The organism is Streptococcus sp. 3613 (assembly GCF_013277375.1).
GTDB lineage: Bacteria > Bacillota > Bacilli > Lactobacillales > Streptococcaceae > Streptococcus > Streptococcus pseudopneumoniae.
In genome coordinates, this window is the sequence record NZ_VMMV01000043.1 from 1 (window position 1) to 42,332 (window position 42,332).

Annotated in this window: 45 protein-coding genes, 3 pseudogenes and 1 riboswitch; of the genes and pseudogenes, 12 read left to right on the plus strand and 36 right to left on the minus strand. The window is 38.5% G+C overall.

Annotated features, from left to right (window positions below; translation table 11 throughout):
- The first annotated feature begins 237 nt into the window (after positions 1 to 237).
- Positions 238 to 333, plus strand: a riboswitch (purine riboswitch).
- A gap of 123 nt (positions 334 to 456) precedes the next feature.
- Both HT708_RS05320 and HT708_RS05325 read left to right on the plus strand, forming a co-directional pair.
- Positions 457 to 1,038: a xanthine phosphoribosyltransferase gene (locus tag HT708_RS05320; protein ID WP_172926077.1), complete on the plus strand. Its 582-nt coding sequence runs from the start codon at positions 457 to 459 to the stop codon at positions 1,036 to 1,038.
- Positions 1,038 to 2,300 carry a nucleobase:cation symporter-2 family protein gene (locus HT708_RS05325; RefSeq protein WP_172926078.1) on the plus strand — a complete coding sequence of 421 codons (1,263 nt, stop codon included), beginning with the start codon at positions 1,038 to 1,040 and terminating at the stop codon, positions 2,298 to 2,300. Before HT708_RS05320 ends, HT708_RS05325 begins: the two co-directional genes overlap by 1 nt.
- Positions 2,301 to 2,355: 55 nt before the next feature.
- On the opposite strand, the gene HT708_RS05330 is transcribed toward HT708_RS05325, so the two are convergent.
- Complete coding sequence (locus HT708_RS05330; protein ID WP_172926079.1) at positions 2,356 to 3,846, minus strand: Sau3AI family type II restriction endonuclease; 1,491 nt, start codon at positions 3,844 to 3,846, stop codon at positions 2,356 to 2,358.
- Between the two features lie 116 nt (positions 3,847 to 3,962).
- Here HT708_RS05330 and dcm point away from each other — a divergent pair, with 116 nt between their 5' ends.
- Entirely contained in the window at positions 3,963 to 5,228 is a 1,266-nt protein-coding gene (gene dcm / locus HT708_RS05335; RefSeq protein ID WP_023940819.1) for a DNA (cytosine-5-)-methyltransferase, read from the plus strand.
- 63 nt (positions 5,229 to 5,291) lie between these two features.
- Here dcm and HT708_RS11810 read toward each other — a convergent pair.
- The 24 genes and pseudogenes from HT708_RS11810 to blpM form a co-directional block, all read right to left on the minus strand.
- Positions 5,292 to 5,672, minus strand: a pseudogene (locus tag HT708_RS11810) (DpnD/PcfM family protein); the annotation flags it as partial.
- Positions 5,668 to 6,430 (minus strand): annotated as a pseudogene (locus HT708_RS05350) (DpnI domain-containing protein). The pseudogenes HT708_RS11810 and HT708_RS05350, both read right to left, overlap by 5 nt.
- 139 nt (positions 6,431 to 6,569) lie before the next feature.
- Positions 6,570 to 6,908, minus strand: a pseudogene (locus tag HT708_RS11815) (hypothetical protein); the annotation flags it as partial.
- 256 nt (positions 6,909 to 7,164) lie between these two features.
- A complete protein-coding gene (rbfA, locus tag HT708_RS05360) occupies positions 7,165 to 7,515 on the minus strand; it encodes a 30S ribosome-binding factor RbfA (protein ID WP_001273597.1) in 351 nt (116 codons plus the stop codon).
- A gap of 165 nt (positions 7,516 to 7,680) precedes the next feature.
- Positions 7,681 to 10,482, minus strand: a complete 2,802-nt coding sequence (gene infB, locus HT708_RS05365) for a translation initiation factor IF-2 (protein WP_138707128.1) — start codon at positions 10,480 to 10,482, stop codon at positions 7,681 to 7,683.
- Between the two features lie 16 nt (positions 10,483 to 10,498).
- The gene (locus tag HT708_RS05370) at positions 10,499 to 10,798 is read right to left on the minus strand and encodes a YlxQ-related RNA-binding protein (RefSeq protein ID WP_001041390.1); all 300 of its coding nucleotides are present in this window, start codon (positions 10,796 to 10,798) and stop codon (positions 10,499 to 10,501) included.
- Positions 10,791 to 11,084: a YlxR family protein gene (locus HT708_RS05375; protein ID WP_000857562.1), complete on the minus strand. Its 294-nt coding sequence runs from the start codon at positions 11,082 to 11,084 to the stop codon at positions 10,791 to 10,793. The genes HT708_RS05370 and HT708_RS05375 overlap by 8 nt, the downstream gene beginning before the upstream one ends.
- 21 nt (positions 11,085 to 11,105) lie before the next feature.
- Entirely contained in the window at positions 11,106 to 12,242 is a 1,137-nt protein-coding gene (nusA, locus tag HT708_RS05380; RefSeq protein WP_000032274.1) for a transcription termination factor NusA, read from the minus strand.
- Positions 12,243 to 12,285: 43 nt separating this feature from the next.
- Entirely contained in the window at positions 12,286 to 12,765 is a 480-nt protein-coding gene (rimP, locus tag HT708_RS05385; RefSeq protein ID WP_007284956.1) for a ribosome maturation factor RimP, read from the minus strand.
- Between the two features lie 125 nt (positions 12,766 to 12,890).
- The gene (trmB, locus tag HT708_RS05390) at positions 12,891 to 13,526 is read right to left on the minus strand and encodes a tRNA (guanosine(46)-N7)-methyltransferase TrmB (RefSeq protein ID WP_001266096.1); all 636 of its coding nucleotides are present in this window, start codon (positions 13,524 to 13,526) and stop codon (positions 12,891 to 12,893) included.
- Entirely contained in the window at positions 13,523 to 14,317 is a 795-nt protein-coding gene (locus HT708_RS05395; protein ID WP_000363006.1) for a phosphotransferase family protein, read from the minus strand. The genes trmB and HT708_RS05395 overlap by 4 nt, the downstream gene beginning before the upstream one ends.
- Positions 14,318 to 14,477: 160 nt before the next feature.
- Positions 14,478 to 15,089, minus strand: a complete 612-nt coding sequence (locus tag HT708_RS05400; protein WP_172926080.1) for a type II CAAX endopeptidase family protein — start codon at positions 15,087 to 15,089, stop codon at positions 14,478 to 14,480.
- 29 nt (positions 15,090 to 15,118) lie between these two features.
- Positions 15,119 to 15,367: an immunity protein BlpZ gene (gene blpZ, locus HT708_RS05405; protein WP_000278083.1), complete on the minus strand. Its 249-nt coding sequence runs from the start codon at positions 15,365 to 15,367 to the stop codon at positions 15,119 to 15,121.
- Between the two features lie 42 nt (positions 15,368 to 15,409).
- The gene (locus HT708_RS05410; protein ID WP_172926081.1) at positions 15,410 to 16,099 is read right to left on the minus strand and encodes a CPBP family intramembrane glutamic endopeptidase; all 690 of its coding nucleotides are present in this window, start codon (positions 16,097 to 16,099) and stop codon (positions 15,410 to 15,412) included.
- A 31-nt stretch (positions 16,100 to 16,130) separates the two neighbouring features.
- Positions 16,131 to 16,364, minus strand: coding sequence for a ComC/BlpC family leader-containing pheromone/bacteriocin (locus HT708_RS12330; protein WP_050222911.1), 234 nt, complete (start codon positions 16,362 to 16,364; stop codon positions 16,131 to 16,133).
- 251 nt (positions 16,365 to 16,615) lie between these two features.
- Positions 16,616 to 17,653: a thioredoxin domain-containing protein gene (locus tag HT708_RS05420; RefSeq protein ID WP_172926082.1), complete on the minus strand. Its 1,038-nt coding sequence runs from the start codon at positions 17,651 to 17,653 to the stop codon at positions 16,616 to 16,618.
- Positions 17,654 to 17,818: 165 nt separating this feature from the next.
- A complete protein-coding gene (locus HT708_RS05425) occupies positions 17,819 to 18,004 on the minus strand; it encodes a hypothetical protein (protein WP_078156111.1) in 186 nt (61 codons plus the stop codon).
- A gap of 235 nt (positions 18,005 to 18,239) precedes the next feature.
- Positions 18,240 to 18,470 carry a Blp family class II bacteriocin gene (locus HT708_RS05430; RefSeq protein ID WP_033679712.1) on the minus strand — a complete coding sequence of 77 codons (231 nt, stop codon included), beginning with the start codon at positions 18,468 to 18,470 and terminating at the stop codon, positions 18,240 to 18,242.
- Positions 18,471 to 18,768: 298 nt separating this feature from the next.
- Entirely contained in the window at positions 18,769 to 18,888 is a 120-nt protein-coding gene (locus HT708_RS05435) for a PncF family bacteriocin immunity protein (protein WP_007284953.1), read from the minus strand.
- 2 nt (positions 18,889 to 18,890) lie between these two features.
- Positions 18,891 to 19,121, minus strand: coding sequence for a bacteriocin class II family protein (locus HT708_RS05440; RefSeq protein WP_001093251.1), 231 nt, complete (start codon positions 19,119 to 19,121; stop codon positions 18,891 to 18,893).
- Positions 19,122 to 19,312: 191 nt separating this feature from the next.
- The gene (locus HT708_RS05445) at positions 19,313 to 19,717 is read right to left on the minus strand and encodes an immunity protein (protein ID WP_172926083.1); all 405 of its coding nucleotides are present in this window, start codon (positions 19,715 to 19,717) and stop codon (positions 19,313 to 19,315) included.
- Positions 19,718 to 19,786: 69 nt separating this feature from the next.
- Positions 19,787 to 19,969 carry a bacteriocin-like peptide BlpO gene (blpO, locus tag HT708_RS05450; RefSeq protein WP_172926084.1) on the minus strand — a complete coding sequence of 61 codons (183 nt, stop codon included), beginning with the start codon at positions 19,967 to 19,969 and terminating at the stop codon, positions 19,787 to 19,789.
- Positions 19,970 to 20,212: 243 nt separating this feature from the next.
- Entirely contained in the window at positions 20,213 to 20,416 is a 204-nt protein-coding gene (gene blpN, locus HT708_RS05455) for a two-peptide bacteriocin subunit BlpN (protein WP_172926085.1), read from the minus strand.
- A 15-nt stretch (positions 20,417 to 20,431) separates the two neighbouring features.
- Positions 20,432 to 20,686 (minus strand): two-peptide bacteriocin subunit BlpM, encoded by a 255-nt coding sequence (gene blpM / locus HT708_RS05460; protein ID WP_172926086.1) that lies wholly within the window; start codon positions 20,684 to 20,686, stop codon positions 20,432 to 20,434.
- Between the two features lie 282 nt (positions 20,687 to 20,968).
- Here blpM and blpA point away from each other — a divergent pair, with 282 nt between their 5' ends.
- From blpA to blpC, 3 genes are read left to right on the plus strand one after another with little or no spacing between them, the layout of a single operon-like run.
- Complete coding sequence (blpA, locus tag HT708_RS05465) at positions 20,969 to 23,122, plus strand: peptide cleavage/export ABC transporter BlpA (protein ID WP_172926087.1); 2,154 nt, start codon at positions 20,969 to 20,971, stop codon at positions 23,120 to 23,122.
- 10 nt (positions 23,123 to 23,132) lie between these two features.
- Positions 23,133 to 24,494, plus strand: a complete 1,362-nt coding sequence (locus HT708_RS05470; RefSeq protein WP_172926088.1) for a bacteriocin secretion accessory protein — start codon at positions 23,133 to 23,135, stop codon at positions 24,492 to 24,494.
- Between the two features lie 56 nt (positions 24,495 to 24,550).
- Positions 24,551 to 24,706 carry a quorum-sensing system pheromone BlpC gene (gene blpC / locus HT708_RS05475; RefSeq protein ID WP_000358818.1) on the plus strand — a complete coding sequence of 52 codons (156 nt, stop codon included), beginning with the start codon at positions 24,551 to 24,553 and terminating at the stop codon, positions 24,704 to 24,706.
- 41 nt (positions 24,707 to 24,747) lie between these two features.
- On the opposite strand, the gene HT708_RS05480 is transcribed toward blpC, so the two are convergent.
- From HT708_RS05480 to HT708_RS05490, 3 genes are read right to left on the minus strand one after another with little or no spacing between them, the layout of a single operon-like run.
- On the minus strand, positions 24,748 to 26,088 hold the full coding sequence (locus HT708_RS05480; protein WP_000257455.1) for a sensor histidine kinase: 1,341 nt from the start codon (positions 26,086 to 26,088) through the stop codon (positions 24,748 to 24,750).
- 13 nt (positions 26,089 to 26,101) lie between these two features.
- The gene (locus HT708_RS05485; protein ID WP_001219132.1) at positions 26,102 to 26,839 is read right to left on the minus strand and encodes a LytTR family DNA-binding domain-containing protein; all 738 of its coding nucleotides are present in this window, start codon (positions 26,837 to 26,839) and stop codon (positions 26,102 to 26,104) included.
- A gap of 4 nt (positions 26,840 to 26,843) precedes the next feature.
- Complete coding sequence (locus tag HT708_RS05490) at positions 26,844 to 27,182, minus strand: LytTR family DNA-binding domain-containing protein (protein WP_000682128.1); 339 nt, start codon at positions 27,180 to 27,182, stop codon at positions 26,844 to 26,846.
- Positions 27,183 to 27,458: 276 nt separating this feature from the next.
- On the opposite strand from HT708_RS05490, the gene HT708_RS05495 reads away from it, so the two are divergent.
- Entirely contained in the window at positions 27,459 to 27,788 is a 330-nt protein-coding gene (locus tag HT708_RS05495; protein ID WP_172926089.1) for a helicase BlpT, read from the plus strand.
- Between the two features lie 60 nt (positions 27,789 to 27,848).
- On the opposite strand, the gene HT708_RS05500 is transcribed toward HT708_RS05495, so the two are convergent.
- Both HT708_RS05500 and HT708_RS05505 read right to left on the minus strand, forming a co-directional pair.
- Entirely contained in the window at positions 27,849 to 28,898 is a 1,050-nt protein-coding gene (locus HT708_RS05500) for an ABC transporter permease (RefSeq protein WP_172926090.1), read from the minus strand.
- Positions 28,895 to 29,626 carry an ABC transporter ATP-binding protein gene (locus tag HT708_RS05505; RefSeq protein ID WP_172926091.1) on the minus strand — a complete coding sequence of 244 codons (732 nt, stop codon included), beginning with the start codon at positions 29,624 to 29,626 and terminating at the stop codon, positions 28,895 to 28,897. Before HT708_RS05505 ends, HT708_RS05500 begins: the two co-directional genes overlap by 4 nt.
- 67 nt (positions 29,627 to 29,693) lie before the next feature.
- On the opposite strand from HT708_RS05505, the gene HT708_RS05510 reads away from it, so the two are divergent.
- Entirely contained in the window at positions 29,694 to 30,104 is a 411-nt protein-coding gene (locus HT708_RS05510; RefSeq protein ID WP_050082483.1) for an HIT family protein, read from the plus strand.
- Between the two features lie 9 nt (positions 30,105 to 30,113).
- Positions 30,114 to 30,401 (plus strand): hypothetical protein, encoded by a 288-nt coding sequence (locus tag HT708_RS05515; RefSeq protein ID WP_000777754.1) that lies wholly within the window; start codon positions 30,114 to 30,116, stop codon positions 30,399 to 30,401.
- A 440-nt stretch (positions 30,402 to 30,841) separates the two neighbouring features.
- On the opposite strand, the gene dnaJ is transcribed toward HT708_RS05515, so the two are convergent.
- From dnaJ to HT708_RS05545, 6 genes are all read right to left on the minus strand, one after another.
- The gene (gene dnaJ, locus HT708_RS05520; RefSeq protein ID WP_172926092.1) at positions 30,842 to 31,981 is read right to left on the minus strand and encodes a molecular chaperone DnaJ; all 1,140 of its coding nucleotides are present in this window, start codon (positions 31,979 to 31,981) and stop codon (positions 30,842 to 30,844) included.
- 278 nt (positions 31,982 to 32,259) lie between these two features.
- Positions 32,260 to 32,661, minus strand: coding sequence for a hypothetical protein (locus HT708_RS05525; RefSeq protein ID WP_054393183.1), 402 nt, complete (start codon positions 32,659 to 32,661; stop codon positions 32,260 to 32,262).
- A 1-nt stretch (position 32,662) separates the two neighbouring features.
- Positions 32,663 to 34,486: a molecular chaperone DnaK gene (gene dnaK / locus HT708_RS05530; RefSeq protein ID WP_049493655.1), complete on the minus strand. Its 1,824-nt coding sequence runs from the start codon at positions 34,484 to 34,486 to the stop codon at positions 32,663 to 32,665.
- A 476-nt stretch (positions 34,487 to 34,962) separates the two neighbouring features.
- Complete coding sequence (gene grpE, locus HT708_RS05535) at positions 34,963 to 35,487, minus strand: nucleotide exchange factor GrpE (protein WP_054393182.1); 525 nt, start codon at positions 35,485 to 35,487, stop codon at positions 34,963 to 34,965.
- Positions 35,488 to 35,513: 26 nt separating this feature from the next.
- Positions 35,514 to 36,548 (minus strand): heat-inducible transcriptional repressor HrcA, encoded by a 1,035-nt coding sequence (gene hrcA, locus HT708_RS05540; RefSeq protein WP_054393181.1) that lies wholly within the window; start codon positions 36,546 to 36,548, stop codon positions 35,514 to 35,516.
- Positions 36,549 to 36,708: 160 nt separating this feature from the next.
- A complete protein-coding gene (locus tag HT708_RS05545) occupies positions 36,709 to 37,221 on the minus strand; it encodes a DUF2812 domain-containing protein (protein ID WP_054393179.1) in 513 nt (170 codons plus the stop codon).
- A gap of 607 nt (positions 37,222 to 37,828) precedes the next feature.
- Here HT708_RS05545 and HT708_RS05550 point away from each other — a divergent pair.
- From HT708_RS05550 to HT708_RS05560, 3 genes are all read left to right on the plus strand, one after another.
- Positions 37,829 to 40,162, plus strand: a complete 2,334-nt coding sequence (locus HT708_RS05550) for a DEAD/DEAH box helicase family protein (RefSeq protein ID WP_172926093.1) — start codon at positions 37,829 to 37,831, stop codon at positions 40,160 to 40,162.
- Positions 40,163 to 40,174: 12 nt separating this feature from the next.
- Positions 40,175 to 41,638 (plus strand): class I SAM-dependent DNA methyltransferase, encoded by a 1,464-nt coding sequence (locus HT708_RS05555; RefSeq protein ID WP_016397115.1) that lies wholly within the window; start codon positions 40,175 to 40,177, stop codon positions 41,636 to 41,638.
- Positions 41,638 to 42,332: restriction endonuclease subunit S (locus HT708_RS05560; RefSeq protein ID WP_172926094.1), on the plus strand; the 695-nt coding region annotated here is incomplete at its 3' end. The genes HT708_RS05555 and HT708_RS05560, both read left to right, overlap by 1 nt.

Genomic DNA, 42,332 nt, shown 5'->3' on the forward strand with positions numbered 1-42,332 from the left:
ATACTCTTCGAAAATCAAATTCAAACCACGTCAGCGTCGCCTTACCGTACTCAAGTACAGCCTGCGGCTAGCTTCCTAGTTTGCTCTTTGATTTTCATTGAGTATAAATGTTAGCCAATAAGTTGATTTTTCCCCATTTTTATTATATTTGTTCGTTTTTTAAACCAAAACACTAACAAAACAGTTGATTTCTAAAGTTATTTAGTGTAAAATAAAAACATTGGCTCAAGCCTATTTGAAATTGAATATCATGTTACTTGTTTATGTCGTGAATTGGCACGACGTTTCTACAAGGTGCCGGAACACCTAACAATAAGTAAGTTAACTTGGAGATATGGCCGTTTTTGCCATGCCTATTTTGGGGACTTACTTAGGGATTAAGTAGATCCTTTTTCTATTTCTTGCTGGAAACTATAAACAAGCAAATGGATTGGCTTTTAGACTTTAGGAGGTCTTATGAAATTATTAGAAGAGCGCATCCTCAAGGATGGGCATATCTTGGGTGATAACATCCTCAAGGTGGATTCCTTTTTAACCCACCAAGTTGACTTTAGCTTGATGCGAGAGATTGGTAAGGTTTTTGCGGAAAAATTTGCTGCTGCTGGCATTACTAAGGTTGTGACCATTGAAGCGTCAGGCATTGCCCCAGCCCTTTTTACAGCTGAAGCCTTAAACATTCCCATGATTTTCGCTAAAAAAGCTAAAAACATCACTATAAATGAAGGCATCTTAACTGCCCAAGTCTACTCCTTTACCAAGCAGGTAACCAGCACCGTTTCTATCGCTGGAAAATTCCTCTCACCAGAGGACAAGGTATTGATTATCGACGATTTCCTTGCTAACGGCCAAGCTGCTAAAGGCTTGATTCAGATCATCGAACAGGCTGGAGCCACAGTCGAAGCTATCGGTATCGTAATTGAAAAATCTTTCCAAGATGGCCGTGATTTGCTTGAAAAAGCAGGTTACCCTGTTCTATCACTCGCTCGTTTGGATCGTTTTGAAAATGGTCAAGTCGTATTTAAGGAGGCAGATCTCTAATGCAAACTCAAGAAAAACATTCGCAAGCAGCCGTTCTTGGCTTGCAGCACTTACTAGCCATGTACTCAGGATCCATCCTGGTTCCCATCATGATTGCGACAGCCCTTGGCTATTCAACGGAGCAGTTGACCTACCTGATTTCCACAGATATCTTCATGTGTGGTGTGGCAACCTTCCTCCAACTCCAACTCAACAAACACTTTGGTATTGGGCTACCAGTCGTTCTTGGAGTCGCCTTTCAGTCGGTCGCTCCCTTGATTATGATTGGGCAAAGCCATGGTAGTGGTGCTATGTTTGGTGCCCTTATCGCATCAGGGATTTACGTTGTTCTTGTTTCAGGCATCTTCTCAAAAGTGGCCAATCTCTTCCCATCTATCGTAACAGGATCTGTTATTACCACGATTGGTTTAACCTTGATTCCTGTCGCTATTGGAAATATGGGAAATAACGTTCCAGAGCCAACTGGTCAAAGTCTCTTGCTTGCAGCTATCACTGTTTTGATTATCCTCTTGATTAACATCTTTACCAAAGGATTTATCAAGTCTATCTCTATTTTGATTGGTCTGGTTGTTGGAACTGCCATTGCCGCTACCATGGGCTTGGTTGACTTCTCGCCTGTTGCGGCAGCACCACTTGTCCATGTCCCAACTCCACTCTACTTTGGGATGCCAACCTTTGAAATCTCATCTATTGTCATGATGTGTATCATCGCAACGGTGTCTATGGTTAAGTCAACTGGTGTTTATCTGGCCTTGTCTGATATCACAAAGGATCCAATCGACAGCACGCGCCTTCGCAACGGTTACCGCGCAGAAGGTTTGGCCGTACTTCTCGGAGGAATCTTTAACACCTTCCCTTACACCGGATTTTCACAAAACGTTGGTTTGGTTAAATTGTCAGGTATCAAGACTCGCCTGCCAATCTACTACGCAGCTGGTTTCCTGGTTCTCCTTGGACTCCTTCCTAAGTTTGGCGCCCTTGCCCAAATCATTCCGAGCCCTGTCCTCGGTGGTGCCATGCTGGTGATGTTTGGTTTTGTATCCATTCAAGGAATGCAAATCCTCGCCCGTGTTGACTTTGCTAACAATGAACATAACTTCCTTATCGCAGCTGTATCCATCGCTGCAGGTGTCGGACTCAACAACAGTAATCTCTTTGTCAGCATGCCGACAGCCTTCCAAATGTTCTTCTCAAACGGAATCGTCGTAGCCAGCCTACTCGCCATTGTCCTCAATGCTGTATTAAATCATAAAAAGAAATAAGAAAAAGAGGTGCGAGCCTCTTTTTTAGTTTATCACAAATTGATTATAAATACTATCAATCCCAATTCCCGTCTAATATTTCTTTTATAAACTTCTTAGGCATCCAAAAGGAGTGTTTTGTAATCCTACGTCCATCTGGAAGTTCATCTGTATCAGATAATGAGCCTTTCCCAACAAATTTTCCTTTTTCAATTTCATAGTAAGCATTGGTAGCATGTAATTTCGTAAATAGAATTCTATTTATCTTACTTTGAGGGAAATTAGTTGAAACTTTATTACCATTTTGAGTTAGTTTAACTCCGTCAGAAATAATTTGTCTAGTTTCCTGCCACACTCTTTCGATTTCTTCTAATTGTCTATCCTGAAATCCCCAAAATTTGATAGAATCTAATACAAATAGCTTAGGTTCAATTTCCTTAAAAATAACGAAGAGGAATCGTTTATTATAAATTTCATTATAAACATGTGATGATTCCCAACTATCTGTTTCTGCTAATTCTTTAAAACAATAAGTTTTAAATGGAGAGTCTTCCTTAGGTAAATTATTCTTATCTACTCGAATAACTCTCAAATTCATGTTTGCTTTTTGAAATTCTTTGGTCTTATCCAAATCCCCTGTCAAGCCTAAAATTTTTCTAATCAGAGTACTATTCTTACCTTTTGCCTTGGGATTCACTTCAAATCTATCATATAACTCTTGTTCAGAAAAACCTTTGTAGGAAAGAATCTTCTCTGCAATAACCTCAGTAAATGATTTTTTCTCACCCCTAAAATTAGCCAGAACACTTTCTTGATCTGATTGATTAAAGATTTTATGATTTATCAGATAGGTCATATAACTTGATTTTAATTCCCAAGCTCTTTGTTTTGCTAATTCATGACTAAATGGTTGCTGTCTTAAATCCTTTCCTTTACCTGCCCCTTTTGTACAAGTTGATAAATAGTTTCCATCTGATTCTGATAATTCATGTGCCTTTCCATTTTTGATTTTATCTGTAATCTTCTGATAGTCTTCAAGGATGACTGCCATATCTTCCTCAAACCATTCATATAAAAATATTTTTTCAATGACATAGTCCTTCATTGTTTGATTGGGAATTAAGCCATTGTAAAACAATAACAAAATCTTTGCACATTTTTTCCATAAATGAGTGGAGTAAAAATCCTCTAAATTTTCCTCCATATAGTTTAGTATTGTTAATACAAGTCGTTCTTTTGCACTAAGTGTCCCATTTTTGTTTATCTTAAAAGGAGTAACTTTTAATTCTACACCTATTTTTTCAAAGTCAGCTTCCGAGTCACTATTTGGCTGATAACCATAGAAATATTTTTCAATATAATTTCCATACTGCCCTTTTGACTTCATACTAATTGCTTTATCTTGTACCTCAGAGACTACTCTATCATTATAATCGTCATATGATTTATAAAGCGAACGATTATACTCCTCCATAACATCGGAAAATTTTCTATTTAATAGTTTATGAGAATATTCAATAACACTATCGATATCTTCATCGTTATAGTTAAATAAGTTTTGATCCATTTTCTTCTCCTATCTTTTATATTATATCAAATTAAACTAAAGCAAACATTAATACTTGATCAATCATTGAAAATAGTATATAATGGATTAAACTGTAAAAAAATGAAGGAGAAAAGATGAAAGTTCTCGAACTATTTGCTGGAGTTGGCGGGTTTCGCATAGGATTAGAAAATGCCGATAAGCAACTCTTTAAAACAAAATGGGCAAACCAATGGGAACCATCTCGTAAATCTCAAGACGCATTTGAGGTCTATGATTATCACTTCCCCAATAGCAAAAACATCAATATTAGTATCTCTGATATAACAGACGAACAATTTTCCAAAATGGATGCCGATATGATTGTCGGTGGTTTTCCTTGCCAAGATTACTCTGTTGCTCGTAGTAAAAAAAATGAGAAAGGTATTGAAGGAAAAAAAGGAGTTTTATTTTGGGAAATCATTAGAGCAACGGAAATCATTAAACCCAAATACTTAATTCTAGAAAATGTAGATAGGCTTTTAAAAGCGCCCTCAAAACAAAGAGGACGTGATTTTGCAATCATGCTCACAGCTTTTAATAATCTCGGATATTCTGTTGAGTGGAGAGTTATTAATGCTGCTGAGTATGGAAGAAGCCAACGAAGACGTCGTGTATTCTTTTTCGTATATCGAAATGATACAGTCTTTGCCCAAAAAATTGACAATCTTTACGAAAAAAATGAAGAAATCTTTGAAGATAATAGGTATGATGACTATATTTTCAATCAAGGTCTATTTGCAAAACAATTTCCTATTAAACCTATAGCAGTTAAAAATCGTCATGTGTTTTATGAGTTACCAAATGATATAGTTGAAGTTTCAGATACTTTTACTGGTACTGTTTGGAATACAGGAATTATGAGACGTGGAAAGTACTATTCTATTGATACAGAACCTAATTACAATGGTAATCCTATCACTCTAGGAGAAATTCTTCAAGATGAGTCTGAAGTACCTGAAAAATATTTTTTAACTGATCAGTCAAAATTGGAAAAATTTCAATATCTTAGAGGACCTAAAAAAATTGAACGAACATCCTCTGACGGACATCAATACATCTATTCAGAAGGGGGAATGTCACCTTATGATGATTTAAACCTTCCTGGACGAACAATGCTTACATCCGAAGGAACGGTTAATCGTTCTACACATTTATTATTTGTAAACAATAAATATAGATTAATTACCCCCATTGAAGCTGAACGACTTCAGGATTTCCCAGATGATTGGACAGCTAAAAAGAAATTATCTGATGGTTCTATTGTAGAGGTATCTGATAAAATGAGAATGTTTTTTATGGGAAATGCTTTGGTTACTGAGATTGTAAAGGAAATTGCTAAGTTTATTAAAGAAATTGATTGATTTATCTGAAACTAAAAAAGAGGTGCGAGCCTCTTTTTTGTGTGACAAAATAAAAACATCTATCTAATCATATATGCTAGTGTCATAGTTCTGAAAATCATCTGAATCAAGAACAATTTCACAACTCTTATACTTTTCTCTTACAAGTCGTTCGGCTTCATCTGGATTTTCAGCCTCTATACTTACTAAACGTGATAAAGTTTCTGTAATTTCTACTGTATACTTTTTCAGTTTTAAATTGCTTTCCAATCATTCACTTATTAGCAATAATCTATATAGTTTTGGGCTTTCCAACCACTCTGGTAATTCATCTCCATATTCCCAGCTATATTTTTTATTCAATAAAAAAAGTTGTTTCTCATCACCAAACTCCATATTTTCAGACAACCACCTCACACAATCAGGGTCTGATAAAGTATAAACCATTACACATAAGTTTTCATAATTTCCGATACTTTCCTCTACCTTTAAATTCTATTATTTCTTTGTCTCTTAATATTTGAAGCTGTTGCCTAATCTTTTCTTTGATATGATTGTTCTTAACAAAGATATTTTTTAGGTCACTTTCAAAACGATACATATCTTCAAGGGTAAATTCTGAACCCTCTATCTTATCTATACAATTTAGAATTTCTATTGTCCAACCTCTTACTGAAAGAGAGTTCTTCCTTAAAAATAAACTTTGCTTAAATTCTTTTGTAACTTTTTCTGGATCTCTAACTTGTCCATTTTTCACAAAAAATATTCTTCCTTTAGAAAGTACTTGTGATAAATCAATGTTACAACCAATCCAACCTGCTCGTCTAGCAGTTGGCGCAAGTGGCTTCCTTTGAATAATTGATTTCGGTGTAACAAATTGCTTCGGAAGGACAAGAAAATTATTTACCTCAAAATTTTTTGTATAAGTTAAAAAAGAAATTAGAATTATTATCTACCTGCACACGCTCCATCATCGTTGCATAAGCACCATCATTGATTGTTGATGAAAAATTTCCTTTTTTGCTCTTTAGTTCAAACTCCTCACTACAATGATTACAGTAAAAATCTGCTACAGGTCTATTATTTTCAAAATGATTTAAAGGATTTTTCCCACAATTAGGGCAATAAGACTGACGATAAACCCAATCCTCCATTAAGATACGTGCCTTCTGACTATTACTTTTATAGGTTTCTACTAGTTCTAAATTAAATTGTAATTCCATTTAAAAATTCCTCACTAATATGAGAATTCACTCGATATAAGCAATTAAAATCTACTATAACTAGCATACCACATATATGTACCTATTACATTTGTATTTCATCATTCTCTTTTATATTTCCTTCTCACATATCTCATAAAATATACCCTAGTTCTTGAGCTAATTTTAAAGAAAAAGCATAAAATTGAGCTATATTCGCTGGTATGGTAATTGCCATGGCAAGTCCACCTGGTAATCCTGCAACAACAGAAGTCCCACTCGCTAATAAAACATTATCCCTAATACAGACATTAGCCACTCGATCTAAGATTTCTTAAGATAAGAGAGACGTTGGGCCTTGTTCTAATAAGGTAGGAATGTCCTGTGAATCTAATTCTTTGGAAAACTTATCCACTAAAAACTTCGAACGATCAACCTTAACAACAGGTAGTTTCACCACTTGTTGCAATACTTGCATAGCTAAGTCTTGTTCAGCCATATAAATACCTCTTTCTCTTGTATCTTTATCTCATAATATCACACTATCTAAATTTTATAAATCTTTTTAATAATTTTTAATACTCTTCGAAAATCAAATTCAAACTACGTCAGCTTCACCTTGCCCTACTCCAGTACAGCCTGCGGCTAGTTTCCTAGTTTGCTCTTTGATTTTCATTGAGTATAAGTCTAGAAAGATTCCCCCATCATGTTTTATTGCCTTTTTCTCCACCAAAAAAGAGGGTTGCCCCTCTTCTTTAGTTCTTATCCAGATTGCGTAGCATCTCGTCAATCTTGTTTCCATACTCGATGGACTCGTCTTTGACGAAGGTCAAATCTGGGATTTTGTACAATTTCAAATTGCGACCAAGTTCACGTTTGATGGTACCAGTTGCTTTTTCAAGCCCGATTTGGACTTTTTGGATATCCGAAGCAAGGTTACTCAAAATGGTGTAATAAACCTTGGCAACAGACAAGTCACCCAGCATCTGAACATCTGTGATGGTCACACCTTGGACACGTGGATCACGGACTTTCTTTTGCAAAATCTCATTGACTTCACGCTTGATTTCCATGCCCACACGATCTGTACGGAAATGATTTGCCATGATATTCCTTTCTCTACTTTGAACCAAAAGCTAGGCCAGCAGACCTAGCTATTTTTATTAGATAGAGGAACTAGAGCCATTTGAATCTAGGAAACAAGCCTTAGATAGAACTGAAGTTCATCAAGGCGCTGTTGACGACGAGTCAAATGAGCTATCGTTTCTCTATTATCTCTTGATTTCTTCCATGACATAGGCCTCAATCACATCATCCATCTTAATATCATTGTAGCCGTCGATCATCAATCCACCTTCACGGCCGTTTGTAACTTCCTTAACGTCGTCTTTATAGTGTTTCAAGCTTGCGAGTTCACCATCATAGATAACGACACCATCACGGATAACACGGACTTTAGAGTCACGGGCAACCTTACCGTTGATAACCATAAATCCACCGATAGTTCCCACTTTAGACACCTTGAAGGTTTCACGGATAACCGCTTCACCAATAACTTTTTCTTCGAATTCTGGATCAAGCATCCCTTTCATGGCTTCTTCCATCTCTTCGATAACCTTATAGATAATGCTGTGGAGACGAATTTCCACATCGTCAGCTTCAGCTTGTTGACGAGCTTGTGGTGTAGGGCGTACGTTGAAACCAACGATAAAGGCATTTGAAGCTTCGGCAAGGGTCACGTCTGATTCGTTGATGGCACCGACCGCTGAGTGAACGATGGTAACTTTGACACCTTCCACGTCAATCTTTTGAAGTGAGGCAGAAAGGGCTTCAACAGAACCTTGTACATCAGCCTTGATGATAACATTAACAGATTTGAGTTCCCCAGCTTTAAGGGTATCAAAGAGGTTTTCAAGGCTAACACGTTGGGTAGCTTGACGTTGTTTCATGAGGGCACGTTTGGCACGCTCTTCACCTGCTGCACGCGCAGATTTTTCATCCTCGTAAACGGCAAAGTGGTCACCCGCCATCGGTGCTTCGTTCAAACCTGTGATAGAGACTGGTGTTGATGGTCCAGCAACTTTAACACGACGACCAAGGTCGTTGGTCATAGCACGGACACGACCGAAGGTATTTCCGACAACGATTGGGTCTTGAACATTCAAGGTACCTTGTTGTACAAGAAGGGTTGCGACCGCACCTTTTCCTTTATCCAAGCGCGCTTCGATAACCGTACCGATTGCACGCACTGTTGGGTCTGCCTTGAGTTCTTGGATTTCAGCTACAAGAAGGACTGTTTCCAACAATTCTTCGATGTTTTGGTTGAATTTAGCTGAGATTTCAACAAATTCAGAATCTCCACCCCAAGCAGTTGACATAACTCCATGCTCTGCCAATTCACCGATAACGCGTTCTGGGTTAGCACCTGGTTTATCAATCTTGTTGATAGCTACGATGATTGGAACATTGGCCGCTTTTGAGTGGTTGATGGCTTCGATAGTCTGAGGCATAACCCCGTCATCTGCCGCTACGACCAAAATCGTAATATCGGTAACAGAAGCACCACGCGCACGCATAGATGTAAAGGCCGCGTGTCCCGGTGTATCAAGGAAAGTAATCTTCTTGCCATTTTCCACGATTTGGTAGGCACCGATATGCTGAGTGATACCACCTGCTTCACCTGTCGCAACACGAGAATTACGAAGGGTATCTAGGAGTGTTGTTTTACCGTGGTCAACGTGTCCCATGATAGTTACAACTGGTGGACGCTCAACCAATTCATTTTCATTGAGATAACCATCTTCGACAAAGAAACGTTCGATGTCAGCATTATCCACTTCAACCTTTTGTTTGGCTTCGATACCGTAATCCACCATGAGGAGTTCGATGGTTTCCCCATCCAAGGATTGGTTTTGTGTGGCCATGACACCCATCATAAAGAGTTTCTTAACGATTTCAGCTGGTTCACGTTTGATACGTTTTGCGATTTCCGCAACGGTCATACCATCTGTATACTCAAATTCTGTTGGCAATTCATGGAATTTACGCTCTGTAACAGGTTTTGGAGTCTGATTGCGGTTGTTCTTGTTATTGCCTTTTTTGTTCTTTTTGTTGTTATTCCAGTTACTATTCTTTTGATTTCTCACTTGATTTTGACTACTTCGATTCTTTTGTTGTTTTCTAGGACCATCTTCTTCATGATCATAATCGTCACGATTTTTGTCTGGTCGAGCTTGTTTTTTACGACGTGTATCCACTGCAGGTTCTTTTTTCTCAGGGACGACTTCAACCACTGCTTGAACTTGCTGTGCTTGTTGCGCTTGTTCAGCTAACTTAGCCGCTTCTTCAAAGATTTCCTCTGGTTCCTTGCGTTTGTTAGCTTGAGCCAAGGCTTCTTTAGCAGCCTGATACTGCTTGAAACGTTCCTCACTTGAACGTGCATATTCAGCATTTTGCTCTGCTTTTAGGGCTGCTGCACGGGCTTTAAAGTCAACACGTGGAGCCGCTTGATTTGGACGTTTATCCTCTTGTTGACGGCGTTCATTTCCTCGATTTTGCTGACCTTGCTGTTTCTTAGCTTGATCATTAAAGCGACGATTATCGCGGTTGCCTTGACCTTGTTTTCCACCATTGCGACCGTCGTTTTTCTGACGGTTTCCGTTTTGTTGTTGGTCACGGTTATTGCCCTTATTTTGCTTGCGTCGTTCTGCCTGTTCTTTGGCACGAGCTTCACGCTCAGCCTTGAAATTACGACTTTGCGGTTTAGCTGCTACTTTTTCTGTTTTCGGAGCGACTGGCTCAGCAGGTTTTGCCTCTTCCTTAGCTACAGCTGGTTTAGCTGGCTCAGATTTTTCGGCTTTCTTTTCTGCACTTACTTTTGGTGCTGCAGGTTTTGCTTCTACTTTCGGAGCAGCTGCAGGCTTAAAGCTGGCAGCAATTTTTGCAGCGACAGCTTCTTCCACACTTGATGAGTGGCTTTTCACATCCAAGCCCAACTCTTTTGCACGCGCTACAACTTCTTTACTTTCTTTTCCAAGTTCTTTTGCGATTTCGTACAATCTTTTCTTAGACAAATCATGTCCTCCTCTTCTATTCCATAAGAGACCTCATTTTCTTTGTAAATCCAGCATCTGTTACAGCCAAAACCTTTCTCGATTTCCCGACTGCTATGCTTAATTCCAGTGTTGAAAACACGGTTACAATTTCCACTTGATAATAATGACTTTTATCTTGAATCTTCTTGGTCAGATTGGGTCCAGCATCATGAGCTAGAAAGACCAACTTGGCCTTGCCGTCTTGAATGGCCTTGACCACCAATTCTTCACCCGATATAATCCGCCCTGCTCGCTGAGCAAGTCCCAAGAGATTACTTATCTTTTGCTTATTCAAGTCCTAACTCTCTTCTTTTCACTTTGTGATCCACATAAGCGATCAACTCGTCATAAAAGCTTTCTTCCACTTCCATGCTAAAGCTGCGGTTAAAGACCTTCTTCTTTTTCGCCTCTAGGGCTTCTGCATTGTCTAGTTTGATATAAGCGCCGCGGCCATTGGCCTTGCCCGTAGGATCAATAAAGACTTGTCCTTCCTTGTTCTTGACAATGCGGAGCAAATCACGCTTATCAATCACTTCGTTGGACACGACAGACTTGCGCAAAGGGATTTTTCTTGTTTTCATCTTTCCCTCCTCTAGCAGCTTTTATTCTTCTACAGTATCGTTTTCTGCTTCCAAATCTACCGAACCAGCTTCTTCCATGGCTTCAAATTCGCTAGCAGACTTGATATCGATACGGTAACCAGTCAAGTGAGCCGCCAAGCGCACGTTTTGTCCACGACGACCAATGGCAAGAGAAAGCTTGTTATCTGGAACAACCACCAAGGCACGTTTGCTGTCGTTTTCATCAAAGATAACTTGGTCAACCTCAGCAGGAGCGATGGCATTGTAGATAAATTCAGCTGGATCTGCTACCCACTCGATAACATCGATATTTTCTTCGATTGGTACCATGCGGTCATTTTTAGCATCGTAACGAGCTGGGTGGAATTTGCTAGTAATCTTCTTAATATTAGCACCACCACGTCCAACGATTGTACCGATAGCATCCACGTTTGGATTGTGGCTACGAACAGCAACCTTCGTACGGTCACCTGCTTCACGAGCCACGCTCATGATTTCAACAGTTCCATCATAAACTTCTGGAATTTCTTGCTCCATCAAACGTTTGATCATTTCTGGATGGCTACGGCTAACAAAGACGTTCACACCACGAGGGTTGTCTTCAACCTTGTAAACATAAACTTCGATACGATCATGAGAAGCAAAAACTTCTCCAGGAATTTGGTCTTGTTTTGACAATTGGGCTTCGATGCTACCAAGGTTGACATAGATAAAGCGGTTGTCAAAGCGTTCTACTGTACCAGACATGATTTCTTGCTCATGTTCTTTGTAAGTATTGTAAGTGATGGCACGTGTTTGCTTGCGCATTTTTTCCATGATGGTTTGTTTGGCAGATTGGGCTGCTACACGACCAAACTCAGCTGGTGCTTCTTCAAACTTGATTTTGTCTCCAAGTTCATAAGCTGAATTAATGGCAAGAGCATCTTTCAAGCTGATCTCCAAACGGCTATCAAATACTTCATCAACAACTTCACGGACAGTATAAACTGTAAAGTCACCTGTTTTTTCGTTGAAGTCAATAGCTACGCTGTCTGACTGACCATAGCGTCTGCGATAAGCGGAACGAAGCGACTCTACTACTGCGTCGATGATGTCTTCTTTTTTGATTCCCTTGTCTTCTTCCAAAATGCGGAAGGCCTCTAGCATTTCTTTACTCATGTTTTCTTCACTTTTGAATCCTCAAAAGCTATCCTTTCTTTTTCTATAATTTAACTGCTAAACGTGCTTTTGATACTAAACTGTATGGAATTTGGACGGTTTTCTTACGCGTCTTGTCCATATATTCCATAGTCAACTCGTCCTCTTCGAAGGCCAACAAGGTTCCTTCAAAGACCTTTTGCTTATCGATGGCTTGGTAGAGCCCGACATGGATGTATTCCCCAACTGCTCCAGCAACGGCATCCTTGGTTTTTAAAGGACGTTCCAAACCTGGACTGGTGATTTCTAGGAAATATTGTTCTGGGAAGGGATCTGGCTTGATGGTATCTAGGACAGGACTGATCATTTCTGTCAAGTCTGCCGTGTCGTTCAAGGTAATTCCTTCAGGTTTATCTACAAAAATACTGAGAATCATGTCACTGCCAATCTTTCCATACTCGATATCCACGAGCTCGAAAGGAGCTTCTATGACAGGTTCTACAACTTCTCTGACTAATTCTACGATTGTTGCGATTGCGTCCACCTCCTCATAAGCAAGAGGCGAAGATATTTCCCCGCCTCACTTTTCATATTCTTACTCTTAGTATATCACATTTGCTAACTTATGTAAAGCAAAAGCACTTATACAGCCTGATTTCAGGCTATTTCTTAAAATTCTACCTCAACTCGGTAGATAACTTGCCCCTTATTGGAGAATTTTTGCTCGTATTCTGTCATGACATTGCCTTCAAAATCACTGGCATGTAAGTCTAGCCAGACACCATTGAGCTTCATGCCATACTGAGAAAAGCTCACTAAACTGTACTCAAACAAGCCACGGTTATCCGTCTTGAAATGAATTTCTCCATTTTCAGGCAAGATACGTTTGAAGGTATCCAAGAAGGTCTTGTAGGTCAAACGACGCTTTTCATGGCGTTTTTTCGGCCATGGATCTGAAAAGTTCAGATACAAGCGATCAATCTCACCGTCTTCAAAGTAGTCAGTCAAGTCAGAACCATCTACCCACAAGAGCTTGATGTTAGGCACTCCAACTTCAAGAACCTTGTCTAAAGCATAGCTTAAAACAGACTTTTGAATATCAATCCCGATATAGTTGATGTCAGGGTTCTGCTTTGCCATACCTGAAACAAAGGCACCCTTCCCACTTCCAACTTCCACATGAATGGGATTGTCATTGCCAAACAAGTCCCGCCATTTCCCCTTGGCTTCCAAGGGATTGAGGACCACATACTGGGGATTTGCCTCTAGTAATTCTGTCGCCCCTTTACGATTTCTAACTCTCATCTTCTCTTTCCATACTTGTCTCGGAAGTGACGCAAGCCATGAATCTCCCGATTAACATTTTCTAAATCTTGGTTCATATAATACTTGGAAATCTGGCTCAAATAAGACAATTGACCGTACCAATACAATTTACTTAATACCGTTTGATTATACTTGTAACCGTAGTAGGTCAACCATTCCTTCCACTGATGTTCTGGAATATAATGGCAGAGCATATGGGCCACATCAAACATGCGGTCGGTCAAGCGAACCGAATCCCAATCTACCAAATAAATCAAGCCACTATCTGTCTCAATCCAATTACTATGTCGTACATCTCCATGGACAATGGTCGCATAGTCCTCTCTAAATCCTGGAATAGTCTGACGTAAATCAGCCATCACTTCACTGATAAAATGATTTTTACGCAAAGCATCTGGAGCCGTTTCCTGCCAAGACTGTAGTAAATCTACAGGTGTTTCCATGGCATAGCCCAAACGACTCAACTGTGTCATCAAAGGACGTGAGCGATGAAGGCGGGTTAAAATATTGACGATTTGTTTACGATTCATATCATAGGGGGTCAATATCTTGCCTGTCAACCATTCTTGAGCACACATATCACGCCCATCTGCCAAACGGCGACTCCATAATAATTGTGGAGCAATTTGTTCTCTAGCTAGACCAGGTAGGATTGGAGAGGTGTTCATTTTTACAAAGATGCGCTTCCCATCAGGATAGCTACCCATATAAGCCTTGCCACTTTTCCCAGGTATGGGAGTCAGTGTTAGCTCATTATCACCCAAATCCATTTCTTTCCTCCGTATAAAGTTTCCTTACTATTCTACTAGTTTTTGGCCTATTCGTCAACCGCTCCACACCCGATTCTCAAAGAAAAGCCTCTGGATTGGCTTGGGTATCATTATAGAAAGAAAAAGGCAAGCACCGTCTTCTGCTTACCTTTCATGATTTTTATAAATAATATAAGAGTGGCCAAGCATTGTAAAACATGTGAACTAGAGTAGAAACCCATAGGTTTTGGCTCTTTTTATAAGCAAATCCCAGTAACAAGCCCCCAAGTAGATAAAAAATAAACGAAGGGACATTAGAAGGACCATGCATAAAAGAAAAGAGAGAGGAAGTTAGCACAAGCCCTAACCAAGAATTGTCAAAAACCGCACCTTGAAGAAGTCCTCTGAAAATGAGTTCCTCCTGGATGGGGCCAAAAACTGAGGAAGTCAAAATCAAAGACAGAGAAATTCCTCTGCTGACTTCCGCCAAGTGTTGAACTCCTGCGCCAGAAGAAATAGCGAAGAAATGAATATAAACCAGCGTCTCAAGTACACTTAGAAGAAAGATTGCAATGAAAAGCAAAAGGTCTTTCTTGCTTAACATCCCAAAAGAAATTATATCAAACTTTCTAGCATAAGCAACGCTCAGCGAGGTTACTAGAAGACTTACAAGAATCAATGCAAATTCATTTTGAAAAAAGTCCCCATGGTTAATCGTATAAGGAACTGTAATGACGATTATTAGTACTAAAAATCCAAAGCACAAGGCATGAAATTTATCAAAAAACTCCATAAAATTATCCTCCTCACCAAACAGACTTCCTACGCGTTATTCTTTAGTTCTAGCCTTTCCAAAACAAACCATTTGAGTAACCAAAATCCGACCACATAACCACCCCCTAAAAAGATAGCCATTAAAGATAGCATGGGGTTTAGGAAATTAAAGACCACCGCAGATACAAAGGTTAGCACAAAAACATTAAAGGCAATGGTGTCAGAAGCCAAGACTAGAATATAGGGTGTCAACCAGTCTAAGGTTTTGGAATCTAGGAAAAATAAGCGTTTATACATGATAACCTCCTCTATGGCTGAAAAGCAAGCCTTTTGCTTTTTTTACCCCAAGACCCTATGTAGAAAAGTCAGCAAAAACGGGAAGGTCGCTACAATATTATTGATCACATGCACCGCATAGGATGGATAAATACTCTTGGTATAGCGGGTCAAACCGGCAAAGATGATGCCAAATGTCGCAAAGACGAAAATATCTAACAGACTAGGTAAGTTTGAAAAATGAGGAAGAGCAAATAAAATTGACGGAAGAAGCAAATCAAGGCCAAATCTCGAATACTTAAAAAAGGCGTGTTGCAGTAATCCTCTATAAATCAACTCTTCCATTAGTGGAGTCAGGAAAAACAGGGTTACATAGATACCTAGCTCAGCAAAGTTGGTCCCACTATAACCGATCAATACGGCCCAACCTTCAGCAGTTGACTGAACATGTTTAGCTATCTGAACGTTAAAAGAGATCTGGAGCACTAGCACTAATACTGTCAAAATCGAATACCAAAGCCATTTTTTTCTTGGAATGTGAAAGAGATAACCATGACCTGTCTTAACCAGAATCCAAATCATGACTCCGCTAAATAGTAAACTCAAGATATTTTGAATCCAGACGAAATTGCCAATCTGGGAAGAAAATTGCCAATAATTTTGGACGATAAGCGTCAGCTGAGAAAGACCAAATACGAAAAATAAGTAAGAGAAGACTGCACTTATTTTGAATAGAAGTTGATACTTTTTCATAGAAATTCTTCCTCATTTCTTGTATTTCAGCCTATATTCCACATAAATGAAAACCCGCTCCTATATAACCACGGTCATGATAACCGCGCGGGCAGTAACCACTTACTGGAAAAGGACCTGAATTTTTTAATATAGGAGGGTAAGAACCGAATGGACTTACCTGATTAGCGTACCCTCTATAAATATCAGATACATCCCCACCCTCTATACGAGCAAGCATTTCATTATCCATAACTGCAAATTGAGTCGTTGTTTTTGTTTCCATGAGGAATACCTCCTTTTTTATTTTTAATTTTAATTTTTGTCTTGTTGCAACTTTGACAAGTTTAGTATATCATCGTTTATTAATTTTTTTCATCCAAATCTTGAATTGTCATCGAAACGTCTTGAATTGTTAAAAAATTTAAAAAGCAAGCATTAAAAACATACTTGCCCTTTCACTCTTGTCTATAGGCAAATGTTAGCCATATATTATTACAAACAAATAGTATCATTGCACCTGTTTACCATCTATTTTTATTTATGAATTTTTTGTTTCACTTTAATCATTACAGAAGTCATAAAAAACGCGACAGCCAGCCGAAGCAGTTGGTAACTTTCTTCCTCTCCTGTTTTCGGTAATAATTTTTCATTCGAAGTAATAGATTTGCTTACATAATCAGTCCCCTTAACATCAGTTGAAGGAGTTTTATTTTCTTGAGCAACATCAAAAATAGGTTTAGGAGTTTCCAATTGATTCTTATTGTCTAACATTGCTAAATTGTCAGATTGAGTAGTTTTAGCTTCAGAAGTTGAGTTTGTACTCTTCACTTTCCCACTATTTTCACTATTAGAATTGGGATTAACATTGGATATTTTCATTTCAGTTCTTTTTTCATCACTCATACCTTTGCTGTCACTTACAACTTTATCACTAATATTCATGCTGTCACTTCTAGTATTCTCATCACGGACACTTTCAGTTACTGTTTCCTCAGAAGATTTCACTGTCTCCGTTTGCTTAGGTGAGTTTCTCGAGTACATATAATCATACACCTGTTGTGCAGTTGCTCCGCCACCAACCCATCCAGATGTCGGATGTCCATTTCTTAAATACAAAATTGTTGGTGTTCCTGGAATACCGACTTTTTTAAATAGAAACTCTCTCGCTTCCTCATCAAAATCCTTACCATCCAAATCATAATACTCTAACTTCTTTTCAATCAAGTTATTAAATTCTTTCAATTCAGGAGAAAATTGACGACAATGAGAGCAAGTTTTTCTACCAAAATAAATAGTATGTTCCAATTGATCCTCTGTAAAAGATTGACGAACAGCTTCAATATCTATCTTTTTAAAGTCCGTAACATTCTTCTCATATTCTTCTGGAGTTACAACAGAAGGTTTATGCTCCACCTTTTCCTTAGCCGATGGCAAATCTGGTGCCACAACAGAACTATCATTCGCCTGGATAGATGAAGTAGTAGGATGTTCTTCTGCATATACAACACCCGTAGTAATAGATGCAAATACAAGTGGTACAAGTAATAGCGATTTTATATTTTGTTTCTTCATAAGAATACTCCTTTACATTTGTTATCTTTATCTTACCTTATTTAAGATTACAAATTCATCTAAATCTTAAATGGTCATCGAAACATCTTGAATTGCAAAAACTTCATTATAAAAGGGTAAGTATTGCGAAAACACTTACCCTTTTCTTTTATACTTCATTAAGCTCTACTTTTTATAATACTTCAAGCCCCAAATGAGTAAAAACATGACAATCAAGCAGAGAATATCACCAATATAGGCGATTATTTGTTGGTAGAATTTTCCTGCTGTGATACTTCTATACAAACAAATAATAGACATAAAACCTGTCAAGCCGACGAACATGAGTTGATTGGTTCTAGGACTAACCAAATCATCATTTACGTATATTTAAGAGCATTTCTTTTATGTTAATGTATGTTAGCACTGAAAAGCAAGACAGGCCAATAATATTTAAAATGAACAGTAATGGGTTTAAGTCTCTAAAAAAATTAGCCACTGACACTATAAGAAATACTAACAATACTATAGTCGAAACTATTTTTTTCTTATCCATAATTATTCACTCCATTCCAAGTCAGTCCATCTTATCAACGAAGAGCGATTTTTAACAGAAGGTAGCAGCACCCGTTGCACCTCCACCCCAAAAACCAGCAGCCGCTCCAGATACAGTACCAATGATAGGTAGCGTTACAGTGCCCACAGCACCACCAGCAACTCCTCCAGTCAATGCACCTCCAACTACACCGAGTCCACATTTTATCCAACCGCCACCTTCAATACAAGCAAGCACATCAGTATCCATAATCTCAAATTGTTCCATCATTTTTGTATTCATGACAAATACTCCTTTTTTATTTTTAATTTTTGTCCTGTTGCAACTTTGACAATTTCAGTATAGCACTATTTGTTAAAGTTTTTCATCCAAATCTTGAATTGTCATCGAAACATCTTGAATTGTAAAAAAATTAAAAAAAGCAAGCATGAAAAACATACTTTCCTCTTTATATTGTCTTGATACCGACTTGTTGGTAAACTTTTCACCCTGCTATCCCATATCACTTTGACAGACGAAATAATATTAAAGAAACTCCCCTGTAAATTAATCTAGCAAATACAGGGGAGAAATTGATTCTTTAGAAAGTACTATCCTTATTCTTTTTGGGAGATTTTGAAAATATTTTTCTAATTAAATCATCCATATAGGGGCCTAACATACCAACTACTAAACCAATAATAAAACTTTTAAAATCCATAATTACCACCAACATGTGGCTGCATAAGCTACACCTCCAAGTATAGCTCCTCCTGCAGCACCAGCTGCTGCACCTTGCCATGTTCTTGTTTTAATTCCTAGCCGAAGACCTCGTGCTACTCCTCCTCCAACACCTGCTTTGGCAAAATCTCCCCAATTGCATCCGCCACCTTCAACGCAAGTAAGCATATCAGTATCCATAATCTCAAATTGTTCCATCATTTTTGTATTCATGACAAATACTCCTTTTTATTTTTAATTTTTGTCCTGTTACAACTTTGACAAGTTTAGTATATCATTGTTTTTTAAAATTTTTCATCCAAATCTTGAATTGTCATCAAAACATCTTGAATTGCAAAAACTTCATTATAAAAGGGTAAGTATTGCGAAAACACTTACCCTTTTCTTTTATACTTCATTAAGCTCTACTTTTTATAATACTTCAAGCCCCAAATGAGCAAAAGCATAATAATCAAGCATAGAATAGCACCAATATAAGCGATTAGTTGTTGGTAGAATTCTCCTGCTGTGATACCTCTATACAAACAAATAATTGACATGAAACCTGTCAAGCCGATGAACATGAGTTGATTGGTTCTAGGACTAACCAAATCATCATCTTCAAACTCTCTTATCCTCATTTCCCTAGTGAGATAAACAGTGACCAAAATAGAAGCCAAGTTAATAACCACTAAAAGAAATTGGAAAACTAAGGAAAAATTTAAAAACTGACTAGATAGAAATAGATAAGTAGAAACTACCAAAGGTATCTGACCAAACAACAACCTCACTAAGAATACATTGCGTTTTGTTGCAAATATTTTTTTCATTACTATCTCCTTTCCTATGCTAACAGGTGAGTGCACCACCAATCCCACTTAGTACAGCACCAATTTCACCTATTCATATAGCGAATAGTCCCAATAGAAATGTCGAACCGTTGTTGCACACCCATCAATTGCGCCATATGCAACCCCTGCTGCACAACTAATTTTTCTTCCCCAATCAATATCTCCACCTTCAACGCAAGCAAGCATTTCATTATCCATAACAGAAAATTGTGACATCATTTTTGTATTCATATAGTATGTCACTTTTCAGTTACGGAACAAGTTTAATATAAAAATTATCAAAAAAACATAGGCAATAAAGAGAAAAATTAATTTATCATAGATTAGAAATAATATGACAAAACAATTCAATGATGTTAATTCAATAGTCTTTTGTTTTTTATCAGAGATACTTATAGATAGATAAACAAGGTAGGTTTGAAAAGCGAAGAGAACAATAAAGAATATAGCCTTCATAAAATATAGCTTTCATTTTTATGATGTAGCGGTATAGGCTAAATATCCACAAACCACTGCTCCTCCAATTCCTCCTATTGCAGCGCCCCATAGTCCTAGAATTTTCCCATATTTCACTCCACCCGCTGCACAACCTAAAGCAGCAACTACAGCTGCTCCTCCGGAATTACCTCCGTAAACCTCACTCAGCATTGTTTCATTTATGTTACAATAAGTATTCATACAAATCTCCTTTTGTTAAAATCCACCCGTTGCCCCTGTTACTCCTGCCCAAAGAGCCACACCAAATTTAGCTCCTATGTATCCACATGCTCCCATAAATGGTGCTCCAACACCACTCGCAGCACAAATAGCTGTCCCTAACCCCCAGCCACCAAAAGCAGCACTACCACCTTCGAAGACATTAGTTTGCCAATTATTCTTGCCTCCTTCAATACTAGATAACATAGCTATATCCATTTCATGAAATTGTTCCATAATTTTTGTATCCATGACAAATACTCCTTTTTTATTTTTAATTTTTGTCTTGTTGCAACTTTGACAAGTTTAGTATATCATTGTTTTTTAAAATTTTTCATCCAAATCTTGAATTGTCATCGAAACGTCTTAAATTAGCTTTTTTATTTAAAACTACCTCTAAATTTTTTTAAAAAGATAATTTCTAATCACTTTTTTTACCATTCAGGAACTTTCAATGACTATTCAAGATTTCATAAAATATGAACTTATTTTTATGGCATAATATACCTATCTACTATATGAAAGGAATTGCCAATGACTTCTTATAAACGTACATTTGTTCCTCAAATAGATGCTAGAGACTGCGGTGTTGCTGCCTTAGCCTCGATTGCTAAATTCTATGGTTCAGATTTTTCTCTAGCTCACTTGAGAGAACTTGCAAAGACCAATAAAGAAGGAACGACTGCTCTTGGCATTGTAAAAGCCGCTGATGAAATGGGCTTTGAAACAAGACCTGTCCAAGCAGATAAAACGCTCTTTGACATGAGTGATGTCCCCTATCCATTTATCGTTCACGTTAACAAAGAAGGAAAACTCCAACATTACTATGTTGTCTATCAAACAAAGAAAGACTATCTGATTATTGGTGATCCTGACCCTTCTGTAAAAATCACTAAAATGTCAAAAGAACGCTTTTTCTCTGAATGGACTGGAGTAGCTATTTTTCTAGCTCCCAAACCCAGCTATCAACCCCATAAAGATAAAAAGAATGGTCTACTAAGCTTCCTTCCTCTGATTTTCAAACAAAAATCTCTCATTGCTTACATCGTTCTCTCAAGCTTATTGGTCACGATTATCAATATAGGTGGTTCTTATTATCTTCAAGGAATCTTGGATGAATACATTCCAAATCAGATGAAATCAACTTTAGGAATCGTCTCAGTTGGTCTGGTTATCACCTATATCCTCCAACAAGTCATGGGCTTCTCCAGAGATTATCTCCTAACTGTTCTGAGTCAGAGATTAAGTATCGATGTGATTTTATCCTATATTCGCCATATTTTTGAACTTCCTATGTCTTTCTTTGCGACACGCCGTACAGGAGAAATCATTTCACGGTTCACAGATGCTAACTCTATTATAGATGCCTTGGCTTCTACCATTCTTTCTCTTTTTCTGGATGTTTCCATTCTGATTCTTGTAGGGGGAGTCTTACTGGCACAAAACCCTAATCTCTTCCTTCTTTCTCTTATTTCCATTCCTATATACATGTTCATCATCTTTTCTTTTATGAAGCCTTTCGAAAAAATGAACCATGATGTCATGCAAAGTAATTCTATGGTTAGCTCTGCCATTATCGAAGATATCAACGGGATTGAAACTATCAAGTCGCTCACGAGTGAAGAAAATCGCTATCAAAATATAGACAGCGAATTTGTAGATTATTTGGAAAAATCCTTTAAGCTCAGTAAATATTCTATTTTACAAACGAGTTTAAAGCAGGGAACAAAATTAGTTCTGAATATCCTTATCCTATGGTTTGGCGCTCAATTAGTCATGTCGAGTAAAATTTCTATCGGTCAGCTGATTACCTTTAACACACTTCTTTCTTACTTTACAACTCCTATGGAAAATATTATCAACCTCCAAACCAAACTCCAATCTGCGAAGGTTGCTAATAACCGTTTGAACGAAGTCTATCTAGTCGAATCTGAATTTAAAGTTCAAGAAAACCCTGTTCATTCACATTTTTTGATGGGCGATATTGAATTTGATGACCTTTCTTATAAGTATGGTTTTGGACGAGATACCTTAACAGATATTAATCTCACGATTAAACAAGGAGATAAGGTTAGCCTAGTTGGAGTTAGTGGTTCTGGTAAAACAACTTTAGCCAAAATGATTGTCAATTTCTTTGAACCTTACAAAGGACATATTTCCATCAATCATCAGGATATTAAAAACATTTATAAAAAAGTCTTGCGCCGTCATATTAATTACCTACCTCAACAAGCCTATATCTTTAATGGCTCTATCTTGGAAAACTTAACCTTGGGCGGTAATCATATGATTAGCCAAGAAGATATTCTAAGAGCTTGTGAATTAGCTGAAATCCGTCAAGACATTGAAAGAATGCCTATGGGCTATCAAACTCAGCTCTCTGATGGAGCTGGTCTATCAGGAGGACAAAAGCAACGAATAGCCCTCGCTCGTGCTCTTTTAACTAAAGCTCCTGTTCTAATACTAGATGAAGCTACTAGCGGTCTTGATGTCTTGACTGAGAAAAAAGTTATAGATAATCTTATGTCCCTAACTGATAAAACCATTCTCTTTGTAGCCCATCGTCTCAGTATAGCCGAACGAACCAACCGTGTCATTGTTCTTGACCAGGGGAAAATCATTGAAGTTGGTAGTCACCAAGAGTTAATGCAGGCGCAAGGCTTCTACCATCATCTGTTCAATAAATAAGGAGAATGTCATGAATCCTAATCTTTTTAGAAGCGTCGAGTTTTATCAGAGACGTTACCATAACTATGCGACAATGTTAATTATACCTCTTTCATTACTATTTACTTTCATCTTGATTTTCTCCCTTGTTGCCACAAAAGAAATTACTGTTACTTCCCAAGGAGAAATCGCCCCTACAAGTGTCATTGCATCCATTCAGTCAACCAGTGATAATCCTATCCTTGCTAATCATTTAGTGGCAAATCAAGTAGTTGAAAAAGGTGACTTACTCATCAAATACTCTGAAACAATGGAAGAAAGTCAGAAAACTGCCTTAGAAACTCAATTACAAAGACTTGAGAAGCAAAAAGAAGGACTTGGAATTTTGAAACAAAGCTTAGAAAAAGCGACTGATCTTTTTTCTGGCGAGGATGAATTTGGCTACCATAATACCTTTAGGAATTTTACTAAACAAGCTCATGATATTGAACTGGGTATCACAAAGACTAACACTGAGGTTTCAAATCAAGCTAATCTTGCCAATAGCAGTTCATCAGCCATCGAACAAGAAATTACAAAAGTTCAACAACAAATTGGAGAATATCGAGAATTGAGAGATACTATCATAAATAAAAGGGCTCGCTTACCAACTGGCAATCCGCACCAGTCAATTTTGAATCGTTATCTTGTAGCCTCACAAGGACAAACACAAGGAACTGCAGAGGAGCCATTTTTATCTCAAATTAATCAAAGTATTGCAGGTCTTGAATCATCTATCGCAAGCCTCAAAATTCAGCAAGCTGGTATCGGAAGTGTAGCAACTTATGATAATAGTTTAGCAACCAAAATTGAAGTACTCCGCACTCAGTTTTTACAGACAGCTTCTCAGCAACAACTAACCGTGGAGAACCAATTAACAGAATTAAAAGTACAGCTAGATCAAGCGACACAGCGCTTAGAAAACAATACCTTAACCGCCCCAAATAAAGGTATCGTTCATCTGAACAGCGAATTTGAAGGTAAAAATAGAATTCCAACTGGTACAGAAATTGCTCAAATATTCCCTGTCATCACAGATACAAGAGAAGTACTAATCACTTACTACGTATCTTCTGACTATCTACCTCTACTAGATAAAGGACAAACTGTAAGATTAAAACTGGAGAAGATTGGAAATCACGGCATTACCATCATCGGCCAACTTCAGACAATTGACCAAACTCCTACCAGAACAGAGCAAGGTAATCTCTTTAAATTAACCGCTCTTGCAAAACTATCTAATGAGGATAGTAAACTTATCCAATATGGCTTACAAGGTCGCGTCACTAGTGTAACTGCAAAGAAAACATATTTTGATTATTTCAAAGATAAAATTTTAACCCATTCTGATTAATTTTCAGATAACACTCTATAACTATTTATTATCTTATCAAAAAGGAGAATCATAACATGGATAAGAAACAAAACCTAACTTCATTTCAAAAACTAACAACTACTGAACTCAACCAGATTACAGGTGGAGGATGGTGGGAAGAACTCTTACATGAAACAATTTTAGGTAAATTTAAAATCACAAAAGCACTTGAACTACCTATTCAGCTATAAAAATAAGACCGAGAAACAAGCACTCTCGGTCTTATTTTTTATCATTCTGTATGTATTATAGTAAACACCTGACGAAATACTTGATTTTGGCAGGTGGTATTTAGACTGGTATTGGGATGGCTTTCCACAAGCTTCATGACGGTATAGAGACCAACTCCTCTATCCTCCCCTTTAGAACTGGCTCCAAAGGAGAAGATTTCAGAAATATCTATGCTCTCTTTTTTGATGGAGTTTTCAATGATAAAGGTCTCCTGTGCTCCATTTTTAAAAAAGGCAATTGAAACATGAGGTTGACTAGTCTCTGCACTGGCTTCAATAGCATTATCACAAAGGATAGACACAATGGTTAGAAAATCAAGTAGGCTCATCCCCTCAACCTGAATCTCCTCAGGAACTTCAACATTAAAGACAATGTTCTTTTCTCTAGCTTTTAGAAATTTCCCTGCTAGGAGACTTTTGAGGGCGCGGTCCCGAACATTCAACAATCGCCCAAGGTCATATTTATTGTCCTGCAATTTCTGACTGGAATCTTTTAAGACGGAGCCGTAGACCTCTTTTATCTGCTCCATATCCTCCTCTTCAATACCCAGACGTAAACTAGTCAAGAGGTTGGTGTAGTCATGGCGAAAACTCCGTACTTCCTTGTAAAGCTCCTCTATATGCCGACTATAGCGTTCCATATCTCTATAGCGCAAGGCCTGCTCTTGGTCCAATCTCTCATGGAGTTTGTCCTTCAAATAGGTATCTAATTTCTTGATAACCCCCATAAAAAAGAGGAGGTAAAACACTAGAATCAGATGGCGAACAGTCTTTGATTGAATACCTTGTTCATATTCAAGGTAAGATAGACTTTGCATCACTAGATAATAAGACCCCATTACCCAGTTAATCTTAGTAAGAGACTTTTGAAAACCTTTATCGAGAAACTCCTTTCTCAATCTAGTGAAATCATAGTCTAACCATTTCAAAAAGACTAAAACTATGAAGCAAACGAATATCATAATCAATACAAAGATAGGATTGCCATCCCCATCTACAATTCCTTGCCCCAAAAATGGAAGCACAAAATAGGAAACACCTCTGTAAAAGAGCTCTACTAATATCATTGGGAAGAGACCATAAAAAATAAGGATTTTTTTAGGAAGCCCTCTTAACAATAAGAAAGATAGACCTATACCGAACAAAGGTTCTATAAAATAGGACAAATATTCACTTACATCCAAAAATTGAAAAGTCGCAAAAATGGCTCCTAGAAGAAATTTCAGAAGAAAAGCTTTGAAAATCCTCTCAAAAGTGAGACCAATTCCATCTACCTTAAAGAAAATGACAATTTCTAGTCCATTAATAACAAGCGTATACAACAATATCCAAGCAACAGCCATAATTTCTCCTTAATCAGTGTAAGTTATTGATAGCTTCAGACACTTTCCTGACCTTATAACGCGCGATTAGACAGCTTCCACCATTGGGAAAGAAAAGCAGTTTTTCTTTCTTATCTAAATGCACCACATTTGCTGGATTGATAAGAAAAGAGCGATGGCACTGCAGGAGACGAGGCTCCTGCTTGAGAATCTCCTCTAAACTCGCTGTAAATTCCAGTCTGTCCGTCTCGGTATAGAGAATAACATGATGAGATTTTGGGGACGTTTCGAGATAGTAAACCTCTTTAAAAGGATACTGGAATTGAGCAAATTTTGATTTAAAATAAAAGCAATCTTCCGCCAGACTTTTACTGTCTTGACCATTGGCATAGAGGAGGGCTGTCTCGATACGAGATTCAAACTTCTCTGCCGAAAGGGCCTTATCAATATAGTCCAAAGCAGACACTTGGTAGCGAAAGGACAGGGGCATAAACTCCGAGTGAGTCGTCACAAAGACGATCAGGGCATATGGATCCCGATCTCGAATCTTTCTAGCCACTTCTAGCCCCTTCATCTCCTCGTTTCGAATCTCAATATCCAAAAAGAATAGCTGATGTGCGCCCTTCTCATGCACCTCTGCCAGTAGCTGGTCTGGCTTACCAAAGACCTCAAAAGAGCTGGGAATGATATGATGTTCTTTCAAAAGTTTCTCAATCGTCGTTTCAATCCTAGTCTGTTGGGAAAAATCATCTTCCAAAACAAATATTCTCATCTTCCTACTCTCCTTCTTTCAACCATTTTTGACGAATTTCTCTATAGCGACGTCTGGCATACTTGACAGCGTATTGACCTTCTTCTCCGAGAAAAAGGATTCTTTCTTGAAAATCAATCGATTTCACTTTATCAAGATTGACCAAACAATTTCGATGACATCTCATCAAGGTTTTCCCATATTGGTTCTCAAGATCACTTAAATTTTGAACCATATTAAAACTAGCTTCTTCTGTAACAATCTGTACAGTATGGGCTTTAGTTGGATGTGTTTGGATATAGTAGACATCGTCGATGTTTACTTTATAAACTGTTTTCTGTGTCTGAATAATCATATGTTTCATTGGATTCTCCTCCTAAGAAAAGAATAACAGAAAAGTTCTCACACAAGCGCACCCAATCCTAAACAGTCTTTGAAAACTCCTAAAAGGACTATTTTTCTACAACATCATGACGAGCTTACAACTATTTTATCATAAAATTCACTCAGCGCAATTCAAGACATTTCAAGGACAATTAAAGATTTGAAGGTGAAAAAGGAGATAAAAGTGATAGACTAACAGTATCAAAACACAGTTGCTAGAAACAAGACTGGCACCCAGATTAAAGGAGGAATTCTCATGACAGATACAGACCCTATCAAAAGAGCTCAGACTTTGATTAGTGACTTAAACAAAGCCTACCAAGCATGCAAACAGGCAACCGCTGACGATGTCCGCTTTCAAGAGCAATTAGACTCTATTCTTGGTTTTCTAGCCAAGGCTGAGACAGTGGATAATCGATTCTTGATTGAACTGGAAAAATTTTACCAGACTTCCAGTCTTCTCATGGGACTCAGCGCTCTTGATCCAGATGCTCCAACTCGCGCTGCTTGGCGAGCCTATGACCGCTTCCACTTTGACCAAGTCAAGACCAAGTTGAGTCTCTACGGACCAACCATTATCTTGTAGAAAATAAAAGAAGTTGAGACAAACTGAACTCAACTTCTTTTTTAGTGTCATATAAGCATCTTAGTCCTGCATCTGACGTTTTACCTGATAAGGTAGGTACAAGACTAGTAAAACCAAACCAGCTCCTAGCAAGGCTAGAAGGGCTAGTTTTTCTTGGAAGGTAATCAGCCCAACAACTAATTCCACCAGTAAAACAAAACTGGTCAACCCTCGGACTACAGCCTGCAAGCCTTTTTCCTTTTGCCCCTTGTCCAGTGGAAAGAGTTGGGTCAAATACTGGTAGTCAAAGGCGTGATAGAGAGCCAGCAACTGGAAGAGCAAGAGGTAGTTAAAGAGAACTACCACTGCTGTCGCAATCCAAGCTTGCTCGATAAAGACCTGCGCCAGTATGGAAAGCAAGAGAAGACGAAGACTGAGGGCAAAGAGGTCTCCATTTCGCAGATAAGAACGCAGATAGAGATTTTGCCAAATCTTCCCAGGCGCCTTCTGAACGGCCTTTAGGATAAAGTCCAGATAGACACGACGCTTGACGCTGTTTGAAATTCCCTTGACCTGCGTAAAAAGGGCAAAGAAACGAAGCAAAACTTGCTTACGCTTGCTTTCTTGGGAAATGACATAGTCCCAGTCCAGTCCAGTTTCCGTGAAAAATTTACTAGCCTTTTGACGAAAGAGGAAATATTTACCTACTCCCAATAAAAGCACATAGACCAGAAAAACAGGCAAACCATAACCCATGGCTAAAAATAAGGGCGCAAATAACAGCAAGAAAAGAGTCTGGACAAAGAGCCAAAAGGCTAGGGAAATGCCAGTTTGACGCTTGAGATGGAGTTTGATTTCCTCTTCTCCGACCAAGAGAAAGAGCTTGTCTGGAGCCTCCATATAGGTGGCAATTCCTCCCCAAAGCAAAAGTAAAACAGAGGTAATTCCTACAAATAAAAGGATAGGCCAATGATTTTCAGGAAAATGTTGCAAGAGTTGACTGTACTGGTAGGCTAGAAAACCCAGCAGGACTAGCAGGAACAAGACAAAGTGATCATTGAGAACATAGCGCAAATAACCAAGACACTCCTTACGAAAAGCCTGCTTTCTCTTTAAAAACAAGTCTTTCATAGCTCCTCCTCTTTGGTCAGAGCCAAGTAGATATCATTCAAACTAGCCTCAGGCATACCAAAGGCTTCGCGCAGTTGCAGGAGATTTCCCTTAGCACGCACCTCACCCTTGTGGAGAATGACAAAGGCATCACACATCTTCTCCGCCGAATCCAGCACGTGGGTACTCATGAGAATGGACTTGCCCTTTTGCTTTTCCACTTCCAAAAGCTGAATCAAGTCCGCAATAGCCAGCGGATCAAGACCAAGGAAAGGCTCATCCACGATAAAGAGACTTGGATCCACCACAAAAGCACAGATAATCATGACCTTCTGCTTCATCCCTTTTGAAAAATGAACAGGGAACCAGTCTAATTTCTGATCCAGACGAAACATTTTCAACAAAGGTTCCACTCGCTCAAAAGCCACTTTTTGCTCAATACCATACGCCATGGCAACCGTTTCGATATGCTCTCTGAGGGTTAATTCCTCATACAGGCTAGGCGTTTCTGGAATGTAGCCAATTTGCTTGCGGTAACTTGTCGCATCTTCTTGCAGGGTCAAGCCATTGATATTGATAGAACCACTATAAGGTGTCAACAGACCGATAATCTCATTAATAGTCGTCGATTTACCAGCACCATTGAGACCAATCAAACCAACCAACTGCCCGCTTTCAACAGTAAAGGACACATCTTTCAAGACAGGAACATGAACATAGCCACCTGTCAGGTTTTTAATTTCTAACATATTTTCTCCAAATCTGGTATAATGTAGCTATATTATATCAAAATTCAATACAGTAGAGGTAGATTTTATGTCAGATTGCATTTTTTGTAAAATCATTGCAGGGGAAATTCCTGCTTCAAAAGTATATGAAGATGAGCAGGTTCTTGCCTTTCTTGATATCTCTCAAGTAACACCAGGACACACCTTGGTCGTACCAAAAGAGCACTATCGCAATCTTTTGGAAATGGACGCCACTAGCGCCAGCCAACTCTTTGCCCAAGTGCCAACAATTGCTCAAAAAGTCATGAAAGCTACCAAGGCTGCTGGCATGAATATCATTGCCAACTGTGAAGAAATCGCAGGGCAAACCGTCTTTCATACCCACGTTCACCTCGTGCCTCGTTACAGTGTGGACGATGACCTCAAGATTGATTTTATCGCCCACGAACCAGACTTTGACAAACTCGCTCAAGTCGCTGAAACCATCAAAAACGCCTAAGGAGTTGCCATGAAATTATCTAATCTACTGCTATTTGCAGGAGCTGCAGCTGGAAGTTATCTGGTCACAAAAAATCGCCAAACCATCACAGATGAAGTCTTGAATACCACTGACCGCGTTCAAGCTATCAAGGACGATGTAGATATTATCCAAAATAGCCTGCAAATCATCGACCAACAAAAAGAACTCATCAAGGAATACCAAGAAGACCTAACGTACAAGTTTAAGGTCTTGGAAAAGGATATCCAGACTAGACTAGCTGTGATTAAAGAAACACAGGAAATCGAAGATAAGTAAAAAGAGCCCAACGGCTCTTTTTTAAAAGGTAAACAAGTTATATCCCATCAACTATACATCATAATTTAGGCAACTCATACTCAATAAAAATCAAAGAGCAAACTAGAAAGCTAGGCGCAGGCTGCTCAAAACATCGTTTTGAGGTTGTGGATAGAACTGACGAATTCAGTAACATATATACGACAAGCCGACGCTGACGTGGTTTGAAGAGATTTTTGAAGAGTATTATTCACCATTTCATAACTAAATTGAAGACTTTCCCAGGCTTTCCGCCGTAATGAAAACACCTGAAACAGCTTGGTTTCAGGTGTCCGGAAACTTTGAGACCTAGGCTCAAAGTTTAGGTATAGAACTTCAAAGAAGGTCGCTACCGTCCGTCATTACTTAGAAAAGTCTTAAAAAATCTATAAAGTAAAAAGAGCCCGACAGCTCTTTTTGCTTTATTCTCCTTCAAAGGCATCTTTAATATGGTCAAAGAATCCCTTTTTCTTTGGATTGACTTTCAAATCACCAGCAGCTGCGAATTCTTTAAGCGCTGCTTTTTGGCGGTCGTTCAAGCCTGTCGGTGTTACGACATTAACGGTAACATATTGGTCACCAACTGCACCACCACGAAGACTCGGAGCTCCTTTGCCACGTAGGCGGAATTTCTTACCAGTCTGAGTCCCCTCTGGGATAACCAATTCAACATCACCGTGAACAGTTGGAATATCTACTGTGTCACCAAGAGCTGCTTGGACAAAGTTGAGGTTGAGATTGTAGAAGATAGTAGTTCCTTCACGTTCAAACTTATCGCTGGCTTCCACAGAAACAACCACGTACAAGTCACCATAAGATCCACCGTTAAATCCAGCTTCACCTTGACCAGCTAGGCGAATTTGTTGACCAGTTTCCACACCAGCAGGAATTTTGACATGTACGCTATGATCTTGTTTTTCATGCCCTGTTCCGTGACATGTTGTACATGGATCTTTGATTTCTTTTCCGCGACCATGACAGACATCACAGGTTACTTGACGACGCATCATACCAAGCGGAGTCTGCGTATCGACGTTAATGACACCAGCACCATGACAGCGTCCACAAGTGACTGGACTGGTTCCTGGCTTAGCACCTGAGCCATTACATGTACGACAGCTTGCTTCACGGTTGTATTTAACTTCTTTTTCAGCTCCAAAAATAGCTTCTTCAAAGGTCAAGTTCACACGATACTGGAGGTCATCCCCTTGGCGAGGAGCATTTGGATTGCGTGAAGCACCGCCTCCGCCGAAGAAACTTGAGAAAATGTCCTCAAAACCACCGAAGCCACCTGCCCCATTGAAACCGCCAGCTCCACCACCGAAGCCTCCAAATCCACCATTGGCGCCTGCAGCACCATATTGGTCATAGGCAGCCCGTTTTTGGTCGTCACTCAAAGTCTCATAGGCTTCTTGAACTTCCTTGTACTTTTCCTCAGCACCAGGCTCCTTATTGATATCTGGGTGATATTTTTTCGAAAGCTTACGATAAGCCTTTTTGATCTCGTCTGCCGAAGCGTTTTTTGACACCCCCAGACGATCATAAAATTCAGTATTGTTCATACAAGATACCAAGACCGTAAAATTCGACTGAAAAATAGGAAATCTGACGCTGGAGCGATGCTCCTAGACAGATTTATCTTTTTTCCGAGAATTTAGGTCGGGTTCAATTCCTTTCTGTTATATTAAGTAAGAAATTTGGGAACCCGTGTTCAATTCCCTGAACACATTTGTTCCTTTCTTTCATATTGATGAGACAAAACCCAAACAAATGATATTCCGTCCCTTTTTATCGAAAAACAGAGGCTGGGTTGCAACCTCTGCAAATAAGTAAATTAACTTTATTTTGATTTTAAATATCCTATAAGTACAGAAATATTTATATATTTTTGTCTCTTCTTAGTATTTGCTATAAAATTCCAATAGATTAGAAGGAATACACCGACAACCCAAATCATGCCCATTATAAACGATATTATAAATTCTGGTTTTTGTATGGTTGCTGATACTAGTGCTGATACTAGCGCTGACAACAATACTGAAGTAACAAAATTCCTTACCGCTTCATCATTTTTGACACAATTCTCATGTTCAGCTAATATAATTTCTCTATATCTAGCCAAATATACTGCTGGAATATTATCTATAAAATCTTTTGCAGATTCATAACTATCAGCTTTATCACAAAAATCATTATAAAGTTTTCGTGTACTTTTTAGATACTCTTCTGTTAATACACTCATCTTATTTTTCCGTAAACTCTCCGTCTACGACGTCATCGCCTGCGTTTCCTGTTGCTTGTGCACCTTCTGCTCCTGCTTGAGCTTGTTGGGCTGCTGCTGCTTGTTCGTAGAGTTTAACAGCAAGTCCTTGAGCTTTTTCGTTCAATGCTTCAAGTTTTGCTTTCATGTCGTCCAAGTTGTTGTCTTCTTGCGCCTTCTTAAGGTCATCAAGGGCAGCTTGGGCAGCGTCGCGTTCTGCGTCGAAGCCTTTGCCTTCAGTTTCCTTGATAGTCTTTTCAGTCGCAAAGATTGCTTGGTCTACTTCGTTACGAAGGTCCACTTCTTCTTTACGTTTCTTATCTGCTTCAGCGTTTGCTTCTGCATCTTTCATCATGCGGTCGATTTCTTCGTCAGTCAAACCAGAGTTCGATTGGATCACAATTGTTTGTTCTTTTTGAGTTCCAAGGTCTTTGGCCTTAACAGATACGATACCGTTCTTGTCAATGTCAAATGTTACTTCGATTTGAGGAATTCCACGAGGTGCAGCTGGGATGTCTGTCAATTGGAAGCGTCCAAGAGTCTTGTTATCTGCTGCCATTGGTCGTTCACCTTGAAGAACGTGGATATCAACGGCTGGTTGGTTGTCTGCCGCAGTTGAGAAGACTTGTGATTTAGATGTTGGAATTGTTGTGTTACGGTCGATGAGTTTTGTGAAGACACCACCCATTGTTTCGATACCAAGTGACAATGGTGTTACATCAAGAAGGACAACGTCTTTGACATCACCAGTGATGACACCACCTTGGATAGCAGCGCCCATGGCAACTACTTCATCAGGGTTTACTGATTTGTTTGGTTCTTTACCAGTTTCAGCTTTAACAGCTTCTACAACGGCTGGGATACGAGTTGAACCACCAACAAGGATCACTTCGTCGATTTCTGACAAGCTCAAACCTGCATCTGAAAGGGCTTGACGAACTGGAACTTTTGTACGTTCTACAAGGTCACGAGTCAAATCGTCAAATTTCGCACGAGTCAAGGTCATTTCCAAGTGAAGAGGTCCAGCTTCACCAGCAGTGATGAATGGTAAGCTGATTTGTGTTGAAGTTACACCAGAAAGGTCTTTCTTCGCTTTTTCAGCTGCATCTTTCAAACGTTGCATTGCCATCTTGTCAGTAGACAAGTCAATACCGTTTTCTTTCTTGAATTCTGCTACCAAGTAGTCAATGATTTTTTGGTCAAAGTCGTCACCACCAAGTTTGTTGTCCCCTGCAGTTGACAATACATCGAAGACACCGTCACCCAATTCAAGGATAGATACGTCGAATGTACCACCACCAAGGTCAAATACCAAGATTTTTTCTTCTTTGTCAGTCTTGTCCAAACCGTAAGCAAGGGCTGCTGCTGTTGGTTCGTTGACGATACGTTCTACTTCAAGACCAGCGATTTTACCAGCGTCTTTTGTTGCTTGACGTTGAGCATCGTTAAAGTAAGCTGGAACTGTAATAACTGCTTTGGTTACTTTTTCACCAAGGTAGTCTTCAGCGTAGCCTTTCAAGTATTGAAGGATCATAGCTGAGATTTCTTGTGGAGTGTATTCTTTTCCGTTTGCAGAAACTTTTTCAGAAGTTCCCATCTTAGATTTGATAGAGATGACTGTATCTGGGTTTGTAACTGCTTGACGTTTTGCAGCATCACCAACGATAATTTCGCCGTTTTTGAATGAGACTACAGATGGAGTTGTGCGGTTTCCTTCTGGGTTTGCGATGATTTTTGATTCAGTTCCTTCAAGAACTGCTACTGCTGAGTTTGTTGTACCTAAGTCAATACCGATAATTTTAGACATGTGTTTTTCTCCTTGTTAGTTAATTTTCTTTTTTTATATTTCCCTTAAGTGGTGGGGACGTGAGCAACTCCCTTCGGGATTTCATCACTTATTTTTGAGCCTATTGTCTCAAAAATCCCCTATTTCAGTAGCAAAAGCTACTGAAACTTTTACCACGGCGGGAAATATCTTCCTTGCAAGCCTCCGGCTTGCCTCTTATCTTTCTTCATAGTTTATTGTCGTTTCGGACAAGTTTTCTATTATGTAAATTGCGACACGAGAAGTCGAAATCGATTTTATTTCGACGACGAGTTAATAAGGAGGCTAGGCAAATGCCATAGCGATTGCCATTTTCTGACGAGTTGCTTTAGCTACCGTCAGAATTGCCGAATCGAACACGCCCTAAGCTCTGAGTAAAAAAGATAGATTTTCTTGTGTTCATCGAACACTTCGTCAATCTCCTATTTTTACTGTGAGCTTTTTACGGGCTTTGTATCTTAGTTATACACCACTACCATTGCTGGGCGTAGGATGCGGTCATGGAGTTTGTAGCCTTTTTGGAAAACTTGGGCGATGGTATCTGCTGGGTGTTCATCGTCTGCTGGGAGAGTTTGGATGGCCATATGATAGTTATGGTCAAATTCGCCGTCAGCTGCGATTTCTTCGATTCCTTCTTCTTTCAAAGCGTGAATCAAGCTTTCTTGAACCATCTCCAATCCTTTTTTGACATCATCTGTCAAACCTTCAACTGCGAGTGCACGCTCAAGATTGTCGAGTGATGGCAAGATTGCTTTTGCTAAGTCCTGGCTACGATAACGTTGCAAGTTTTGACGCTCTTCATTGGCACGGCGTTGGATATTTTGCATTTCCGCATGAGCGCGAAGGTATTTATTTTCGAACTCATCTGCACGTTCATTTGCCAAATCCAACTCATATTTCTCAGGAGTTGTTTCTTCTACCGTTTCCACAACTTCCTCTTCTTGGACTTCTTCTACTTCTTCATTTTTTATATCTTGGGCCATTTTCGCCTCCTTTAATGATTTCAATCTTAATGTACTTCGTAATGATTACTGCTGAGGTAGCGGTAAAAATCTGTCAACTTCATGGTCAAAACACGGTTGACTACGTTGACTTGGTTGATTAGCTGTTGGTAATCCAGATTGACTGGACCGATAATGGCTAGAATTCCAACTCCCCGATAAGGAATGAGGAACTTGCTACTAATCACCGCTAGGTCTGCTAGACAGGACTCTTGACTGTCTGCAACACGGACATTTTGCATCTGATCTTCACGCAACCCCTCACGAATCTCCAGAGCCACCTTTTGCGGTTGGTCAAAGAACTGATAAGCTGCCAGATTGGCAAAATTCAAGAGATTGACCTTGCCCGCCACCACAATGTTTTCGTTGAACATCTCCTTAAAGATATGTTCAAAGAGATCAATCACATTATCCGTTGTTGTAAAGTAACGCTGGATAATCTGCGGAATCTCCGTCCGAATCTTGTAGTGAATATCTAGAACGGTGTGCCCGAGGAAACGTTCCTGAATGATACTCTTCAGTTTCAGCAAATCTTCCTGCAAGAAGTTCCTTGGAATCAGAAACTGACTGGTAACCGTTCGCGACTCGTCTAGGGTGAATACTGCCAAGGCTGTATGTTGCCCCAAAACAACGATATCAAAGGCTGTCAAACGTTGCCTGCTCGGCTCAACATCCAGTGCCACTACCGTACAGCCACTCAGGTCTGTCAGTAGATTAGCAGCTTCTTGCAGAATATCCTCCAGTTTGAAGAATTCCTGATCAAAGGCTTTGACAATCTCATATACCTCATTTTCAGCCAGTTGATCAAAATCCAGTGAGTGTTTTACATAGTACTGAAAACCAGCAATACTTGGCATCCGACCGCTTGAAGTATGAGCCTTTTCAAGCAAACCTTGCTTTTCTAGAGCCGCCATGTCATTACGAATGGTTGCACTGCTAGAGTTAATAGACTCTTGCAAGGCTTTGGATCCGACAGGTTCGTGCGTTTTGGTAAAGATGTCAATAATCAGATTTAAAATATCCTGCTGACGCTCTGTAACCATCTCATCACTCCTCTCTGTCTGATAAATTAGCACTCGATACGTTCAAGTGCTAACTTATGATTCTATTATACACCCTTAGAAGAGAATGTCAAGATAAAAATTCAAAAAATTAGCACTCTTTTATCAAGAGTGCTAAAAATCAGTCTGAAGACCTAGAACCCTACCTTCCATCTACTCGGTATTTACTTTTTAGTCTGAAATAACCATAGATTAGATAAGAAATCATAAAGGCATATAGAGCAAAAATAACAAAGAAAGATTGCGACAGTTCTTCTCGAAACAAACTCATACAAACAACAAAACCTCCTAAGAAAGTAGCTGCACATGAACGAAGTCTATATCGCATAACTTCCCACCTGAGATTATTACTCATATAGACTTGATCCTCTGAAAGTATATCAGAAGCCAATTTACGAAGAATCGAACAAAAACCTGCTCCTATCAATTCCCAACCTCTATTTCTAAAATCTTGCAGTTCATGCTTATATTTTTTAAGAAATCTAGAATCATAGATACGGTAGATGACATCGTCTGGTTGACATTGGTCAAGATAGAACAAACCAAAACGACCCGTTCTATATCTCCAACCTTTCAAATGCATCTCATGCAAATACTCTTCTTCCTTGTCCAAATCAACAATGGTGAAAATCCGAAATTCTACTCTGCTATTCATTGTCTTACCCCAAAATTAGAAAACATGCCTGGTGTTATTTATTAGATAATTCTTTCCACTTTTGACTCAATCTCCAAAAAATATAAGAAATCTGAACCGCAAAAACTATCAATAAAACCCAATCTATTATGAAAATCAAAAATACTTCCCAACTGAAAGAACTAGCTCCACTGACAAACTTTGAGAAAACCGGTAGTAGAGCTAAAAAGAGAAGCAAAATAGGAAGCATCCGCCTCGTTAAAATCCGTTTGGCATAAAAAAATCTTTATTTAAACGAAAATATTATGGCAAAATTTACGCCAGTTTTTGAACGGCTGATGTAGATATTTTATACTTTCAAAATGTTTAAATGTGATTATTTATTTTTGAAAAATAGCTCACCAGCCCGACTGAAAGTGCTTATAGAATGATAATAAGTCGCCTGCCGAAAACAGTGAAAAATAGCGGTGTTATGCGGAGATAATCTGACGCGATGCGAAAATATATTGCATACTTATTTTCAACAATTTAGCAGAGTATTTTTATAAGTGTGATATAATAGAAGTATAATTTGTTCTGATAGTTTATTTTATGGAGAAGTAGATTTTTAGAATGCGGAGGGTTCAATATGGTTGAGTTTATAAAGTCTAAGAAAGAAATGAGTGAGGAGGATATTAAAGCAAATTTCATCACTCCTGCTATTGTAGCCAAAGGATGGAAAAATGGTGAGCATATCGCTTACGAAGAATACTTCACTGATGGTCGAATTGAAGTTAGAGGAGATAAGGCTCGTCGTAAAGAAGGAAAAAAATCAGACTATTCACTGTATTACCAATTTGGAACTCGAATTGCAATTGTTGAGGCAAAGGATAATAAACACAGCGTTCGAGCAGGATTACAACAAGCTATTGAATATGGAGAGATTTTAGATGTTCCATTTGTTTATTCTTCGAATGGTGATGGCTTTATTGAACACGACCGTATCACGAGAGAAGAACGTGAGCTGGAGTTAGACGAATTCCCTACTCGTGAAGAATTATTTTCTCGTATGACGAAGGAAAAAGGATTGACGTACGAAATTACAGAAGCTATCTCAACTCCATACTATACAGACGCCTTCTCAATGAAAACGCCACGCTATTATCAGCAAATAGCTATCAACCGTACTATTGAAACAGTTGCCAGAGGACAAAAACGAGTAATGTTTGTGATGGCAACAGGAACGGGGAAAACGTTCATGGCTTTTCAAATTATTCATCGCCTTCGAAAAGCTGGTTTGGCTAAACGAGTTTTATTCTTAGCAGATAGAAACATCTTAGTAGACCAAACGATGGCTGAAGACTTTAGGCCATTCGAAAAGGTAATGACGAAAATTACACCAAAACTTTTGACTGCTCCTGAAAAATTAAATTCTTTTGAAATTTATCTAGGGCTTTATCAGCAACTAACTGGTGAAGATGGAACTGAAACACATTATCAAAAATTTGACAAAGACTTCTTTGATTTAATCGTAATTGATGAAGCGCACCGTGGTTCAGCTAAGGAAGACAGTAACTGGCGTAAGGTGATTAATTATTTCAGTTCTGCGACACAGATTGGGATGACCGCTACTCCTAAAGAAACCAAGAATGCTTCCAATACGGAATACTTTGGTGAGCCAATCTATACTTATAGTTTAAAACAGGGAATCGAGGATGGTTTTTTGGCTCCATATCGTGTTATGAGGGTTAATTTAGATGTGGATGTGGATGGTTATCGTCCAGAAACTGGAAAAGTTGATGCTAACGGACAATTAATAGAAGATAGGTACTACGGCAGGAAAGATTTTGACAAAACCATTGTCATTGATGATAGAACGCAAAGAGTTGCCAAGTTTGTTTCTGATTATATGAAGCAAAACAATGCACGATTTGATAAAACAATTGTTTTTTGTATTGATATTGACCATGCCGAGCGAATGCGTGCTGCACTTGTAAAAGAGAATCTAGACTTAGTCCAAGAAGACTATCGTTATGTCATGCAAGTAACTGGTGACAACGCTGAAGGAAAAGCTCAACTGGATAACTTTATGGATGTCAATTCTAATTTTCCCGCTATTGTAACAACGTCTAAATTATTAACGACAGGAGTTAATGCTAAAACATGTCGTTTGATTGTTTTAGACTCTAATATCCAATCCATGACTGAATTTAAACAAATTATTGGTCGTGGCACACGTCTTTATCCTCAAAAGGGGAAAGAATTTTTTACGATTATTGATTTTCGAAATGTTACCAATTTGTTTGCTGACCCTGATTTTGATGGTGAACCAGTGAAGGTTCTGGAAACGGGCGCAAAAACAAACAATGGTACTACACCTGGTTTTGTAAACGAAGGTGGTGACCCAGTAGAAAAATATATCGTTACAGACAAGCAGGTTACCATTCTTAATTCTACTGTTCAAGTATTGGATGAAAACGGGAAACTGATTACCGAAAGCCTGACCGACTACACTCGGAAGAATATCTTAGGTAGCTACGCCACTTTGAACGATTTTATCACAGTTTGGCATACGGCGGATAAAAAGAAGCTTATCTTAGACGAACTTTATAAAAAAGGAGTTTATCTAGATGCTATTCGAGAGTCGGAGGGAATATCAGAACAAGAAATCGATGATTTTGATTTACTCCTAAAACTTGCCTATGGTCAAAAAGAATTAACCAAAACGGAACGTATCAATAAACTCAAACAAAGCGGATATTTATATAAATATAGTGAGGAAGCGCGTGCTGTTTTGGAAATTTTACTGGACAAATACATGGATAAAGGTATTGGAGAACTCGAAAGCATTGAAACATTAAAACTTCCAGAATTTCAGATATATGGTGGAACCTTCAAAATCATCAATACTTATTTTGGAGATAAAAAACGATATTTACAAGCAATTAAAGAATTGGAGAAAGAGCTATTTACAGTAGCTTAATGAAAGGAAAGTATGTCAATTACATCATTTGTAAAAAGAATTCAAGATATCACTCGAAACGATGCTGGTGTTAATGGTGATGCTCAACGTATTGAGCAAATGTCTTGGTTATTATTCTTAAAAATTTATGATAGCCGTGAAATGGTTTGGGAATTAGAAGAAGACGAGTATGAGTCAATTATCCCAGAGGAATTAAAATGGCGGAATTGGGCTCATGCTCAAAATGGAGAGCGGGTATTGACAGGCGATGAATTACTTGATTTTGTCAATAACAAGTTATTCAAAGAGTTGAAAGAGCTTGAAATAACTTCAAATATGCCTATTCGAAAAACGATTGTTAAATCAGCTTTTGAAGATGCGAACAACTATATGAAAAATGGCGTCTTGTTACGCCAAGTCATCAATGTTATTGATGAAGTTGATTTCAATAGCCCTGAAGATCGTCATTCGTTTAATGATATTTACGAAAAAATTCTTAAAGATATTCAAAATGCTGGAAATTCAGGAGAATTTTATACGCCACGTGCAGCGACTGATTTTATTGCCGAAGTTCTTAACCCAAAACTTGGAGAATCAATGGCAGACCTTGCTTGCGGAACAGGAGGCTTCTTGACTTCGACTCTGAACCGTTTAAGTAGTCAACGTAAAACTAGTGAAGATACCAAAAAATATAATACAGCTGTTTTTGGTATTGAAAAGAAAGCATTTCCTCATCTTTTAGCAGTTACAAATCTGTTTCTTCACGAAATTGATGACCCTAAAATTGTTCATGGAAATACTTTGGAGAAAAATGTTCGTGAATATACGGATGATGAAAAATTTGACATTATTATGATGAATCCACCTTTTGGAGGGTCAGAATTAGAAACAATAAAAAATAACTTTCCAGCAGAATTACGGAGTTCTGAAACAGCTGATTTATTTATGGCTGTCATTATGTATCGTTTGAAAGAAAATGGTCGTGTTGGAGTTATTTTACCTGATGGTTTTCTATTTGGTGAAGGTGTAAAAACTCGCTTGAAACAAAAACTGGTAGATGAGTTCAACTTGCATACGATTATTAGGTTGCCTCATAGTGTCTTTGCACCGTATACAGGAATCCATACGAACATTCTTTTCTTTGATAAAACAAAGAAAACAGAAGAAACTTGGTTTTATCGTTTAGATATGCCAGATGGTTATAAAAATTTCTCGAAAACTAAGCCGATGAAGTCAGAACACTTCAATCCTGTTCGTGACTGGTGGGAAAATCGTGAAGAGATTCTGGAAGGTAAGTTCTACAAATCTAAATCATTTACACCTAGTGAATTGGCTGAGTTGAATTATAATTTAGACCAGTGTGGCTTTCCAAAAGAGGAAGAGGAAATCTTAAATCCCTTTGAGTTGATTCAGAATTATCAAGCGGAAAGAGCAACTTTAAATCATAAGATTGATAATGTATTAGCTGATATTTTGCAGTTGTTGGAGGACAAATAATGACACCAGAACAACTTAAAGCAAGTATTCTCCAAAGAGCGATGGAAGGGAAATTAGTGCCGCAAAATCCCAATGACGAACCTGCAAGTGAATTATTAAAGAGAATTAAAGCTGAAAAAGAAAAACTTATCAGTGAAGGAAAAATCAAACGAGATAAAAAGGAAACTGAGATATTTCGTGGTGATGATGGGAAACATTATGGGAAGTTTGCTGATGGAAGTACTCAAGAAATTGATGTTCCTTATGATATTCCTGATACTTGGGAGTGGGTGAGGTTTTCTACATTGGTTGAAATTGTCAGAGGTGGCTCTCCACGACCAATCAAAGATTATCTTACTTACGAAGTAGATGGAATAAATTGGATAAAAATAGGTGATACTGAAAAGGGTGAAAAGTATATAAATAATGTTAAAGAAAAAATCAAAAAATCAGGGCTTAACAAAACTAGATTTGTAAAAAAAGGTACATTTTTGTTAACTAATTCTATGAGTTTTGGTAGACCTTATATTTTGAATGTTGATGGTGCAATACACGATGGATGGTTGGCTATTTCGAACTATGAAAACTCATTAAATAGAGATTACCTATTCTATATTCTTTCATCAAATGTAGTTTATTCTCAATTTTTATCTCTAATTAGTGGAGCTGTTGTGAAAAACTTGAATAGTGATAAAGTTGCTTCTATTCTAATCCC

Coding starts and splice junctions, on each gene's coding strand:
- HT708_RS05320 (WP_172926077.1), top strand. CDS start 457: ATGAAATTATTAGAAGAGCGCATCCTCAAGGATGGGCATATCTTGGGT.
- HT708_RS05325 (WP_172926078.1), top strand. CDS start 1,038: ATGCAAACTCAAGAAAAACATTCGCAAGCAGCCGTTCTTGGCTTGCAG.
- HT708_RS05330 (WP_172926079.1), bottom strand. CDS start 3,846: ATGGATCAAAACTTATTTAACTATAACGATGAAGATATCGATAGTGTT.
- dcm (WP_023940819.1), top strand. CDS start 3,963: ATGAAAGTTCTCGAACTATTTGCTGGAGTTGGCGGGTTTCGCATAGGA.
- rbfA (WP_001273597.1), bottom strand. CDS start 7,515: ATGGCAAATCATTTCCGTACAGATCGTGTGGGCATGGAAATCAAGCGT.
- HT708_RS05375 (WP_000857562.1), bottom strand. CDS start 11,084: ATGAAAACAAGAAAAATCCCTTTGCGCAAGTCTGTCGTGTCCAACGAA.
- nusA (WP_000032274.1), bottom strand. CDS start 12,242: ATGAGTAAAGAAATGCTAGAGGCCTTCCGCATTTTGGAAGAAGACAAG.
- trmB (WP_001266096.1), bottom strand. CDS start 13,526: ATGAGAGTTAGAAATCGTAAAGGGGCGACAGAATTACTAGAGGCAAAT.
- HT708_RS05395 (WP_000363006.1), bottom strand. CDS start 14,317: ATGGATTTGGGTGATAATGAGCTAACACTGACTCCCATACCTGGGAAA.
- HT708_RS05400 (WP_172926080.1), bottom strand. CDS start 15,089: ATGGAGTTTTTTGATAAATTTCATGCCTTGTGCTTTGGATTTTTAGTA.
- blpZ (WP_000278083.1), bottom strand. CDS start 15,367: ATGTATAAACGCTTATTTTTCCTAGATTCCAAAACCTTAGACTGGTTG.
- HT708_RS05410 (WP_172926081.1), bottom strand. CDS start 16,099: ATGAAAAAGTATCAACTTCTATTCAAAATAAGTGCAGTCTTCTCTTAC.
- HT708_RS12330 (WP_050222911.1), bottom strand. CDS start 16,364: ATGGAAACAAAAACAACGACTCAATTTGCAGTTATGGATAATGAAATG.
- HT708_RS05420 (WP_172926082.1), bottom strand. CDS start 17,653: ATGAAGAAACAAAATATAAAATCGCTATTACTTGTACCACTTGTATTT.
- HT708_RS05430 (WP_033679712.1), bottom strand. CDS start 18,470: ATGAATACAAAAATGATGGAACAATTTGAGATTATGGATACTGATGTG.
- HT708_RS05435 (WP_007284953.1), bottom strand. CDS start 18,888: ATGGATTTTAAAAGTTTTATTATTGGTTTAGTAGTTGGTATGTTAGGC.
- HT708_RS05440 (WP_001093251.1), bottom strand. CDS start 19,121: ATGAATACAAAAATGATGGAACAATTTGAGATTATGGATACTGATATG.
- HT708_RS05445 (WP_172926083.1), bottom strand. CDS start 19,717: ATGAAAAAAATATTTGCAACAAAACGCAATGTATTCTTAGTGAGGTTG.
- blpO (WP_172926084.1), bottom strand. CDS start 19,969: ATGAATACAAAAATGATGTCACAATTTTCTGTTATGGATAATGAAATG.
- blpN (WP_172926085.1), bottom strand. CDS start 20,416: ATGAATACTTATTGTAACATAAATGAAACAATGCTGAGTGAGGTTTAC.
- blpM (WP_172926086.1), bottom strand. CDS start 20,686: ATGGATACAAAAATTATGGAACAATTTCATGAAATGGATATAGCTATG.
- blpA (WP_172926087.1), top strand. CDS start 20,969: ATGACTTCTTATAAACGTACATTTGTTCCTCAAATAGATGCTAGAGAC.
- HT708_RS05470 (WP_172926088.1), top strand. CDS start 23,133: ATGAATCCTAATCTTTTTAGAAGCGTCGAGTTTTATCAGAGACGTTAC.
- blpC (WP_000358818.1), top strand. CDS start 24,551: ATGGATAAGAAACAAAACCTAACTTCATTTCAAAAACTAACAACTACT.
- HT708_RS05480 (WP_000257455.1), bottom strand. CDS start 26,088: ATGGCTGTTGCTTGGATATTGTTGTATACGCTTGTTATTAATGGACTA.
- HT708_RS05485 (WP_001219132.1), bottom strand. CDS start 26,839: ATGAGAATATTTGTTTTGGAAGATGATTTTTCCCAACAGACTAGGATT.
- HT708_RS05490 (WP_000682128.1), bottom strand. CDS start 27,182: ATGAAACATATGATTATTCAGACACAGAAAACAGTTTATAAAGTAAAC.
- HT708_RS05495 (WP_172926089.1), top strand. CDS start 27,459: ATGACAGATACAGACCCTATCAAAAGAGCTCAGACTTTGATTAGTGAC.
- HT708_RS05500 (WP_172926090.1), bottom strand. CDS start 28,898: ATGAAAGACTTGTTTTTAAAGAGAAAGCAGGCTTTTCGTAAGGAGTGT.
- HT708_RS05505 (WP_172926091.1), bottom strand. CDS start 29,626: ATGTTAGAAATTAAAAACCTGACAGGTGGCTATGTTCATGTTCCTGTC.
- HT708_RS05510 (WP_050082483.1), top strand. CDS start 29,694: ATGTCAGATTGCATTTTTTGTAAAATCATTGCAGGGGAAATTCCTGCT.
- HT708_RS05515 (WP_000777754.1), top strand. CDS start 30,114: ATGAAATTATCTAATCTACTGCTATTTGCAGGAGCTGCAGCTGGAAGT.
- dnaJ (WP_172926092.1), bottom strand. CDS start 31,981: ATGAACAATACTGAATTTTATGATCGTCTGGGGGTGTCAAAAAACGCT.
- HT708_RS05525 (WP_054393183.1), bottom strand. CDS start 32,661: ATGAGTGTATTAACAGAAGAGTATCTAAAAAGTACACGAAAACTTTAT.
- dnaK (WP_049493655.1), bottom strand. CDS start 34,486: ATGTCTAAAATTATCGGTATTGACTTAGGTACAACAAACTCAGCAGTA.
- grpE (WP_054393182.1), bottom strand. CDS start 35,487: ATGGCCCAAGATATAAAAAATGAAGAAGTAGAAGAAGTCCAAGAAGAG.
- hrcA (WP_054393181.1), bottom strand. CDS start 36,548: ATGGTTACAGAGCGTCAGCAGGATATTTTAAATCTGATTATTGACATC.
- HT708_RS05545 (WP_054393179.1), bottom strand. CDS start 37,221: ATGAATAGCAGAGTAGAATTTCGGATTTTCACCATTGTTGATTTGGAC.
- HT708_RS05550 (WP_172926093.1), top strand. CDS start 37,829: ATGGTTGAGTTTATAAAGTCTAAGAAAGAAATGAGTGAGGAGGATATT.
- HT708_RS05555 (WP_016397115.1), top strand. CDS start 40,175: ATGTCAATTACATCATTTGTAAAAAGAATTCAAGATATCACTCGAAAC.